This is a genomic window from Deltaproteobacteria bacterium (genome assembly GCA_026388415.1).
Lineage (GTDB): Bacteria > Desulfobacterota > Syntrophia > Syntrophales > JACQWR01 > JAPLJV01.
The window spans coordinates 57,672-115,342 of sequence record JAPLJV010000006.1 but is presented as its reverse complement, the minus strand read 5'-3'; the positions used below and the strand labels follow the sequence as shown (position 1 = coordinate 115,342).

Sequence of the window (57,671 nt, the reverse complement as noted above, 5' to 3'; positions counted from 1 at the left end):
TGGGATACGATGAGGGCGGTTACCTCACCGAGGCGGTCCGGCGTCGGCCTTATGCGGTGTTACTCTTCGATGAAATAGAAAAGGCCCATCCCGATGTCTTTAACATTCTCTTGCAGATCCTTGAGGACGGCCGGTTGACGGACGGCCATGGCCGGACAGTGGACTTCAAGAACAGCATCGTAATCATGACCTCCAATATCGGTGGTCAATTTATCCAGAATCAGAAACTGGATGACGAAGAGAGAAGAAGCCGCACCATGGAATTAATGCGGACGACCTTTAAGCCGGAATTCCTGAACAGAATTGACGACATGATTTTCTTCAGGGCACTGAGCAAGGCAGATATTCACCGGATCATCGGCATCCAGATGGGTTTGATTGAAAAAAGGCTCGCCTTGCGGAAGCTATCCATCGAATTGACACCGGAGGCTAAAAATTATATAGGTGATCAGGGCTTCAGCGCGATTTACGGCGCGCGACCACTGAAAAGAGTCCTCCAGAAACTTGTCCTGGATAGCCTGGCCATGAAGATACTGGAGGGAACTTTCGGAGAAGGCGATCACGTTGTGGTGGATCTGCAGGATGGCAGTATTTTACTGAGGAAATAGAATGCTGAACAGTTAGTGGAAGGTGGCAATAACTGTTCACTATACAGGGGGGATAGAATGAACACGATAAAAACAACGCTTCTACTGGGAGGCTTAACGGGCCTCTTGATGCTGATCGGAGGCTATTTCGGCGGTCAGCAGGGCATGGTTATCGCCTTCATCGTCGCCTTGGTAATGAACTTTGGCAGCTACTGGTTTTCCGACAAGATTGTCTTGCGCATGTACCGGGCCCAGGAAGTTTCTCCCAGCCAGGCCCCGGAACTTTTTACGCTGGTCAGGAATCTGACCTTACAGGCCAACCTGCCCATGCCGAAGGTTTATGTCATCCCGGAAAATACTCCCAACGCCTTTGCCACCGGGCGGGATGAAAACCACGCCGTCGTAGCGGTTACGGAGGGTCTCCTCCGGATCCTGAATCGCGAGGAGCTGGCCGGGGTTATCGCTCATGAACTGGCCCACATAAAAAACAAGGACATGCTGATCAGTTCCATCGCCGCTACCCTGGCGGGCGCCATCGTCATGCTGGCCAACATGGCGCAGTGGGCGGCCATTTTCGGCGGTGGAGACCGCGATCGCGATGACGAAGGCGGCGGAATCGTGGGGCTGATAGCCATGGCCATCCTGGCGCCTCTTGCGGCCACGATTATCCAGATGGCCATCTCCCGCTCCCGGGAATACCTGGCCGATGCAGGAGGGGCGCAGATCTCCGGAAAACCATACGGCCTGGCCGGCGCGCTGGAGAAGCTTTCCCGGGCGGCCGTAGCAGCCCCCATGGACGCCAACCCGTCCACGGCCCATATGTTTATCGTGAATCCCCTTTCGGGAAGATCGCTCATGAACCTTTTCAGCACCCACCCCCCGATTGAGGAACGGGTCGCCCGGTTAAGGACCATGGTGCCCCGATAGTAAGTTAGAGATTATTTGCTGCGCTTTTTAGTAAAAAAGGAGGAAACATCCATGGGAGAAGAAGAAAAAAAAGGCTTTGTCGTCAAAGACAAACGAATTTTTGGTGACGGCGGCGAGATGCGCGCCGAGGAAGGACCGGCAGTAGAAAAAGTTGCCGAACCGGCAGCCGAACCGGCCCAAGACAGCTCAACTGCGCCTCCTGAACAAGACCGGCCGGAAACGGGTCATCTGCCGGAGATTAATTTTTACAACTTCATCGTTTCTTTGAGCACCACCGCCCTTTTCCACTTTGGCGACTTTGCCGACTCCAGCACCAACAAGGCGGAGAAAAATCTGATTGCCGCCAAGGAAATCATTGACACCCTGGTTATGTTAAAGGACAAGACGGCAGGTAACCGGGACGTAAATGAAAATAACCTTATCGAAGGGGCGCTTTACGAACTGAGGATGCGCTATGTGAAAGAAACGGCTTGAAATGCTCAAAAAATTGTCGCCGGCCAAGGTCAATCTGCATCTTTCAGTGTTACGGAAACGTGAGGACGGGTATCACGACATCGCCACGCTGATGCAAAGGATAAGCCTTTATGATGAGATGACCTTTTCTTCTCTCCCCACTGGTATAGTCATAAAATGTCCCGGCAGCGGCCTTCCTGAGGATGACGACAATATCGTCTATCGGGCGGCACGGGCCTATTTCTCTTCCATCGGGTATAAAAAAGGCATTGCCATTACTATCGGCAAGAAAATCCCCTTATCTGCAGGATTAGGCGGCGGCAGTTCCAACGCCGCCACTACCCTCATGACTTTGAATGAAATGACAGGCGAAAGTTGCCGCCCGGAAGAGCTCATGAAAATTGGCAAGACATTGGGCGCCGATGTGCCTTTTTTTATCTTTGGGAAGACCGCCTGGGCAACGGGTATTGGCGATTGCCTGCGGGCAGCGGAAAATATTCCACCGCTTTGGTTCCTGCTGGTTAATCCCGGCTTCCCCGTTTCCACCCGGATGGTTTATGAAAGTCTTAATTTAAGATTGACAAAGGACAGTATAAATTATAGCATCCCCTCGATTAAGACAGGGACGGGTAATAACATGAGCGGATGGCTGAAAAATGACCTGGAAGAGGTCACGCTGGCTCGTCACCCCGTTTTAAATCAGATAAAGCAGTTACTGCTCGGCGGCGGCGCGTCCGGAGCATTGATGTCGGGAAGCGGGCCGACTCTCTTCGGGATTTTTGAGACAGGGGAGCAGGCCCGGAATGCCGAAAAGGCGCTGACGGCACAAGGCTTCGGGAAATGGTGGATTCATCTTGCCCATTCCATCTGATGAGACGTTTTATAATTTTATAAAAATTGGGGCGTCGTCAAGCGGTAAGACACAGGACTTTGGTTCCTGCATTCGGAGGTTCGAATCCTCCCGCCCCAGCCATATTCATAGATAGAAAGGATTTTCATGCTCGAAAAGATTAGGGTTTTCTCCGGAAATGCAAATGTCCTCCTGGCCGGCAAGATAGCGAAAAACCTGGGTGTCAAGCTGGGCATGGCCAACGTGACAACGTTCAGCGACGGCGAAACCAGGGTGGAGATTGACGAGAACGTGCGCGGCATGGATGTCTTTATCATTCAGCCCACCTGTTCGCCCGTAAATGTAACCTGCATGGAACTCCTCATCATGATTGATGCCATGAAAAGGGCTTCGGCCGATCGCATTACGGCTGTGATACCCTACTACGGATATGCGCGGCAGGACCGGAAAGTTGCCCCCCGGGCGCCGATCACGGCCAAGCTCGTTGCCGATCTCATCACCACGGCCGGAGCGAACCGCGTTTTAGCCATGGACCTTCATGCCGGTCAGATTCAAGGGTTTTTTAACATCCCGGTGGACAACCTCTTTGCCACACCCGTACTAATAGATTATCTCAAAAAGAATTATCCGGAAAATACGGTCCTCGTCTCTCCCGATACGGGCGGTGTGGGGCGGGCCCGAGCCTTTGGGACGCGACTGGGCGCCAATCTGGCCATCATTGATAAACGCCGGGAGGGTCCTAATGAGGCCCAGGTGATGAACATTATCGGCGAGGTCAAAGGGTGTCGCGTCATAATCCTGGACGATATGATTGATACGGCCGGCACGGTTATTAAAGCCGCCCAGGCCCTGGAAGAAGCCGGCGCCACAGAAGTTTCCGTTTGTTGCACCCATCCCGTTCTTTCCGGCCCCGCTATCGAGCGACTGCAAGGATCCAATATCAAAGAAGTTATCGTTACGGACACGATTCCTTTGCAGGAAAATGCCAAGGCCTGTAAGCGCATCACCGTACTCTCCGTCGCCGGATTACTCAGCGAGGCGGTGAAGCGTATTTTTTACAATGAATCGGTAAGTTCACTTTTTGTTTAGGAGGCACAGATGGAAGCAAATGAATTAAATGCACTTGTCCGCGCAGCGTCCGGTAAAGGGCACTCCCGCAGATTAAGATCAAAAGGCATGATACCGGCCGTATTTTATGGACCGGGAACGGAAGCGATCCTGCTGGATGTAAACGTCGCCGAGCTTATGAGTCTGCGGAAAAAAGAGGGAAAAGGCTTTATCAAATTGATGATCGCCGGTCAGGATAACAAATTTGAGAAACTTGCCGTGCTTAAAGAGCTGCAGATTGAGCCCTTAAGCCGACGGTTGGTGCATGCCGATTTTTATGAAATTAATATGGAACATAAGTTTACCTTCGAGATTCCCATCCATTTCTCAGGCAAACCCAAAGGGGTGGACGATGGTGGGGAATTGCATCTGTTGAAGAGAGAATTGAAGGTCTCCTGCCTGCCGGGAGTGCGTCCGGAGTTTGTGGCGGCGGATATAAGCGGCATGCAGATCGGCGACTCATTTAAAGTGCATGACCTCGCTGCCTCGGACGGCGTCGTCGTTCTTGATCATGCCGATACCGTGGTCGCCACCTTAGCGGCCCCGAAGGCCATCATCAAGCCGGAAGAGGAGGTTGAAGCAATAATCCCCTCAGAGACGGAGCCGGCCAAATAGGTTATGACCTGCGCAGGGAGAATGGCCCGTGAAGCTGATAGTCGGTCTGGGAAATCCCGGGGAGCAGTATCAGGCGAACAGGCACAACCTGGGATTTCTCACCGTTGATTATCTGGCCGGACGGTACGGAATCTCCTTGCAGAGGCGAGGCTTCGATGCCTTTTTTGGCCAGGGGCGGATCGCCAAGGAAGCGGTTTTCCTGGCCAAACCACAGACCTTTATGAATTTAAGTGGTGTGGCCGTAGAAAAGCTGCTGGCTTATTTTAGGACGGATATTGAAGATATGCTCGTCATCCATGATGACTTGGACCTGCCCTTCCCGACCGTGCGTTTAAAAAAAGGGGGCGGTAGCGGCGGGCATAAGGGTTTAGCTTCCATCATTGAGCATTTGGGGAGCTCCGATTTCTTCCGGGTGAGGATCGGTATCGGGAAACCGGCCCGTAAGAGGATGGTAGAAAGTTACGTACTCTCCCCTTTTACTGCGGAAGAACAAAAAGAGTTGCCCAATATTATTACCGTCGCTGGCGATGCGGCGGGAGAGATTGTCGAAAACGGCATAGAGTCGGCGATGCGCATTTACAACATGAGGTCCAATAATTTAACTTAGGGAGGTTAGTATGATTAAACATCGTTTTTTATCTTTTTTTTCCGCACTTAGTGTAATTTTTTTAAGTTCGGCAGCTTTTGCCGGGGAAGCAGACATCAAGTTGCCTGACCTGACCAATGTTGTTTTCAACATTGCGGGCTCATCAGTCTCTGGTCTCAGTATCCTTTACTGGGGCCTCGTGATCTGTGTCATCGGCATGATGTTCGGAGTTCTGCAATACAGACAGACCAAAAGTCTGCCGGCGCACAAATCCATGCTGGACGTTTCCGCTACCATCTGGGAAACATGCAAGACCTACCTGACGCAGCAGGGAAAGTTTCTGGCCTATCTCTGGATATTGATCGCCATTTGCATCATCTACTATTTTGCCGGCCTGCAGAACGCCCCCGTAAAAAATGTATTGATGATTCTGTTCAGCTCCATCATGGGCATCCTCGGTTCTTACGGTGTGGCCTGGTTTGGTATCAGAATCAACACGGTGGCTAACTCCCGGGCAGCATTCGCCTCACTGCGCGGCGCCCCGATCAACATTGTCAACATCTGCCTGCGCTCCGGTATGAGCGTGGGGCTTTTACTCGTCAGCGTGGAACTTTTCTTCATGATCTGCATCCTGGTCTTTCTGCCCAAGGAACTGGCCGGACCCTGCTTTGTCGGCTTTGCCATTGGCGAATCTCTCGGCGCCAGCGCCCTGAGGATCTGCGGCGGTATCTTCACCAAGATTGCCGACATCGGATCAGATCTGATGAAGATCGTCTTTCACCTTCCCGAGGATGATCCGAAAAATCCCGGCGTCATCGCCGACTGCACGGGCGACAATGCCGGCGACAGCGTCGGGCCGACTGCTGACGGTTTTGAAACATACGGAGTAACCGGCGTGGCCCTGATTGCCTTCCTGGCCCTGGCGCTGACGGCTAATCCCTATATGGCAGGAACGCTCATCGTCTGGATCTTCGCCATGAGGATTCTCATGATCCTGACCTCGCTGGCATCGTACTTCATCAATGAAAGCCTGAATGCCGCGCTTTATGTCGGCAAAAAAGAGCTTGATCTGGAACAACCCCTGACGAACCTGGTCTGGCTTACCTCTGCCGTCTCCATCATCGTCACCTTTGCCGCCAGTTATATCCTGCTTTCCGACCTTCAACCCGTGGCAACATTTGCCTCACTCTGGTGGGCTCTCGCTCTGATCATCAGTTGCGGCACGATCGCCGGGGCCTTGATCCCTGAGTTTACCAAGATATTCACCAGCACGAAATCAATTCACTGTCAGGAAGTGGTCAACTCGGGACGCCAGGGCGGCGCTTCTTTAGTTATCCTATCCGGTTTTGTAGCCGGAAATTTTTCCGCCTTCTGGGAAGGGCTGATCATCCTGGTGCTGATGCTCGTCGCCTATCTCGTCTCGACAACCCCGGCCATCATGGCCATTATGCCCGAAGCCTTCAGGTTTGCAGCGCCGGTATTCGCCTTCGGCCTGGTGGCCTTCGGATTTCTCGGCATGGGACCAGTTACCATTGCCGTGGATAGCTTTGGCCCCGTATCGGATAATGCCCAGTCAATCTATGAACTTTCCATGATCGAGAAGATACCGGACATCAAGAAAGCTATTAAAAAAGATTTCGGTTTTGAACCGGATTTCGAACACTCCAAGGATATTCTCGAAGGGGCCGACGGCGCCGGCAATACATTTAAAGCCACTGCCAAACCGGTCCTCATCGGCACGGCGGTCGTCGGCGCCACCACAATGGTATTCGGCATCATCATGCTGCTGCAGAGCGTCTTCGGCAATGTAGTCGAGCACCTAAGCCTGGTGCAGCCGGAAATAATTCTCGGTCTGCTCATGGGCGGCTGCGTGGTTTACTGGTTTACCGGCGCGTCAACGCAGGCCGTCGTTACCGGCGCTTACCGGGCCGTGGTCTTTATCAAGGACAATATCAAGCTGACCGACGCGACCGCCTCGATTGAAGACAGCAAGGAAGTTGTGAAGATCTGTACGATCTATGCACAAAAGGGCATGATCAATATCTTTGTGGTCATCTTCTTTATGACGCTCGCGCTGTCCTTTTTCAATCCCTACTTTTTCATCGGCTATCTGATTGCCATTGCCTTCTTCGGCCTCTTCCAGGCGATCTTTATGGCCAATGCCGGCGGGTGCTGGGACAATGCGAAGAAAATCGTCGAAGTGGATCTGAAGGAAAAGAACACCCCGCTGCACGAGGCGACGGTGGTCGGTGATACGGTAGGCGACCCCTTCAAGGACACGTCATCGGTTTCCCTGAACCCGGTTATCAAGTTTACGACCCTGTTTGGCTTGCTGGCCGTGGAGATTGCCGTGGAAATGCAGAAGGCAGGCTATATCGGTTTGAAGACAACCCTGGCCTCCATCTTCTTTCTCATTGCCCTGGTCTTCGTCTATCGTTCCTTCTATGGAATGAGGATATCAGGCGAACAACTGTAGAACCCAACCAGGCGCCCTCTGCAAAGGGGGCGCCTTTTTTATGGCGCCTACCCCGGGGATGCAATCCCCCCGCTCATCCTGAGCTTGTCGAAGGATCTCAAGTGGATATTGCACTGGCCCCCGCCTCCAGCCCCATCTGCCCCCGATTACAATATTGCCAACCCCGCACACCGGTTGTTGGAGAGGCGTATCGTCAACCTTGATTCTTTTTTCCTACGCACCGACAAAAGGACTCCACGGAAATCATGCCCCGGGATTTCATCGCGACGAGGGTCAGCAAAGGGCAAATTTTATTGACATAATCGAAGGCTCATGCCATATCGGAGGCAAAGGGAACAAATTAAATCTGTTCCCCTCAACTGAAGACCCAAGGCCAAGGGAAGTCATGAACAGGTCAATCAACCCCATACCCCCGTTGTTCCTCCCGGATCGCGGGGTTTTTTCGTTTTGAAGGAGGAGCCTCCGATGGCGACAAATGAAACCTACATCCCCGGTCAACTTTACCTGATCGCCCTAAGCGATCTGCTGCCCGATTCCGATCAGCCGCGCAAGTACCTGGACCCGGCGGCCCTGACGGAGATGGTGGAATCCATCAAAGAGCACGGCATCATCCAGCCGCCCACATTCCGGATAGACGCAGGCGGCCTGAAATACATCGTAACAGGCGAACGGCGCTGCACGGCCGCACGGATGGCGGGACTAACGGAAATAGCCGTCCTCTATACAAACAGCGCCAACTACGACGAAATCTCTCTGGTAGAAAACATCCTGCGCTCAGATCTGACGGCCGTCGAGGAGGCCGAGGCGATGGACCGCCTCATGAAGAAACACAGCTTCTCCCAGGATGACCTGGCCAGGAAATTCAGCAAATCCAAAGCAACGATTTCCAGCACCCTCTCGATCAACAAACTACCCCCGGAGGTCTTGGATGACTGCCGCAAAGATCCGGCCATACCGAAACGCGTGCTCGTCGGGATAGCCCAAAAGAAACAAGCGCGCAGCATGGTAACGGCCTACCAAAAATACAAGGCAGGGTTGAATCCCCAGAAAAAGACCGGGATCGGCGCCCGGCTGTCGGTTGCCCAAAACACCTGCAATGCCGTAGGCGCGATAGGGGAAAAGATCAGCGACCTGGACGTCACGATCCTGACGCATGAGGAACGGGACAGCTTCGCCAATGCCCTGGACAATCTGAAGCAGACCATCACCAGCAAACTGGACGCGATGGCGCAATAAAAAGCCGCTGCCGAGACAGACAAAGGGGGTAAAAATTCAGCGGGGAAATGATCGGCACCGTAGCTTATTTATTAATTATATCATAATGTTAAGTTAGTTCAGCGCGCTGAACTGACCTGCGCGGGCAGGCTGAGGGCATGATGAAAAAGCTAATCATTGACATATGAAGCGCGCCGTAGTTATGTGACCATGTACCCAATCGGCGGGTGTTCGCAGTCCGATGGACGGGCTTTGCGCCAATCGAAGAGGTTGTATTATGCCGATCCGCATAAGATACCGTGATAAACCGCGATATAGGGCGCAACAAGATGAATATAAAGAGCTTATCGCGTTTTTGGTAATCGCTCTGATGGCGTGTTATGCGGACAGGAAACCAAAATTCGGTGTGTTATATGGATCAATCTAATTATTGTTAGGCGATACTAAGGGATGAGATGGGTATCGAACGGATAGGACTAAGAAGGCTATACGACGCTTTGGGTTGCGGGATTCAAGGCATGTCAGAAGTACAGCATAGTTTTCCAATTACGGGAAATGGTGAAATGTCCTTCTATATCGGTCCCAAACCGCCAATGGGAATTGTAGCGTTTGAACCATCAGATCCATATTGTATCCCAGGGAAAAAAACCAATATGCTAAAAACTATCCCTGACTACAAATCAAACTGCTTCATGGAGATAGCAGTCTCTTTATCCATTTCAGTCACTGAAGAAGTAAGCTTGGGCCTGGCAAAACAAGAAAAGAAGGCTACAGATTATCTTTTGAATGAGGTTGAAAAAGAAAAGCCAACATACACAAAAGTGCTTGATACAATTTGTGGACTTGTCGGCCTAAGATTCCATAGGCAGTTCATACTTAAGCCTCTTGTTGAGAATTCTTTTATTGGTAGCGTCCCCGTACCAGTAAGTAACTTTGTAGGCGATTTCGCGGAAGTCCTTGAACCGGTGACTCTTACACAATTTGGATTAGATTCTCTCAAATCTCACTTGGAATTATTTTGTAGGCTTGATGAAAAAGGACGGACCGATGTATCACGAGTTTTTCAGTGGCTACTCCGTGCCTGGAGAGAAAGAGATCACGTAGCAAAATTTTTATATCTGTTTATTCCACTAGAGTGTATTCTTGGCTCATCAGATGAGATAGACGAAGAAACAAAAAAAAGTATCAACTCATTAAGAAATCTTGTTGCCACTTCAGATGATGTTGAAAAGAATGATTTACTGATTCTTCTTGATAGAATTGAGTCTCGTTTCGCTCCAACGCTGATTTCCCGGTTCGAGGCTTTTGCACAGACAGAAAAGATTGAAGGCTGGGAAGCTGACATAAAGGCATTTAAGAAATACAATCGTACTAGGAATTTGCTCCTCCATGCTGGGAAAGCCAATGTTCAATCGCATCTCAACATAGATCAAGAAGCCAGAACATTGGAAGATCTTGTGGAAAGGTATGTTGCTGTGTACGTATTTGGAAATTCAGGCGTCTACGCAAGCAAGTGGAGACCTGTGAGGGGAAATCTAACGAAAGTTGATTAAGAACAAAATATGCCACAAATGTAAGCGAGATAAGCGCCTAACCATGGCATGCAGGCGGACGCGGGCTGCCGCTCGCGCCGCTGATGCCAGTCGTTGGGCTATGCCGATCTAAATGTTGGAGGGACAATGAATTTGAGTCATATATTCGACGTTTTTTCGCGCAGACCCAGTGCAAGAAAGGTTTTGCCTGCCAAAGTCCCTGAATCCACGCGTAATCGGGTTTTCCTGTGGTGTGCTGACATCTTCAGCAATAAGAGGTCCTACGGCGGATATGAGGACTACACAACTGAGTTCTGGTCAGAGATTCACCGAACCCTGCAGTACAGACACGGGCGGGTGCAGCTCTCGGACTCCCACTTCAGACCGCAATTACCAGTTGAGGACACGGTAAAATTCTTGCTCAGCTGCAGTGTTCCTGAATTCCTCGATTTTCTGGAGTACATCTTCCGTGTCGAGTGCTTCCAGCGAATTCACCTTCCAGACGATCTGGCCGTGAGCGAACTCAACGATCTACTGCGGGTTGATGACTTGCCGTATTACTTGACCGGCTTTGTGAAGGAGCAGACTCGTGAACTGTCGCCCTTTGGTGAGGGTGAGGTCGACGTGACAAGGACTCGCGAGTTTCCCAGAGTGATTGCCCGCGACAACGAGGCACTGCATCGAGGTGTGACGGAACCCGCCTTGACGCTGCTTCGCGCAGCTCAATTTGTTGGTGTGAATTCTGAGTATCTGGAGGCGCTCGATGATTTCCGTAAGGGTGACTACGGCGACTCTCTTACCAAATGCTGCAGTGCCTTCGAGAGCACGATGAAGGTCATCTGCGAGAGAAAGGGCTGGCCGTACAAGCAAACAGATACGGCCGGAGTGTTAATCAAGACGATTCTCGATCACACCAGCTTGGATAGCTACTTCGAAGCGGTCCTCCTGATTGTGGCTACTCTGCGGAACCGGCTTAGCAAAGCTCATGGTGCTGGAGTCGAGACACGCAAAGTGCCCCGACACCTCGCAGCTTATGCGCTAAACAGCACTGGAGCAGCCATCCTGATGCTAGTGGACGAAGCTGGTCTCATATGAGTGAAGAGTTGTTGTCAAAGATGTTATCGATTGCAGGGCCTTTGCTCGGTGCAGTCGTTGGAGCGCTCATTTCTTCTCTTACTGCATATGGCATTGAACGTTCGAAATGGCGGCGAGAACGGCAAGAGAAACTTACGGGTCTCAAACGAGAGGCGCTTGGTGCTGCGCTTGAGTGGATCGAGCCTATACGTAACGCCGAGAATCGCGCATCTTTGCTCATTATGTCGGCCATTCGGGGCGAGGTAGGTCACGAGGATTTCCTCGAAAAATTCCCCTATATCCTGGGTGATCTCGTAAAGAGGGATTTACCTGCGAATCAGCGAGCAGTACTGCCAGACAATATCTACGCGAGGGGCCATCGTATCGTTCGTGAATTTGACGAACTCCAGTATCTAGGCGTAAAGTACGGGCAAGAAGCTAAGGTTATGGGCAAGCTTATGGCTGGTTTCCAGGAATGTAGTGCCAAGCTCGACTCCATCGGAAAGCAAATTGAGGAACTTGAGACGGATTTGAAGAAGGCTTTTAGCAAAACATTTGAGTAACACAAATGTGTCCAACAAGCCGCTATAGCCGGTCGTATCCACTGGGGCCGCTCCGGTGGGAAATCTGGTGACATCCATACTGGTTTACGAAAATAACTGGATGTCCCCCGATTACACATGCATTTTCGCGTTTCTGGAATTTATTGGTATGCGGAGGTTTAAGCCATGGATGAAAAAACTAAGACAACAGCGAATAGTTTATCTGCTGTGCCAATGAAAGAGAATTTTGAAAACCTTCACTACAGTGATACCAGATGTGCTGGGTGGAGCGATCCTTGGGTAGCTAAAATAGGCCATCTCGGCCTTGGGACTTCCTGTGAGATAAGGGACATGGAGAAGGAACGGCGTGACAATAAAGTTGCTGCCCAATTCAAAAAGTGGGATGAGCAGTGGGTTAAAATTGGTCACAAGAATAAATCGCAAGCTAACAAGGTAGCGAATTTAAACATTGCAGAAGAACGAACACGAGATGCGCAAGAAAAACTAAAACAAATTGATAACTTGCTAATTTGCGCGATTGAGAATGATAACGGGTCAATCTGGGATTCACTTAAAGACACGAAAGAATTTGAAGTTCCGAATCCAAAATATTCTTTGAATAGAAGACTTAGCAGAATGGCACCACCAGCACCACCAGCTTTTAGAGAGCTACCCCAAAAGCCGGAAAAAGGAGTTTACAAACCAACACAGCCTGAAGAAATTCGAAACTGGAGAGGTGTGCTGATTCCAAGCCAGATTATTATACAAGATGAATCTTATTTTATACAAGATAAAGCACGTTATCAAGAAGCAATAACCGCTTGGTATCAAGAAGCAATAACCGCTTGGCAAAAATCAGTTGATGAAACAAATTCTTTTAACTCTAATCTTAAAGAGCAATACGAAAAAAAACTAAAAGAGTGTGAAGAAGAAAACCAGACAGTTAATGAACGTATTAATGAACGCATTGACGCGCTCGAAAAAGATTGGGAAAGGGAGAAGGAAGCATACAACAACAATCAAAAGGAGTTTAACGACAAAATTGAGAAACTCAAAGAAAGTTACTTTCACAAAAACACAGATGCAATAATTCAATATTGCGAAATGATACTAAATAGCTCTAAATATCCAGATACATTCCTAAATAATTTTGAATTAGAGTACAATCCAGAGAATAAGATATTAATTATTGAATATGAATTGCCCTCGTTAGAACGTTTTCCTAAAGAAAAAGAAGTAAAATACATTGCATCAAACAATGAGTTAAAGGAATATCATATTTCTGAGTCCCAATTTAATAAAATGTTTGATGACGCCACATATAAAATCACACTCCGATCATTACACGAAATATTTGAAGCTGATGCAGTTGAGGCTATTGATGCAATTTCATTCAACGGATGGGTTAAGTCCATTAATAAAGCGAGTGGGAATGAAGAGACTAACTGTATTCTGACCATACAGGTAAAGAAGAACGAGTTTTTAAAAATTAATTTATCCAATGTTGATCCTAAAGCTTGTTTCAAATATCTAAAGGGTGTTGCCAGTAGCAAACTAAGCAGCTTGACTCCAGTTCAACCGATTTTACAGATGAGCAGGGTGGATAAACGATTTGTGGATGGATATAATGTTACGAATGGGATTGATAATACTACAAATCTCGCCGCCATGGATTGGGAGGATTTTGAACATTTGATCCGAGAATTGTTTGAACAGGAATTTCAAGTAAATGGCGGTGAAGTAAAAGTAACTCAAGCAAGTAGAGATGGCGGGGTTGATGCTATTGCATTTGATCCAGACCCTATTCGTGGTGGTAAAATAGTCATTCAAGCCAAGCGATATACCAATACAGTGAGTGTTTCGGCTGTTCGTGATTTATATGGCACAGTATTAAATGAAGGAGCAACAAAAGGCATACTGGTATCAACAGCAGATTATGGCCCCGATGCTTATGAGTTTGCAAAGGGCAAGCCGATTACATTATTAAGCGGTTCAAATTTATTGCATCTATTAGAAAAGCATGGTCACCATGCAAAGATTGATTTAAGAGATGCTAAGAGAATTTTAGCGGAAAAAGATAAACTAACCTCATCGTCAAGCAGGCAGAGGGGATGACATGGACCATGCAGACACTCCCAATACTGTTCAGCATCGATATTGCCGCCCCCATGTTGTCGTTAAGCCGCTGAGGGGAGGACTATTGGTGTGTTGCCCACCCGACGCAGATGACACCAAACACCCGACAAGGCGCACCACCGGATCGTCCCCAATACGGGCCTCCCGGCGAGCTTTCCGTTGGGACAATAAAAAGGAGATCATATGAAACTGGCTGTCATAATTGGAGTGTCCGAATATCAGTACGACGACTTCGAAAATCTGGATGCCTGCAAGAACGATGCAGAGCTGTTTAAAAACGTGCTTTCTGACGTGGCCAAGATAGATGATGTTCTTTTTATTAATAAAGGCGAAAAAGCTTACGAAACGAAAAAAAAGTTAGCAGATTTTGTATCAAAGCATAAAACGGAAAAGGTCGACGAACTTCTTTTCTATTTTAGTGGTCATGGTGGAAGATACGAAGAGGACTTTTTCTATATCTTTCCGGACTTCAAGGAGGCCAAAAAGGAGTCAACTGGACTAAGAAACTCTGAGTTAGACGGACTGGTTCGAACATTAAAGCCAAAACTCTTTGTTAAAATTGTAGACGCCTGCTTCAGCGGGACGCAATATATAAAAGCAGAATCGGATACCAAAAAGGAGCTGGAAAAATCCGCTAAGGACAATCAACTAAATGACATTTATTTCATGTTTTCTTCAAGAGACGATCAGCCGTCACTCGCTGGCCATGAATACAGCAAGTTTACTGAGAGCTTATTCACAGGTTTGTTGGATCATACCGGAGAAATTCGTTATCGTGACATAGCAGCATATATAGCCGATGACTGCAATGCGCACAGTTTCCCAAAACCGATTTTCATTTCGCAAGCCGATCTTATTGAAATATTTGGTTTCATTACTGATAACACTCACAAATTAATACTGAAGGCTTTCGGACTGGAAGAAAAACCCGACGAAAAAGAATCCGGAATACCACCTGAAGCAAAAGAAAGTGAAAATATTTTGTTAGAGCTTGTGAGACGTAAGGCGGATTCTGAATATTGCGATGAGGAAACAGTGATAAAAAGGCTGGCTTTATTAAGGGACAAATTTCAGGAACAAAACTGGCCTAAGGATATTGTAAGCATTTTTGAAATTGGTGTCTTGTCAAATGTCGCTCCAAATCCAATTCCAAATTCACAGCGAATTGGTGTTTGGTTGAACGAAAACAGAGGGAAAGAGTTCTTCGCGACACCCACATATAAAGAAGAGTCTTTTGAGTTAGAGGAATACAAACCATTGCCGAAGAAGCCAATAAGATCTGCTATAGAGGCTGCAAAAATGGCCGCCTACTCAAATATTTATGGCGGCACCGATAACACGGAATATCAACTAGAGACAATATGGAAAACCCGTATGATTGTTGATGGATTTTCTTACACTTTCCAGAATGAGAACAATATACTAAAAATTTCTCTTGAGCCAAAACACACATCCGTCAAACCACTAGTCCTTTTTATTGTCTGCATTTATTCCAGGGTTGAGTTATCAGTTCAGTATTCCTACGAATTTATTAAATTTACAAACTGGGATACCAGAGCTCATCCAAAATGTGAAAATTGGAAAGTAAAAACATTGAAAATGAAAGACGAGGCTAATATGGCAGTAGTAACAGATGAGATTATCAATGAAGTATCGGTATGGGCGGTAACTGAGATAACAAAAACCTTACAAACATAGTTTCAACCAAGCACAACGCCGATGAAACCGGCGTGCGGGAACAGCGGGACACTTTCCGTATTTCGCGAACGGCAATCGGGGATAATGAGAAATAAAAGATAATACAGGAGGGTGGATCCGATGAAAATCTATCTTGACAATTGCTGCTTTAACCGTCCCTACGATGAGCAAGTATACGAAACGATTCGCCTCGAAGCAGAAGCAAAGCTTTTTGTGCAGGAAAAAATTCATAATGGAACTATCGGACTTGTGTGGTCATTTATGCTGGATTTCGAAAATAATGCAAATCCGTATAATAATCAGAAAGAATCAATTGCCGAATGGAAACAAATTTCCTGTGAAAATGTAGCAGCCGAAATTGCCGTTTTAGAGCGTGCAAGGGATGTTGCCGCGATATATCGAGTTAAGCCAAAAGATGCGATTCATGTCGCGAGTGCAATCTTCGCTCACTGTGATTACTTTCTTACTACGGACAGACAGTTGCTAAAAAAAGTATCTTCCTTAAAAGAAATAAGAACCATTAATCCTATTGATTTCATACAAATATTGGAGGGAAAACTATGAGGGCAGACACGATGATCCGCACGGAAGGCATGAAAGCGCTTCGCAACCATCTTGGAGTAGTTGAGGCGGAAAAATTTATCACACTGATTCGGCGCGATAATTTCGATTACACTGAGTGGCAGAGAGATTTGTGGCCTGATAAGAGTGTTGAGGAAATATTTGCGGCGGCAAAAGAATTTTCCAATTATAACCCCCATACCCGGCGCGGACACAACGAAGGATGAAAATGGGATGGTTGCAATAACGTTATGGGATCACCGACGAAGAAATAGCGTTCATCTAACAGCACCCTGTAGCGCCTGATCACGAAAGCAGAGAATCTACCCTGTGCTAAATAAAATGACAGCCTGGAATCAAGCAGTGAACATCTTCGATTCCTTCATCTTCTGAATTTCATTGCGCAATAGTCAAGGCATTTCCGCAAAGTCACGCACCGGGTGAGATGGCTTGACCATTTAGGAGACGTCTTTCTTGACAGGCGATTTGCCCCATGTTACGAAGCCCGGAAATGACGCTCTCGCAAAAAGTCTCATCCTTCGACGGGCTCAGGATGAGCGTTAAAATGGAATACTTGAGGAGGAATAAGTGACCTTTCAGGAATTGATCTTCGCTTTGCAGGGATACTGGGCCAGCCAGGGTTGTGTCATCGAGCAGCCCTACGATATGGAAGTGGGGGCCGGCACCTTTCATCCCGCCACTTTTCTGCGCGCCCTGGGGCCGGAACCGTGGCGAGGGGCCTTCGTGCAGCCTTCTCGGCGACCCACGGACGGCCGTTATGGCGAAAACCCGAACCGGCTCCAGCACTACTACCAGTATCAGGTGATCATCAAGCCTTCGCCTTTGAACATTCAGGAGCTTTATCTGGATTCTTTGCGGAGTTTCGGCATTGACCCGCTCGATCACGATATCCGTTTCGTCGAGGATGACTGGGAATCTCCCACGCTGGGCGCCTGGGGGCTGGGATGGGAAGTCTGGCTCGACGGCATGGAAATCTCTCAGTTCACCTACTTTCAGCAGGTCGGCGGCTTTGATCTCAAACCCGTCAGCGCTGAACTTACCTATGGAATCGAGCGCATTGCCATGTACATCCAGGGCATTGACAACGTTTACGATCTGCAATGGAACGACCAGGTCACCTACGGGGATGTCCACCACCAGGGCGAGGTGGAATTTTCCATCCACAACTTTGAGAAGGCGGACGTGGAGACCTTGAGAAAACTCTTCGAGATGTATGAAAAAGAGGGCGTCAGCCTAATTTCCCAGGGGTTGGTGCTGCCGGCCTATGACTACTGTCTCAAGTGTTCGCATGCCTTCAACCTTTTGAACGCCCGCGGCGCCATCAGTGTCGCGGAGCGCACCAGCTATATCGGCCGGGTGAGGAACATTGCCCGTCTGAGCGCCGAGGCATACCTTAAACAGCGGGAAGCCCTGGGTTATCCCCTGCTGAAAAAAGACCAGAAATGAGGAATAGTTAATGGGCAAGGAACTACTGCTGGAGATCGGCACGGAAGAAATACCAGCCGCTTTCTTACCCCAGGCCAGACGCGACCTGGAGGAGATGATCCGTAAGGAATTAGCGGCCCAAGTGATCCCGCACGGCGCGATAATCACCATGGCGACGCCACGGCGGCTTTTTCTCTGCGTCGCCGAGGTCGCGGAAAAACAGTCGGAGCGGATCATAGAAAAGCTGGGACCAGCTAAAAGAGCCGCCTTTGATGCCCAGGGCAATCCCACTCCCGCTGCCCAAGGCTTTGCCCGCGGCCAGGGAGTGGAAATTTCCGCGCTGGAAACCATTGTCACCGAAAAAGGGGAATACCTGGTCAGCCGGAAGAAGATTACCGGCGCCGAGACCAAAACCCTGCTCCCGCAAATCATCCCGGCCCTCATCGCTGCCCTGCCCTTCCGGAAATCCATGCGCTGGGCGGATTTTGAGCTGCGCTTCGCCCGGCCGATTCACTGGCTGCTGGCCCTCTATGGCGGGGAAACAATCCCCTTTGCATTGGAAAATATCCAAAGCGGCAACCTCTCTTACGGTCATCGCTTCCTGAGTCCGGCGCCGTTTAAGGTCAGCAGTCTCGCCGACTATCTCACCGGCACGCGGGAAAATTTCGTAATCGCCGATCCGGAGGAACGCCGCAGAATTATCCTGGCGGACGCGGAGAAAGAGGCGCAATCACTGGGCGGGAAGGTTTTCTACGATCAGGACCTGCTGGATACGATAACCTATATCGTGGAATATCCGACCGTGATCAGCGGCAGTTTTGACGTCGCCTACCTCGCTTTGCCCAAGGAGGTCCTCATCACCTCCATGATGACGCAGCAAAAATATTTCCCGCTGACCGATGGACAGGGAAACCTGCTTAATCATTTTCTGACCGTCAGCAATACAAGGCCGCGCGACGTGGCCGTCGTAAGGCGGGGCAACGAAAAGGTAATCCGCGCCCGCCTCTCGGACGCCCGGTTCTTCTTTGAGGAAGACGGTAAAATCCCCCTCGAAGAACGTCTGGAAAACTTGCACGGCATGATCTTCCATACCTTGCTGGGCACGGTCTATGAAAAGGTCATGCGCTTCCGGAGCCTCGCCGGGGAGCTCGCCTTGCTGCTCAACCCCGCTCTGAAAGATAGGGTTTTACGCGTGGCGACGCTGGCCAAGGCAGACCTCAGCACGCAGATGGTCGGCGAATTCCCGGAGCTGCAGGGCGTTATGGGACGGGAATATGCCCTGCTGGCGGGCGAAGATCCGCTGGTGGCCAAGGGAATTTACGAACATTATCTGCCGGTCAGCGCCACGGGCGCTCTGCCCGAAACGGAGGAAGGCGCCCTGGCGAGCATCGCCGACAAGATGGTCTCCATTACGGGTTTTTTCGGCGTCAATCTGATCCCGACCGGGACGGCCGATCCCTATGCCCTGCGCCGCCAGTCCCTCGGCATCATCAACATTATCCTGGCCAGGAAATACCCGCTGCCGCTGGACGTGCTGATTGATAAAAGTCTTCTCATCTGGGGGGAAAGGTTGAAGAGACCGGCGGACGAGATTAAAGCCGATATTCTGGCTTTTTTCCAGTCCCGCTTTGCCAACCAGCTCATCTCGCAGGGTCGCCCCTACGATGTGGTGGACTCCGTTCTTTCCATAGATGCCACCGACCTGGTTAAATCACTCAATAAAATAGAAGCCTTGGCAACTCTCAAAGACGATGCCGGTTTTGAACCCCTGGCCAGCGCCTTTAAGAGGGTCGGCAACATCATCAAAGACTTTCCAGGCGGGACCGTTGATCCGGGACTATTTGAGAGCGAAGCGGAACAGAACCTGTATAACGTCTATCTGGAGATAAAAGAAAAGGTGGCCTTGTTGATCGAAAGCGGGGATTACCTTGCCGCATTGCGGGAAATCGCCCGTCTGCGGCAGCCCGTGGATAATTTTTTTGACGCCGTCCTCGTGATGGCGGAAGATGAAAAAATACGGTTCAACAGACTCTCTCTGCTGGCGGCAATTTCCTCCATCTTCCGCCAGATTGCCGATTTTTCCCGGATTGTGACGCCTTAGTAATGACGGTCTCGCAAAAGTCGAAAATACCCAAGAATTGTCATTCCAGTGCTCTTTTCAGTCCTCGCTTGACGGGGGAACACCGGAATCCAGAAATTTCAATGCGTTACAAGCGCGCTGGACACCGGTTTTCACCGGTGTGACGACTTTTGGCGAGGTCGTCAGTAATGACGGTTTCTTCTCAATCTACTTGCAGTGTCCCGATGAGATCGCCGATATCGGCGAGGCGATGCCTGGCGAGGTATGCCTCTATCCCGTCCAGAATATCCATCACGGCGGAGGGGTTGACAAAATTGGCCGTTCCTACTTGCACCGCCCTGGCCCCCACGATCAGAAACTCCATCACGTCGCTTGCCGTCGTTATTCCCCCGATGCCGATCACGGGAATGGAAACCCGCTTGACCACCTGCCAGACCATCCTTAACGCGATCGGCTTGATGGCGGGTCCCGACAGACCGCCCGTGATATTTTTCAGATGGGGCGTCCGGCGCTCCGCATCCACGGACATCCCCGTTATGGTGTTGATGAGCGACAGGGCATCAGCGCCGGCCGCCTCGACAGCTTCGGCAATCAGGGCAATATCGGTTACGTTGGGCGTCAGCTTGACGATCAGCGGCAGAGCGGTGACCTCTTTGACTTTACGCGTCACCTCCGCTGCCAAATCGGGGTCCGCGCCAAAGGCCACCCCTCCTTTTTTCACATTCGGGCAGGAAATGTTGAGCTCCAGGGCGCAAACCCCCTCCGCCCGGTCCAGTAGCGCCGCCACTTGCTGATATTCCGCCACCGTTTCTCCAAAGATATTGGCGATGACGGGGACATCAAAATCCCGCAAAAAGGGAAGTTTCTCGGCGATAAAAACCTTTACCCCCACATTTTCCAGACCGATGGCGTTCAACATACCGCCCGTCGTCTCCATAATCCGGGGCGGGGGATTGCCGGCCCGGGGCGAAAGAGACAAGCCCTTGACAATCAGGGCGCCCAACTGGTTGAGATCCACGAAGGGCGCATACTCGGCGCCATAGCCAAAAGTACCGGAAGCGGTCAGCAGGGGATTTTTGAAATGGAGCGGCCCGACATCTACGCCCATTTGCGGTTTCAGAGTTAATTCATGCATGATCTTCCCACGTAACTTGTTTAGGTGTTCGGTGCGTTAATAACGCACCCTACATTTAGTAAGTTAGAAATTATTTTCTGCGTTTTTCTCGCAAAAATAATTTCGTAAACTTACTTATCCCGTTTATCGGGGTCAGGTCTGCCAGCCCACGTCCCGGATGTTGAAGACGGGACCGTCCTTGCATACCCTTTGATAGGTCATTTGCCCGGCCTGATCTTTGCGGGCCACGGCGCAACCCAGACAGGCGCCCAAACCGCAGGCCATACGTTCCTCCATGGACACCTGACAAAAAAAGTCTCCGTCCGGAATAATTTTCGCCAGCGCTTTCAACATGGCCGCCGGCCCGCAGGCATAGATGGCGGCGTCAGCGGGATTATAAAAAGCCAGCTCCCGACGGAAAAGTTCAATGACGTTGCCATGGTAACCGCAACTGCCATCGTCGGTGCTGATCCTGACATCCTCGCAGCAAACCTCTATTTTTTTCAATTCCACCAAGGAATCCGCCGTGGCCGCTCCGATGTAACAGATGATTCTGGGGACACCTTGCAAAAAAAGGTGTCCCCATTCCCCGCCGTGGCTTGGATCACGTTGGATCAAATCCAGATATTGCTGAATCAGAAAGGCAAGCGGCGCGAGCCCCATCCCGCCGGCAACGATAAGGATGTTTTTTCTGGCGGGTATCAAGGTAAATCCCTTACCCAGCGGCCCCATAATGCTGACGGCCGCATCGCCCAACAGGGACGAAAGCAACCTGGTCCCCCGGCCGGCAACTTTATAAAGAATTCCCAGGACGGCATGATCTTCCGGCCGCGTGAAGGCGTGAATGCTGAAAGGCCTGCGCAACAGGGGATCATGGCCATCTCCCACCTTGATCATGACAAACTGGCCTGGAGCAGGCGTGGGGAAAGTATCCGGCAACCGGAAGGATATCAGGAATATTCCGGGCGCCACTTCCCTGTTCATCATGACGCGGCCGATCATCACGGTCGGTTCATTATCGGTCATACAGCTTCTCCTCCAGCCCTTTCTCAAGGTCCGCCCACATGATCAAGGCATCCTCCTTAGTATCATCATAGTATAAAGGCCGTATGCCCCGCACCTCAAAACCGAAGCGCTCATACAACCGCCTGGCCGGCTCATTGGCAGACCGGACCTCGAGGGTGGCATACCGGGCTCCCTCCTGATGCGCCAGCCCGATCATTGCCCTTAACAGCTCGGCGGCGACTCCTTTTCTCTGCTGGTCCTTCCGGACGGCAATACGGTGGAGATTAATTTCACCGGCAATGACCCAGAAATTCAGGTAACCGGCAATCAGCTCGCCGCCGATCCGTGCCGTGAGGTTCCGCGCCAGGGGAAGCAACAGTTCCTGGCGAAGCATATTTTCCGTCCAGGGCGCAGAAAAAACCGCCCGTTCGATGGCCAGCACCTCTTTCACATCTGCCGCCGCCATGGCGCTGGTTACGAGCATCTCCGGATCATATGCTGACATATTCCTGCCTGTACAGACGCCTCTTTTTCGACCGTCTGATATTTCCGTCAAAACACATGAATCAGTTCCCATAACAGGGAGATGGAGAGAAAAATGGCGCAAAACACAGGTATCGCCCCCTTCAGATTGATCGTATTCAAGCCGGCGGCCACACCGAGCAGGGGGAGAGCAATAAAGATCAGAGAAAGCGCATTGACAACGGCCATCGGCAGCAAAGGAAAGATATACAAAAGCAAGTTTACGCCGCAGAAGAGGGAAACCATGATTAAAGCTAAATAGGCCAAAAAATGCTTCGCCAAACCTGACAGGTGTTTGCGAAAGATCCCCCCTATATCGGCCCGCTTTGCATCCTGCAGGGCGCCGTCATAGAGGGCGTCATTGGATTTGACGATAAAACTATCCACACGTTGGGCCGCATAGCCGCAGGGGATGAACAGGAGCACGGAAAAGGCGATCAGTTCCCGTGAGACATGGCCTAAATTCTGACCGGCCAGGATAGAAGCAGAAGCCACCAGGAAGGCGACCAGAAAATCATTGGGTGGGACAATGGTACCGATAGGCAACCTGTCAATCCAGAAAAGCTCGAGCAAGGCCCCGGCCTGCAACCCCGTGTAGGGATCGCCGAGCATGAATCCGGCCAGAGGGGCGGCAACTATGGGACGGGAGATCATGAATTGCGCCCCTGCCCTGTCCAGCGACAGGATGCCTCCCAACAGGGAAAGAAGGATAATTTTTATCGCCATGGAGAATTACCTGCATTTCAGACATAACGACTTGGGCATAATGTCCCGCGCATCCACCGGCTCCTCCTGAGGTACCCGCTGCAGTTCCACCCGAACACCGTCAGCATCCATCAGGTTCAGGACGCATTGCATATCATTGTTATCAAGGAATATACATGATGAACAGCGGACTCCCTCTCCCTCGCCATGCTCATGATGGACATTGCCCAGGTTGAGCTTTTTAAATTTGAACCCGGCGCTAAAGGCTTTACAGGCATCGGCAATGGTAGAGAAGAGCACGATGGCTTTCTTGCCCTGCCCGGTGGCGTAAGTGAAATCCCGGGCAAAGTCCTGCACCCCGCTGATAATTACTTCTATATCCCGCGGGACCGCCATCCTGATGACTGTTTCCCGGAAAAAATCGTCGGCCACCTCATCATTAACAACCATAATGCAGGAGGCTTGGGTGAAGGGCAGCCAGGCTTCTAAAATCTGACCGTGAATCAGCCGATTATCTACTCTGACAAGCGTTATGTCCATAGATATCAATAACTTTAAACCGCCAACTTCTTATTTAATATCTCACTGGCCAGATAGATGTTCTTCATGCCGTAATCTCTGACATGGACGGCATAATCATGCAGAGTGGCGCCCTCCCGCATCTCCGAGAGCTTCAGCAACATGGGGAGGTTGACTCCCGTTACCACCTCCACTTTGCCCGGTTTCAGGAAGGAAAGGGCGATATTGGACGGTGTCCCGCCGAAAAGATCGGTCAAAATCAGTACGCCTTGCCCCTGATCCAGTTTTTTAATCGCGCTTCCGATTTCCTTCTTTAACTCCTCCACTCCCTTTGTCTGATCCATAGACAACTGGAGAACGCCTTTAATATTTCCTTTTATCAATTCAACAGCTTTTAATAATTCACCTCCCAGGTTGCCATGGGCTGTTATGAGTACGCCGATCATGTTCCTCCCCCCTCTCGTAACGACGTTTGCTTCGTCGCATCAATTTAAATATGTGCCGCACAAACTAATTGAAGGTCTATTAATTGTCAAGGTTTTATGTTTGGTGCGTGTTCCCCAATTCCGATTCTACTGGACAAAGAGGCATGTAAATGGAATAAGACTGCGGACGGATTTAAAAGGGTTGCTTGCGAGAGGATGATTCTGAACCTTGATAGAAGAAATTGTGAATGATTTTTACATGATTACACTGCCCATGCCCTTTCGGCTACAGCATGTGCATGTTTTTCTCCTGTGTCATGGTGACCAGGCGGCCTTGTTCGACACAGGTCTGGATACGCCGGAAAATTTGTTGACTCTCGAGACCGCCCTGCGGAGAATCGGGAAAAAGGTACAGGATATCGTTCAGGTTTTTATCACGCACCACCATTTTGATCATTGCGGCATGGCCGGCCGGATCAAGAAAATGTCGGGTGCGGAAATCCATATGTCCGAGTTAAGTCAGCCCTTTACTATCCGGAGTGATAGGGAGATTCAGCTTGTCAAAGATCTCTGCATCAGGCATGGCCTTCCCCAGGACGCCACCAAAGGCATCTTAAACCTGCTTTTAAGTACCCGGGAGGAGATTGCCGGTCCTTTTCACATTGATCGCTACTTGCAGCCTCATGAACTCCAGAGTTTCGGCAAATGGGAATTTCAGGCCATACCAACACCGGGACACACCCGTGATCACGTGTCATTTTATTTTCCACAGGAACAGGTTCTGCTTGCTGGTGATCATGTCCTGCCGGAAATTACCCCCAACCTTAGCCCTGATGTCTTTGCACCTGATTTTAAACCCTTGAGCAGCTTTTTGGCATCTCTCGAACTGCTTCGAGAGTTTCCCGCAACCAGAGTCTATCCTGCCCATGGCAGACCTTTTGCCAATTTGCAGGCCAGGATCAGCGAGCTTTTTGACCACCATGAGATCCGGAAAGAATTGGCCTTAAAATCAGTAAAGACGGGGCCGAAGACTACCTTCCAGGTTTCGCAGGATATTTTTGGCAGCTCCCTGCCGGAATTTGATCAATTTCTGGCGCTCCACGAGACTTACGTGCATCTGGTCGAACTGGTCAGCACCGGGGACATCTGCGAGATAAAAAATGAGAGTCGTATTTTATATGCCCCGGTTGGCGAATAAGTCTTGAGGCAGAAAATGGAAAAGATAATTGACATCCACATCCATGTAGGTCACAGATTTGAATGGACTGACAAGGCCAAGGCCCTCTGGATGGACACGGGGCCTTATGTGCCCAGTCTCTTTGACGGTGACGGGCGCCAACTGCCTGAACCCTATGGCGACGTTATCAAGGACGAGGGCGTCGTGGGCGGCATTCTTATCCCGGAATACTCGCCGGGAACCGCCGGCGTCATGCCCTTCGAGCGGGCGGCTGAAATTAATGCCTTCCACCCGGAGCTTATCCCCATCGCCAATCTGAATCCCCATTACCAGGAAGATCTGTCCGGAGCTTTTGCCGAACAACTGGCCGGGGGGGCGCGCGGGCTCAAGATACATTCGGTCCACGGGATGTTTTTCGCCAATGACCGCCGCCTCTACCCCATCTATGAACAATGCGCCCAGGCCGGACTGCCTGTTTTATTCCATGCCGGGACAAGCGTCTTCAAAGGCGCCAAGATGAGGTATGCCGATCCCTACACCTTTGACGACATCATCAGCGATTTTCCCGATCTCAAAGTAGTGCTTTGTCATGGCGGTCGAGGATTCTGGTATGAGATCGCGGAATATCTTGCCCGGACGTTCAGAAATGTCTATATTGATGTCTCAGGACTGCCGCCCCAGAATCTTCTGCAGTACTTTCCAAAATTTAAGCGGTTTCCGGAAAAATTCCTTTTCGGTTCCGATTTCCCCGGGGTCCCGGGGATAAGGAGTAATTTCGATGCGATCAGCCGGCTCATCAATGACCCGGATATTATGCAACTGATTGGTTTCCAGAACGCCTATGACCTCTTCGGCTTCTGGAAAGAAGGGTCAGGAAGAGATTAGAAATTTCATAGATCCAACCCTACCGGGCGATGAAGACCGCAGCATAGGACGCAGGGGTCACTACATATCTCATCAACTCCAGCAGGTAGGCATCCTTTTCCACCATAATCGCCCGATAGCGGCCCTGAAAAACGTGACCAACGCGACAATGGGAACTTCTGAATATGATCCAGCGCAACGGGATTGAGGATATTCTTTAGACAAAAGGAGACACTAATAATGTATCCTGCCGTCTATTGCCTCTTTGTGTAATATGATGCGGCATCAGCGGAGCTACTATTCTTGCTATTCTTGCCATGTATAATCATTATAAGTTTTTAGCTTCCTATGTAAATAATTAAGTGTACTTTCCCCGGAATTCCCCCAGCGATGACCTCACGGTAATCGTTGCAGGTGACATGCCGCTCCACAATCGGCAGCGCCCGCTAATTGATCATCACGACGGCATCGTCCTGCCAGAAGATTGTCCTAATCAAATTATTCATTCCTTCATCACGGGGCATTGTTGATTCTCATCAATAGTTTGTCTTGCGCACGGGCCGCAAGCAGAATATTCCGATTTGCGGTAAATACCTCTATCCCGGAAACCGTCGCGAAATCTCCGTCATCGGTGATGATCTTGACCAAACCATTATTCTTCATGGTTTCAAGAATGAAAAGATCATAGCCGTCCAGCTTCTCTGTCCGAAAACGATCCAGAGAGGCATCCGTTGTCTTCTCGTCCACGGTCAAGACAAGAGGTGAAGAGAGGGATTTCACCTGCCCCCATGCAGCCTCCACATCAGATGCCACACGGGAACGCTCGCCGGGCAGATTGTGCCGGTATTCCTTGGTTTTGATATCACCAGTCGTTTTAATATAGATTTCGCGCCCCGTTTTTTCAATCAGGTGAGATAGTTCAGCCAGGGAAAGGCCCGAGTGGCAAATCTTCGCTCCCGCGGCCAACACGCGATTGACGAAGGCCGGATAATCTGACAACTGGCCCGGAAATGCGCCAGTGGCGGCGTTCGGATAGGTCATCCAATACCAGACATTCGTGTCAACGAAGAAGACGTCCTTTGAGTTCGGAGAATCTGCTTTGATGTCCACCACCGCCGCCTGGATGGCATAGCTGATTGCCATTATGCCGACTCCTGGGCCTGTTGCTGGAGAATGGAATCCACGATGTTTCGATAATCCACATTGGCGTGATACCGTCCGGCGTTGTCTATGACCCGCTCGACCACCAGCTTTCCGGTCGGATCGAGATTTTCAATCTGCAGCAGTCTGCGCAGGTCCTCTTCACTGATATCCTTCAATAACTGACCGATAGCAAAATTGAAAAAAGGCGATGCAAACTGCGACACCTCCGTAAAATCAAGCGTCACGGTCTCACCTCTTTGCAGAAGGGGATAGATTGAGTCATAAACCTTCTGACCGTCTTCCCGGATGATACAACGCGGGCCGATCATCTCTTTAATAGTCATTTTCATCGTCGGTTCTCCTTTTCAAAACGGCGGCTCGGCATCCGCTTCATCCGCAAAGCGATAAAGGGCCTCATCGCATCTCAATGTAATGTGAAAAACGGTCCCTTCAAAGGAAACAGGCCTATTCTCAAAACGTTCGCCGTTTTGATCAATTACCACATATCCTTCGTTGCTGTAAACCTCCAGTTTTCCCTGATTCAGGCGTATGAACTCCTTGAGAAGGTCCAGACCGAGCCCGCGTGCGAAATCCGCCTTGGCAGTGCTGTTCCCCCGCTGAAAAGCCCATCGCAGGCAACCGGCGGCCGTCAATTGTCCGGCGCGAGAATCGCTGCTCAGGTAATTGCGGACCTTGGCCGGGATTCCCTGCCCGAAATCCACGACGGACAGACACAGCTCGTTTTGCTGTGGAAAATGCTGGCCGCAGGAGAAAACGCCGATCTCCGATCCGCTGTGTTCAAAGGCGTTGTTGTAGATTTCCCACATGCGGCCGACAATGGCGTCCCGCAAGCGCGGGCTCACCTGCACCCAGCCGCGTCCAAGCCAATAATCGGTCAGATAGTCCATGATCGCGTTGACGTCCTGGAACCTGTCCTCACGATATGGGATGGAATGGCCTGTCCACCCGGAATATGGTTGACCGAACATTTCGGCAAAGCCGTTCTGGCGTAGATTCATCTTGATCGCACTGTCGCGCAGGGTATCCCAGTCGAAGATCGCGGTTCCCTGGCGAGATGCAATCAACCGGGCCAATCCGCCGAGAAACGCCACGGCATTCGGGCGGAGGAAATGACAACGGGAAAAATCGAAACGCACCTCCTCGAAATAGTCGTTCGCCTGGTTCCAAATGGAAAAGACCCTCTCGAAATCGGCCGGCAAATCGTTGATTGTCGGGATCTGGACCACCTTGGCCACGGCTACAGTTCCCCCCGGAAGGCTTTGGCCAGAAGGGCCGCTTTGAATTGCTTATCTATTTGTTCCTCTGTTTGGATTCTTAAATGACGAACTTCATCAGCTCGGAAGATCAATTTTTCGATCCTCTCTACAATTCGGCGTTGTTCGCCTAAATTTGCGGGGAATGCTATTTCTTCCTCTTTGAGCAGTTTGAAATGTCTACTATATCCAAGGTTATGCAACGGTATGAACTTGAGCCAATAGTAGAGATATCTGATGTCTAATTTACTTTCATTTCGTGGACGCAGCAAAACTACTCCATCTGCGCCAACAGCGAATTCAAAGTCGATAAATTTGACATTCTTTGTATGGTCACCAAAGACGACTACTGGGTATGGTCCCTGAAATTTGCATCCAATATTGTCAGTATAACCGACGATTATTGTCTGTCCCTGATCAACAATAGGGAGAATCCCTGAATCCTGATATTCTGCTGTTTTTAACTTCCTGCCTCTGGTTTGAAAACGATTTACCGCCTCAGCAAAAGGTTCGCTTAGCCAATCTTGAGTATAACCACCATCGCTCATGCCTTCCAGACAATCGCGCATTTCCTGAACCAATTGCATGATGCTTTCTTCCTTGGCAACAACAGAAGAGAGGATCTCCTCGGGTTCGAGATGCTCAACTGTTTCAGTCTCGATCAGGCCTAAGTCTGTTAGTGTCATTTTAAAGCCGTTGTCAATGATCTTCTGAGCTGGCACCAGCCAAGCACGTCCCTCCTCAGTCTCGCGTCCGGGCCACATTCGGAGCAGATCCAGAAAATCGTTTCGGTACTGGGGGCCGAATTTCCGCGCCCTGGACAGGGACGAACCGTCTCCGTCCACCTTGAAGAACCAGACGTTCTGGGTTGGGCGGCCGGTGTTCCTGAAGATCATGAAACAGGTGGGGTTGGGGGTGTAGGGTTCGAACATCCCCTTGGGAAGAACAACCAATGCCTGGAGATCGAACTCCTTGAGCAGCCGCTCCTTGACGGTCAGATGGCTGCCCGTGTTGCCGAAGAGGATACCGTTGGGAAAGATGATCCCCGCCGTGCCGCCCTGCCGCAGGCTCCGCAGGGCGTGGGCGAGGAACAGGACGTATTTGTCGCCTTTTTCGATGCGAAGCGACCTTTTGGCGTCGCCGCGCGAACCGGAGAAGGGCGGGTTCTCCAGGATGCAGTCAAACTGGATTTCGTCCCATTTGTCCTCGCTGCCGCAAATGGAATCCCGCTGGACGATGGGCGACTCGTCGAATCCGTGGAGCACGGCGTTCATGGCGGCCATACGGAGGATGTCCTGGTCGCCGTCGAAGCTGTGAAACGTCCCCTTCTGCAGAAAATCCCACTGGGCGCGGCTCAATCGGTCGCCGATGCCGATCCGGCGCGGCAGGCCGTCGGGGCCGATCTTTTCACGGATGAATTCCGGACCGGTGTTGGCCAGAAGGATATGCTCATAGGCGGCAATGGGAAAGCCATCGCTCCCGCAGGCCGGATCGCAGATCGTTTGGCCGATCCGGGGATCAACCATCTGGACAATCACACGGATCAGGTGGCGGGGCGTCCGGAACTGGGCCGCCTTCTTCTGACCGCCCAACTCGCTGGCGAGATATTCAAACAGATCCCCCTTCACGTCGGCGTCGATGCCGAGGAAGGAGATGGGGGCGATGATGTCCACCGCCCGACGCAGGGCCGCACCGGAAGGGATCACGACCGCGGCGTTGCGGAAAACGGCTCGGGCCCCCAGGGAAAGTTTAGGGTGGCGGGCCAACAGCGGTAGGGTGTCGCGCAGGGTGCGCAACATGCGTTCGTTGTCGGGATCCGACGCCAGAACGCTCCAGCGCAGAGAATCAAAGTCCAACTCCTCGCCTTCGCTTTCATATCTGCCGAACAGGGAGCGATGGTTGCCGTTTCCAGCCTCCTTCTGTTCATGATCCATCTCCTCGATCATCTTGAGAAAGAGGAGATAGGAGATCTGTGTCACGTAGGTGATGGGGTTGGTGACGTTGTTGTCCCACATCACCTTGCAGAGGGCCTTGAGCGTGTTCTGTATTTGGGCGCTGTCCATGCGATCGTTTCTTCTTTCTTGTTTATGCCGCGAGCAGTTCGTTCAATTCATCTACCATCTGAAGCAATTGGTCCTTGCCGAAGAGCTGTTCCATCCGGGTGAGCCCGCCCCATAACGCGAACGGCGGTTGGCTGAAGAGGCGCATGGTGATCTCTTCGCCGGCGCTGACCCGCGCCCTGAGGAGGCGGAGCATTTGCGCTTTTGCGGCGTCGATGCTGCTGGAGTGTTCGGCCACCCAGGTGTTGAACGCCTTTTCGATGCGCTCCTCCCTGGTCAGGAACCGACCCTGGCCCAGCGACACGCGGATAAAATCTGAAAGCGAACCGGAGGGCTGTTCAAAAGCCCGGCGCAGCGACGGCTCGTTGAAGTAGTATTCCGGCGAATTGAGACGCCGGGCAAGTTCTTCCCATTCCTGATCGGTCAACACCTCGCCACGAAAGATCTTTTCCACCGCGGGATCGCTCTTCCTGAGTTCGATGACTTTTTCTTCCCATTTTTCGCGATAGGTCTTGCGGTCGATGGCAAGCCCCTCCGGACCAACCAGAATGATCTCGCGGGCGCGGATCTCGTCATCGAGAGACCCTTCCTGAATGACCAAAAAGCCGGAACGCGCTGCTGCCGGATAGGGTGTTTTTCCCAATGCCTCTGCCGTTCCACATCCGTCATTTTCCTCTTCAGCCGCGAGAGGTTTAGCTCCGGGCGCTGTCCCGACGATTTTCGGCTTGTGATAGGCCTCACCCGGATCGTTGAAACGCTTTGTGTTGCCGACAAAATCGTAGATGACGAACTCCGTCTTGCCAATGCGGGGACAGAGGCGACTGCCGCGACCGCGCATCTGGACGTATTTGATGGCAGAGAGGGTTGGCCTCAGCATGACGAGATTTTCCACCTCTTTGTGGTCATATCCCGTATCCAGCATATCGACCGAAACGGCGACTACAGGCAACGGATCGTATTTGAACTGGTCGATGATCGGTTTGGGGTTGCCATTGTTTGCATAACAGGTGATCTTCTTTGCATAATCCTGCCGTACCTGTGATGGGGAACGGTTCAACTGACTGGCGATTCGCAGGCAGTCTTCATCTGTCAGCAAGCGGTTGAAGAGGCGGACGAGGACATCGGCCTGTTTGTCGGAAACGGCAAAAACGATCGTCTTTCTGGAACGGGCTTTCGATCGCTCGGCATCCGCCGAGTAGTATTCCTGAATGATCGTCCTAAGCCGATCTTCGGACTCGACCTCTCTCCCCCAAGCCCCGGGTTTGATCTCCTCTTCTTCCCATTGGGCGCCTTCGTAAGTCAGAACGCTCTCGGCGTGGTAAATGCTGTACCGGGCTAAGTGATTCTCCTGAATCGCCGTCTGGATGCCGTATTCGAAAGTGGGGCGCCCCTCTTTTTTCGCCGCGTCCCAGCAGTCGAAAAAGATATAGGTATTCCGGACCAGGCGCTTTTCATGTTCGCTGATCCATTGGAGTTCCCCAGGGTTGGGCGTGGCGGTCAAGCCGATATGGATCGCATCGAAGTGGCCGAGGGTGGCGCGGTGGGTATTGTAAATGGAACGGTGACATTCATCGGTGACGACCAGATCGAAGTAGGCATGGCCGAAGCCATTGGGACCGAGCTGACCGGCGATCGTGTCGAGGGTTCCGACGACGATCTGACCTTCAAGACTGTGTTTCCCGCCGTAGAGTACAACTGCCGGCCAGTCGCGGAGATAATCGTCAAAGGTTTCCTTGGCCTGTTTGGCGAGTTCGATCCGGTCCGCAAGAAACAGGACCCGTGAGACGACCGCCGCCTGAAACCACCGCTTTATCAGCATGGCGATGGTCAGCGTCTTTCCGGTTCCGGTCGCCATCTCGAAAAGCATCCTTCGACGGTTGCTAACAAGCGCTTCATCTGCCTTTGTCAAGCATTTTAGCTGATAAGGACGGGTTTTGACCTCTTCCCCTTTGAAGAAAAACTTTTCTGGGAAAGGGATGATGCGCAATGATTCCTCGAGGGAACCACGGCGGTGCACCTTGATGTTGGCCCGGCGCTCCATGTCCGCCTGGGACGGCATCCCCATGATGGGCCTGGCATCCCCGTCCTCATAATCCCAAAAATAATGTTCCTCGCCGTTGCTGAGAATGACGAAATGAGCGCCGAGAGATTGTGCGTACTCGCGGGCTTGATCCTTCGCTGAATAGGGATCGATGGCAAAACGCTTGGCCTCGATGACGGCGAGGGGCCGGGTGCGGGAATCCTTCAACAGATAATCCGCCCGTCCATCTGCGGATGGCTCTTCGGTCGAGACCTGGGCCTTGTTTGTGATCCGCCACCCTGCCGTCTCCAGCAGTTTGTCGATCACCATCCTGGCGTCAGCTTCGGTGCTCATGATCTCACCACGGGTAGATTCAATTTTTCTATTCTTTAAGGAGCTTACCCCGCCAGCATCTTCTTCAGGAGGTCGTTGATCAATTGATAAGAACTTCCTTTTTCGTGGCGGAAGTATAGGGGGGCCGTTTTTGCTTGTCAAGGGATATTAAGGGAAATAAGTATGCGAATAATCACATCACCGGCTGCCATGCCCTGCGGAGGCGCAGCGAATTGCTGACGACGGAAACGGAACTTAAGGCCATCGCGGCGGCGGCAAACTCCGGATTGAGGAGTATCCCTCCGAAAGGATACAGTATTCCGGCGGCAATGGGAATGCCGATGGCATTGTAGATAAAGGCCCAGAAGAGGTTCTGCCTTATGATCTTCATGGTCGTTGTGGAAAGGCTGATCGCCATCGCGACGGACCGCAAATCGTTATTCATGAGCGTAATATCGCCCGTCTCAATGGCCACATCAGTGCCGGCGCCCAAGGCAATCCCGATGTCCGCCGCCGCGAGGGCCGGCGCATCGTTGATGCCGTCCCCTACCATAGCCACCATCTGGCCTTCCTTCTGCAACCGCTTGATTTCGTTTGCCTTATCCTGGGGCAACACTTCGGCCAAAACCTGATCAATGCCCACTGCTTGCGCCACGGCTTGAGCAGTCCGGGCGTTATCACCCGTAATCATCGCTACCTGCAGGCCCATTTTCTTCAGGGCCCTAACCGCCGCCGCCGCCGATGGTTTTGGCTGGTCAGAAATACCGATGAGCCCCATTACTCTTTTATCTTCCGCAATGAAAACGCAGCTTTTACCCGCGTGGGATAGTTCTTCTGCCTTGGCTTCCAGTCCGTCGAGCGTAACGCGATTCTGTTCCATAAACCTGAGATTTCCCAGCAGAATTGCCTGCCCGGCAAGGAGAGCCTGAACACCGAATCCAGGTCGCGCCTCAAATTGCTCCACCGCTATCGGCGTGATGCCATCCTGCTTCCCTCTGGCCACAATGGCCGCCGCCAGAGGATGCTCAGAGACTGCTTCCAGAGACATGGCCGTCTGCAGAACCCTTTCCTCCGTAGCCCCTGCGGCGACGATGATATCCGTTACTTCCGGTTCCCCCTTGGTCAGGGTGCCCGTCTTATCGAACACAACCATACCGAGCTTGCCAGCCCTCTCCAGTGTTTCCCCGCCCTTGATCAGAATGCCCTTCTCCGCTCCGAGACCGGTGCCCACCATAACGGCAGTCGGAGTGGCCAATCCCAGGGCGCAGGGGCAGGCAATAACGAGTACGGAGACAAAATTTAACAGGGCGCGGCTGAAAACATGGTCGGGAACCAGAAAATACCAGACCAGAAAAGTCGCTATGGCAATCAGCATCACCACGGGCACAAAAATAGATGCCACCCTATCCGCCAGCCTTTGGATCGGGGCCTTGGAGCCCTGGGCTTCTTCCACAAGGCGAATGATGTGGGCCAGAACGGTATCCGCTCCGATCTTGGTCGTCCGGAAGGTAAAACTGCCGCTTTTATTGATCGTGGCCGCGAAGACCTGCTGACCGGGCTCCTTGGCAACCGGCATGCTCTCACCCGTCAACATCGCCTCATCCACCGTGGAGGCGCCCGTGAGCACCTCTCCATCTGTGGGAATCTTTTCCCCCGGCCGAACGATGACCACATCTCCGGCCATCACTTCTTCCAGCAGGATATCCTCTTCCCTACCCTCGCGGACCACCCGGGCCGTCCGCGGCTTCAGGCCGATCAATTTCTTGATGGCGAGCGATGTCCTTCCCTTGGCCTTGGCTTCCAGGAGTCGGCCGAGCAGGATCAGGGTGACGATCGTCGCCGCCCCGTCGTAATAAACGTGCGGCATCATGTCGGCCACCGCAAAAAAAGCCGGGGCGAAGGTGGCCAATACCGAATAAAGATAGGCCGCCAGGACGCCTACGGCCACCAGGGTGTTCATATCGGCAGTTTTTTGCCGGGCCGCTTTAATGGCGCCGACATAAAAACGGGCTCCCACCCAAAAAACCACCGGCGTGGTCAGGAAGAACAGGATAAAAAGCATGAGGCGACGCGGGATGAAAGCCAGGAACGGAAACCAGTGCTGCATGGAACCAAAGAAAATGACGATGCTCAAGCAAGCGCCCAGAGTAAATTTTGCCTTTAGCTCCCGAAGCTCCCGGTCCCGGGCTTCACCGACCGGATCCCCGCCCGTCTCACCCGCAACACCCAGATATTCATATCCCTGGTCTACAATAACCTGCTTCAAGGCATGGATCCCGGCCCATTCCGCAGTGTGCTGTACCGTTGCCCCGGCCGTGGCCAGATTCACCGCCGCCTCGCTCACACCGGGCAGGGCTTTGATGGCCATCTCCACCCGGCGCACGCACGCCGCACAGGTCATCCCCCCCACGGAAATGGTTGTCGTCTGCTTTACCGCCCCATTTTCCTCAGCCAACTTCGAACCCCGCCTTGGCGATTGCATCTGTAATCGCCTGCATTCCTACCGTTTTCTCCTCGGCGAAGGTCGCCTCCCCTTTTTTCAGGTCCACCTGCACATCCTTGACGCCTGCCAGGCCGCTCAATGCCTTCGTCACGGCCATCACACAGTGCTGACAGGACATCCCCTTAATCTTAACTGTTTTCATCATAACCTCCTAATATCGTTTTCCGATCTATTTTATCTGCCTTTGTTCCCAGCTAACCTTCCGGCACAACAATTTCTTCCGGTGGTATCCAAACGGCCTTGCCATTCCGCCAGACAGCAATCGGATTCCCCTGCCGCTTGTGCTCGGCCAGCGCCTCGGCAACTGCCTCTTTCTTCATAACTTTTATGCTCTTTAGCTCAGTATTTTAAATGAATTAAAAAACTCCTTTCGTTGTGAAGTAAACAATTTGTCGCTGGGCGACACTACCATAACCTGATAAATACGATTGTTCTTAAGAACGATTTGAGCAGTTACCACTGTGTTAGGTTCTACTTTTATTGTAATTTCACGACCAGGGTAATTGCCTAATGATATTATCACTTCGCTAGTTATTTTACCTTGAAGATTCGCAGCACAACCATTTCTCGCATTATCCAATATCTGTTCTGAGGACCTACCAATAAAAGCTTTGCTGGGGAAATCTCCATAAGTCACTGCATAAAGTGTATCCTTACTTTTAGACATATACTGAATTAGTTCTACTTTTCCGCCTGGTGCATTTACAACAATATTCGGCTCTCGACTCGGATCGGTGGGGAATTGTGCAGTGAATCTTTTGTCGTCAGGTACAAATGTTTTCCACTCAGCCGCTTGTTTGGAGGATTTGCTTGATGTATTGTCTACTTTAAATCTCATAATTGCCGTTCCAATGAAGTGAAAGACAAGAAATCCCAACAGCCACAAACCGATATATTTCCGATACTTTTGAACAGGTCGGGTCTTGATAAAATAATATGGGACTAGTAAAGGCATGATCAATACTCCGAATGCCCACCACCGTGAAACTTTTTGCAATGGGGTGTCTATGAGAATCCAAATGGAGACAAAAATACAATATAAACCATAATAAATTTCCATTTCTTCTCCTATTGCTTTTCGACACAAAGGAAAGCAACATCCTTTCCCACATCTTCTGACTTTGCGAGATGTACCGGTGCATTATTACATAAAGAACTAAGTTGGCCGGTTATGGATTGACTCCAATCAGGAGTACGCCTGGCGTGTTGATACAAAACTAACCACTCATTGCTTTTAAGGATTGGCCATAGTTTCTTTATTTCGTTGATAGAAGTGTGCTCAGGCTTGCAATCAGTTGGCTGCAAGCCTGTATCCGGATCAAGGAAAAGTAGAAGTGGTCGTTTTAATCGCCTGATTTCGGATTCAATTTCTTTCAAATACTTATCACGTTGATCAGATCTAAATTCTGCGGCAACGATATTTATTGAAATTCCGATTTTAGGTCCCAAATCCTTGACATGATGTATATTTCGAAAAAACTTCCACACCTTATCTGGAACTTGCAGACTTTCATCTTGAAATTTGAAATGAGGATAAAATGCTTCGGGTCGCCAATATGGTATTTGTAAAATCGTAAATAAACCTTTCTTTTTGGCAATTTGTGTCAATATAGCCCACTTCAGAAGATCACGATTATCAGAAAACCATTTCTCTCTCATATTGCCTTAGTCGTTTTTTGTCTTGTTCTGCATCACTTTTAATTTATTGACATCTCTTTCAACCATTTGTTTCATCTTTCCGTATATCATGTCAATTTTAAAAAAGCAGGGGGGAGATTCCCCATCAATAGAACTTGTTGATGATCCGTCTGTCACGGCCTGTCCGTGCTGGTCATATAAACACGTCTATGTTACTTAACTACATGATATTATGCATAATTAATGAATAGTGCCGATCATTTTCTGGTCAGATTTTTGTCCCCTTTATCTGCCTCGGCAGCGCCTTTATATTGCGCCATCGCCTGAAATTTGCTCTCGATGATCTGCTTGTGCGCTATTGGGGGGCGCTATTGATAAGAGACTTGCGATTATCGGTCATACTACTATGCCCTCTCGGTACACATTTCTAATAAACACCGATTCCTGAAGCTTACCGTCTATCTTATCCTTACCAACAACTACCGGAACTATATGCACATCATTGTCAAATCCAGCTTCCCAAGCGCATTAGCTGATATATTTTTCAATATCACGGGTCGAATGTTCGACAACAACAAATATATCGAGATCTGAATCGGCTGATGCATCGCCACGGGCGCGTGAGCCGAACACTCGCACATCGAGGAGGGGAATACGCTTTTGGACAAGGCGTTTTAAGCTAAGAGCAATGGAGAGGTCTTTATTATTCATATTCTATCTCATCCACAATCTGTGATAAGAGAAAGACAACTAACGGGTGAGGACGTCATCGGTATGACGGATAACATCCACAATCCAAGCGTTCAGACCCTTTCCCGACGCACTGGCCATAGTTGCCGCCTTGTCGTACAGCCTCCTACAAATTCGGGGAATATAATGCCATTGATGGCATTAACCTACCGATAATCTGCATTCACCTAACTGTCGGATTACAGTGCTATACATTCAAAAAAATTTCAAGTTTTATCATCGGGGGAATTCTCATTGACCTTTGTGTTGCAATATTTGAAATTATTGCGGATAAGCGCCCTGAATCAACTGGTTATGGCTAATTCCAGTCTTCCTGCCCACCGCGTCATTAGCACCTCTTTCAAGAGTTGGTGTTCTGGTTTTGTAAGCCCCGGATCATCTTCCACCAGCTCACGGGCGCTGTCTTTTGCCTCCTGCAGGATTTTACCGTCGCGGATCAGGTTGGCGATCCGGAAATCGGGCAGCCCCGACTGCCTGACGCCCATGAATTCACCCGGTCCCCTCAGAACCAGATCCTCTTCGGCAATGGTAAAACCGTCCGTCGTCTTTTCCATGATGCGCAGGCGCTTGCCGACATCGGTGGAGCCGGGACCTTGGGCGAGCAGGATGCAGGAAGACGCTATCTCGCTCCGGCCCACCCGGCCGCGCAACTGGTGCAGTTGGGAAAGGCCGAATCTTTCTGCATGCTCGATCACCATCAGTGACGCCTCGGGGATGTCTATGCCCACCTCTATCACCGTCGTCGCGACTAAGATGTCCATCCTTTTTTCACGGAAAGCGGCCATGATTTCTTCCTTCTCGGCCCTTTTCATCTTGCCGTGGATGAGACCTACCCGGCAATGGGGGAATACTTCCTTCCGCAAGTGTTCGGCCATTCCGGTCGCGTCTTTCATATCCAAGTGTTCCGATTCCTCGACCAGCGGATAGACGATAAATACCTGATGTTTCTTGCTGACCTCTTTTGCGATTAATTCATAGACCTTGCTGCGCTGGCGCTCGAAATAAACCTTGGTGCGGACTGGTTCGTGCCCCGGCGGCATGGCATCAATCACCGATACATCGAGATCGCCGTAAACCGTCATGGCCAGGGTGCGGGGAATGGGGGTCGCCGTCATGACGAGGATGTCGGGATGGTCTCCTTTCGCCCGCAGGGCGGCGCGCTGCACGACCCCAAAACGGTGCTGCTCGTCTATTACCGCCAGGCCGAGCTTATGAAAGATCACATCTTCCTGGATTAAAGCGTGGGTGCCGATGATGAGCTGGGCTTTTCCTTCCTTGATCTGCCCGTAAGCATCCCTCTTTTCGGCAGCACCCATTTTCCCAGTCAGGAGTACAACGTTAAGCGACAGCGCCTCGGCCCACTTTTTGATGTTGCCGTAATGCTGTTCCGCCAGGATCTCGGTCGGCGCCATCAAGGCTGCCTGGTAACCGTTGTCGCAGGCAGTGACCATCGCCGCCATGGCGACCACCGTTTTTCCGCAGCCCACGTCTCCCTGGAGGAGCCTGTTCATAGCGCCGGCTCGTGCCATGTCTGTTTCAATTTCTTTGATGACCCGTTCCTGGGCGGTCGTCAGGCAGAAGGGTAAAATCCGGTAAAAGCTTGCTACTCCCTGGCCACTGGTTTGAAAGGCAATGCCGGCCTCCAGGCTTAGTCCTTTTCTCTTGAGGGCCATGCCGAGTTGGAAAAAAAAGAATTCGTCAAATATCAGGCGCCGATGGGCTGCCGTTTTACCGGCATTATAATCCTCCACGTTCTGATCCTGAGCGGGGAAATGCACCTGTCGGAAGGCCTCCTGGATATCAATCAACTGCTGCCTTTGGCGTATTTGTGCCGGGATGGGGCTCAGGACAAAGGGCAGATATTCATCTACCACCTGCTTCATGATGCGTCTCAGGTTCTTCTGGTAGAGTCCTTCTGTTTCCGAGTAGATCGGAACGATGCGTTTGAAGTGCAGCAGATTGTCGCTTTCCTGGTCCAGTATTTCAAAATCCGGATGGAGCATCTCTTTTTGCAGTTGAAACTGACCGGTATTGCCCGTGAAGATTACCTGGTTCCCAATTTTGAATAATCCCCGCAGGTAGGTTGGATTCCCTTTGAACCATTTTGCCTTCAGCAGGCCGGTGTCGTCCTCTATCGTCACCTCAAAGACCGGTCTTTTACCATAGCGCCGTATCTCGGCATTCCTTACCGTGCCCGTGATGGTTTCCCTGATTCCTACTCTGGCCTGAGATATTTTTACGGGAAAGCGCCGGTCTTCATACCGGCGCGGTAAAAAATAGATCAGGTCTTCAATGGTGGTAAGCCCTTTTCTTTCCAGCAGATGGGCAGTTTTTACCCCCACACCCTTCACCGCCAGGACAGGTTGGGAAAGTTTTTCATCACACCTCACGGTCGGGGCTTCTGATACGGATACATCATCGGTAACTTGTGTGCTGTGGTATGATGTAGCAGGAGAGACTTGGGTGAGCAGGTTTTTGATTTCCCGTATCAGCAGGAGCGCTTTGTCCACCTGTTTTGGTTTTTGATCGGGGGGAAGCTGATCGAAATCTGCAAAAATAGCTGTAAACTCCGCAATAATTACGGAGCCGGAAAGTTCGCGCGGACGGTCTGAGGCGGAGGGGAACAGGCGTGAAATTTCACTGCCCAGCCTGGTCGCAAGAATCGTCATCGTTCTTCCCAGGTCCTTGATGAGGGGCAGATGCCGTCCCCCATCGGCAGCGGCAAAATTCAGGGGACCGGCGATCTTATCCAACAGCTCCTGGCACATGTCCATAATTTTAAAAAATCCGCTCGATAATAATATTTAGTAATGAAATTAGCATGATATATATTGGTCTGATAACAAATATTTTTCACCTTGGCAAGTAATGAATTGACATTTTTTTTTAGTTACGTTAGAAAATCGCCCGTGCGTTTGAACATTAATAACTGCCCATGGTTCCGGGGTTGGCCCTTCCAGGCGGTGTAAGATGAGGATCAGTTATGCAGGAGAAGGTGACGTTGAGTTATAAGGATTCGGGGGTAGATATTGACAATGCCAATGTCTTTGTCGAACGTCTCAAGCCCCTTGTAAAATCAACGTTCCGTAAGGAAGTCATGGGCCATATCGGCGGCTTCGGGGGGTTGTTTCATCTTGATTTGACCAAGATTAAGGACCCCGTGCTCGTAGCTTCTACCGATGGCGTGGGCACCAAGCTGATGATTGCGCAGATGATGAATAAGCACGACACCATAGGGATTGACCTGGTTGCCATGTCGGTTAATGATGTGATCGTTCAGGGCGCGGAACCACTCTTCTTCCTTGATTATATGGCGACCGGTAAAATCCAGGTGGAAACAAGCGTGCAAATCCTGGAAGGTATCGTGAAAGGATGCCAGGATGCCGGTTGTGCGCTGATAGGCGGGGAAACGGCGGAAATGCCCGGTTTATATGGCCCCGACGAGTATGATCTGGCGGGATTCTGTGTCGGCATTGTGGAGGCCGACCGGCTGATAGACGGGTCGGAAATACGGGTGGGCGACAAGATTATCGGGCTTGCTTCTAATGGCCTCCATAGCAATGGTTTCTCTCTGGTCCGCAAGGTTCTCCTGGAGACGGCCGGTCTTGGCCTAGAGGACAGGATTGAGGGTTTGGGCCATAGTCTGGGCGAGGAACTGATCCGGCCGACAAAAATATACGTCAAATCGGTGATGAACATCATTAAGAATTTTACCGTCAATGGTCTCATACATATTACGGGGGGTGGTTTTATTGATAATCTGCCCCGCATCCTCCCCGGCCCCTGCCGGGCAATCATTACCAAAGACAGTTGGGAGGCGCCGCCTGTTTTCAACTTGCTCCGGGAAAAAGGGAATATTGCCGCAGAGGAGATGTTCCGGGTTTTCAACATGGGGATCGGCATGATGATGGTCGTTCCTGAAAAAGAAGTGGCGGAAATAATGGAGCGTTTACAGAACCTCGGTGAGCGGGCCTATCAGATCGGAAGCATCGAAAAAAGAAAGCCTGGTCAACAGCAGGTGGTGATGGATTAGTCGGGGTTTAGAGGGCCGCAGAGATGCAGAAAGTAAAAATCGGTGTACTGGTTTCCGGGAGCGGCTCCAATCTCCAGTCCATCATTGACCAGATCGAACAGGGACGGCTGCAGGCAGAAATCAAGGTCGTGATCAGCAACAATCCCGAGGCCTATGCGCTGGAAAGGGCGGCCAGGCGCCACCTTGCCGTACAAGTCGTAAGCCAGCTCGATTTTCAAAAACGGGAAGATTTCGACCGGCAGATGACCGCGGCGCTGCAGGCCTGCGACGTGGAACTGGTGGTGCTGGCGGGTTTTATGAGAGTGCTGACCCCCCTTTTTTTAGGTTCCTTTCCCGGGCGGATAATGAATATTCATCCGGCCCTGCTGCCCGCCTTTCCGGGGCTGCATGTCCAGCAGCAGGCGCTTGATTACGGGGTTAAATTCACCGGCTGCACGGTTCATTTTGTTGATGAAGGCGTGGACACGGGGCCGATCATCATCCAGGCCGTGGTTCCCGTCTTTGATGATGACACGGCGGATACCCTGGCGGCCAGGATTTTGAGGGAAGAACATCGTATTTATCCCCAGGCGATTCAGCTTTACGCCGAGGGAAGGCTGGCGGTGCAGGGGCGTAAAGTGGTTGTCACCGGCGTCAGCAAACCAGAAGTTAAAGCCTTACATAATCCATCGCTCGGCATGTTTGCAACTCAGAACTTTAACCTGATATAAGAGGAGGGCAGACCAATATGGAACAGCAGACCTATGATTTCAATATTCAAAGTCTTGGCGAAGCCTGGCTCCCCTCGCCCTTGAACGTCAGTTATTTTACCAGCGACGAAAAGCGCATCTTGTTGAATGTCTACTTAAAAGCTCATGGGGATGCCCATTCCCCGGACGGACAGCCGCAGTCAATAGAGGTGGCCGGCCCGCGGGAAAAGATATTTTTTGACCCCGCCAAGAGCAAAGCGGCGATCGTCACCTGCGGCGGTCTCTGTCCGGGCATTAACGATGTCATCCGGGCGATTGTCATGGAGCTCTATTACCGCTATGGGGTAGAAAATATCGTCGGTATCAGGTATGGATTCAAAGGAATAATGCGCCGTTACAAATATGACGTCAAGGAGATTACCCCGGAACTGGTAAAGGATATTCATACGCTCGGAGGAAGCATCCTCGGCTCTTCCCGGGGGCGAGAGGATATTGGCGAGATGGTGGACGCCCTGAAAAGAATGAATGTTGATATGTTCTTCTGCATCGGTGGCGACGGTACAATGAGGGCGGTAGAATTAATAGCGGCCGAGGTTACGCGGCGTAAAATTAACATGGCCGTTGTCGGTGTCCCCAAGACGATAGATAATGATCTGAATATCATCCAAAGGACCTTCGGTTTCGATACGGCTATCTCCGAATCCATGAAGGTCCTCCAGTGCGCCCACACGGAAGCGACCGGGGCGCCCAACGGCATCGGCCTCGTGAAGATCATGGGGCGGCAGTCCGGTCACATTGCGGCCTGCGCCGCCTTGGCCCAGAGCGATGTGAACATTGTGCTGATACCGGAAGTCCCTTTTGACCTGGAGGGGGAAAAGGGCTTGTTGGCAGTCCTGGAAAAACGCCTGAAAGATAAGGGCCATTGCCTCGTACTGGTGGCCGAAGGGGCAGGTCAGGAGCTGATCAGTCAATCCAGCGATCCCGTCGAAAGAGATCCTTCCGGCAATCCCAAACTGCGCGATATCGGCACCTTTTTAAAAAAGAGAATAGAAGCGTATTTTCAGGAAAAGGGAATCGAGATAAATCTCAAGTATATTGACCCGAGTTATACCATTCGTAGCGTGCCGGCGAATTCCAATGACAGAATTTACTGTGGCGCGCTGGCGCAGTACGCCGTGCATGCCGCCATGGCCGGTAAAACAGCCATGCTGGTGGCCCTGGTGAGGGACGAATATGTTCATCTGCCGCTCGGGATGATAGGCTCGGGGGAGAGGGTCAATCCCGATGGCAACGTCTGGATGCGCGTCCTGGAGAGCACGGGGCAGCCGCCATCCATGAAAAACTGAAGGGTTACAATACGAAAGCAGCAGCAAGGAGGCGTGATGAAGAAAATTAAGCTGGCGTTACTAATAGTTCTCGCTCTTTTACCCCTTTTAACAGCCATGAGCGCTCTTCAGAGCCAGAGTCCGGAAAAAATTCCTGTGCCGGAAAAAAAGTATTTTGCCACCTTTATAGATCAGACAGACATTATGACGGACTGCCGGAATATAAGCATAGACGGTGAGACATTTCTGGAAGGCAAGCGAGGTAACGGCACGAACACTATATCTTTTGAAATTATTGCGGAAGTGTCATTTCTGCTTGAGGGTGAAAAACTAACCGGGACGGTAAAACTGCGGGATGGCAATGCCATCCAGTTGTCGCTCAACAAGAACCAGAGGGCTTACGGCTATACTAAATACGGCACCTACCAGATCAAGCTTTCTGAGCTGAAGCAAATGATCTTAAGTAAGTAATTTAGAGATTACTCACTGCCTTTGCGGCCTTGGTTACAAAACCGGAACGTATGCAACGGGTGCAAACCCTGACCCGCTTCACTGCGCCGGTCTTTTCATCACGGCAGCGTAATTTCTGCAGATTGGGATAATATACTTTTTTTGTTTTATTATTGGCGTGGCTGACGCTGTTTCCCACGCTGGGTTTTTTGCCGCACACGGTGCATATTCTGGACATGATCTGACTCCTTACAAAATGTATGCGGCCTTCTAAAACATCGGTCGGTAAATTGCAAGTCTTTTTTGAACAAAAGACAATCTTTCCTTGACATCGAGAGGCACCTTGATATTATACACAAGATTAAAAATGGCTGCAGGGAAGGATTCCCGTCTCAGGCGGGATTTTAAAATAGTTAAATGAGCGCAACAAACCTACCGACGACGCAATGGCTCTTGTCCAGCGGGGATCAGCCGACGCAGGAGCTGCTGGTTAAGGAACTTGGTGTAAGTCCAATTATATCAAAGATTTTAACAGGTCGCAACATTACCAATGCCGATGATGCCAAGAAGTATCTGGCCCCTTCCTTGCGGGACTTGCATAATCCCTTTCTGATGCAGGGGATGCAGGAAGGGGTACGCCGCTTAATCAAGGCGATTTACGCCGGCGAGAAGGTAGCCATTTACGGGGATTATGATGCCGACGGTGTCACCTCGGTGGTGCTGCTGCTGAGATTTCTCAAGGATATAGACGTCCCGGCCAGCTATCACATCCCGAATCGCATTGCCGACGGGTACGGCCTCCACAACAAAATCATTAAACAAATTAAGGAATCCGGTGTGACATTATTAGTCACGGTGGACTGCGGCATCTCCGACTTCGAACAGGTTGCCTATGCCAAGTCGCTCGGGATGGACGTTATCATCCTCGATCACCATGAAATTCCCGGCGTCGTTCCTGACACTGTGGCGACCATCAATCCCCATCGCGAGGATTGCCAGTTCCCGTTCAAGCATCTGGCCGCGGTCGGCATAGTCTTTAATTTTCTTATCGCTTTAAGGGGCAATCTGAGACAGGACGGTTTCTGGACTAAAAGGGATTATCCCAATCTTAAAAATTACCTGGATCTGGTGGCCCTGGGCACTATAGGCGATATCTCCCCCCTTGTGGACGAGAACCGGATATTTGTCAAAATGGGACTGGAACTGATTTCCGAAGGGAGCAGGGTGGGAGTGCGCGCCCTGAAGGAAGTTTGCGGCATGGAACATCAGTCTGTGGTTACGAGCCGAGCCGCTTCTTTTAATCTGTTGCCGAGGATCAACGCGGCGGGTCGCATTGCCTCACCTGATGATGCGGTAGAACTGCTGATGGCCGATGATATGGAGGAGGCCAAGGTACTGGCCAGGAAACTTGATGAGTACAACCGACGCCGGCAGGCTCTGGAGAAAACTATTTTCCAGGATATCGTCAGCGAGGTGGAACTGAGAGGCAATCCTGACCTGATCAGTTCTCTGGTCTTTGCCTCTGCCGACTGGCACCCCGGCGTGATTGGTATCGTGGCTTCCAGGTTGGTGGAACGATTTTATCGCCCGACAATCCTTATCAGCCTCAAGAACGGCGTTGGCAAGGGTTCCGGCAGAACTGTCGCTGATTTTAACATTTACCAGGGGTTAAAGCGATGCACTTCCCTGCTGCAGACATACGGGGGGCATCAATTTGCAGCGGGGATCTCCATTCGGGAGGATGACATCGCGGCATTTTCGCAGTTGTTTGACACGGTGATCAGGCAAGAGACGGATATCACGAAATTAGTGTCCCGGACAATCATTGACGCTCAATGCTGTTTAAAAGACATCAATCATAATCTGCTCGATCAGATCAGCATGCTGGCTCCCTTCGGCAGCAAGAATCCCGAACCCGTGATGTGCGTAAGAAACGTCAATGTAACTTCGCCGGCCGTAGTCGGGAAGAATAATTTACGCATCAGGGTCCATGAAGGTGAAATCTCCTGCGACTCCATCTGGTTCAGCAAAGGGCAATTTCGCAATTCATTTGCCGGGACAATGTTTGATATCGCTTTTACCCCGCAAATCAACGACTGGCGAGGCTCCGGCAATATTCAGCTTAACATGAAAGATATTGCCATGCCGGCCTGCGCCTGAAAAGGCAATAATAATGTTCATATAAAAATGGGGGAGGGGAGATGAAAAAAATCATTGTGGGCATAACAGGTGCGTCGGGTGTCATATATGGGATTCGAACCTTGGAGGTCCTCGCGAAACTCGGGGTGGAAACCCATCTCATTGTTTCCGATTCCGGCGTGAGAAATATAGCCATTGAATCAGTTTATACAATTGCCGAGCTAAAGGCGCAGGCTTCCTATGTACACGATTTTCATGATGTCAGCGCCTCCATTGCCAGCGGCTCATTTCGCGTGGACGGGATGATCGTTTCACCCTGTTCCATAAAGACCCTTTCTGCCATAGCCAACTCCTATAACGATGATCTGCTGGTAAGGGCGGCCGACGTTAATTTGAAGGAACGGAGGAAGCTCGTGCTCATTGTGCGCGAAACGCCCCTGCATGAGGGGCACTTAGACCTGATGATGCGGGTTACAAGAATGGGCGGCGTCATTATGCCACCGGTACCAGCTTTCTATCACATGCCTAAAACCATTGACGATATTATTAATCAGACCGTCGGCAAGACGTTGGACTACTTCGGGATTGAAGCGAACCTGTTCGACAGGTGGGGCAGGGATGAGGCGACTCAGGGATAAGCATAAGGTTAATGGCCAATGGCAAAGAAAGCACACATGAAATCAGGTGAAAAATGAATAATATATTTACCCAGATCAGCGATTTACTGAGCAATGACCAAACGGTGGCCTTGTGCCGGATCATCCAGCAGACCGGCTCTGCGCCGCGGGCGACAGGCGTCAATTGTCTGGTCCTGGATGATGGATCACTGCGCGGGACAATCGGTGGCGGGCGGCTGGAATACGAGGTAACAACCAAGGCAAGCAAAAATTTTGCTGCCGGCCGCTCTTTTTTGCAGCACTTTGAACTTACGGGCGCGGAAGTGGCCCAGACAGAGAAGATGATCTGCGGCGGCGTGGTGGATGTCTATACGGAATACTTCACACCGGACAACGAAGCCGCCGGCTCCCTCTTCCGCCGGATCAGCGCCAAACTCAGGGAAGGCAAGCGGGGCGTACTCATGACCCTGGTTGGGGAAGGTCTGACCGGCAATACGAACTGCCATGTATTCCTCGACGAGGATGGAGACGTCATGGGTGCGATTCCCGGCCTGGCTCTTGGTGCAGAGGAGAAGGGGCGCCGTCTGGAGATGGGAAGTGCGGCTCTTATCGAAATCTCCGGCGCCGGTCGGCTATTTGTCGAACCCGTGGCGCCGGATAATGTCCTCTACCTTTTCGGGGCTGGTCACATCAGCACCTGCCTGGCGCCGCTGGCAAAAATGATCGGCTTTACGGTGGTGGTTATTGATGATCGGGAGGAGTTCTGCAACCGCGAACGCTTTCCCCAAGCCGATGAAGTTATCGTCGCGCCGTTTACGGAGATTTTTAACCGGATCGTCATTTCCCCCACCTCCTACCTGGCGATCCTCACGCGAGGCCATATCTTCGATCACACGGTGCTCCAGGCAGCCTTGCGGCACTCGCCTGCCTACATCGGCATGATCGGCAGCCGCCGCAAGATAGATTTGATCTATCGTGCACTATTGGATGAGGGAGTTTCCCAAGCAAGAATCCAGCAGGTTCATGCCCCCATCGGCATTCCAATAGACGCTGACTCTCCCGAAGAAATTGCCATCTGCATCGCCGCCGAGCTTATCAAGATTCGAGCGGGCTTGAGGAAGAATTCCTGAATAGCATCAATGTTTTAGTCCTCCGGAGTTGTTCTGCATTCTTCCGGCATAAGGCAACCTTGCAATTGCTGTTGCCATTTTGGCGCCATAGTTAGTCACTTCGATCTACCGAAGTGACTTCAAATATAGATAAATGATGTTGATCTCTCAGCGATCATGATAAAGGATAAGCACATCGGATGTCTTATTTTCACCGGAGACCGATTTTTGCCTGGAGCAGACGGGTACGTCGAGGTGTGGGCTTTTTCCTGAAGTCCACAAATCGCTTACCACAGCGATAATGCTGGATTTCGAATGGATATCAATAAAATATTCCCTTGACTTCTCAACTCATTAGGGCCATAATAAGACATATTTGAATAAGGCATAGTCAATCAGGTCACAACCAATCCGTGCCCTTTTCAGAAGAGTGATGCCACAAAGAAATTATTGACACCCTGTCTCTGAGAAGAGACGGGGTTTTGTTTTTTAATCATTCCTTCTAATAGGTGACCTTATGAAAGATGATAATAAGACAAAAAAGCAGCTCGTACATGAACTGAGGGAATTGTGCTCGCAAAATGACGAGCTGAAAAAGTCCATGACCGGGAGTATATCGGCGGAGCTTGCGGCCGAGGAGTCCGGTCGCTATGCCGAAAGCATCGTGGAAACTATTCGAGAGCCCCTTTTGGTCCTGGATGCGGACATGAAGATCATCTCGGCGAACCGCAACTTTTACAGAACCTTTAAGGTAACTCCCGGAGAGACGGTCGGAAGTTTCATCTATGACCTTGGAAACAAACAATGGGACATTCCCAAACTTCGGGAGCTGCTTGAAGAAGTCCTTCCTGAAAAACAAGCGTTTGACGACTTCGAGGTTGACCATAATTTCGAAGACATCGGTCATAAAACCATGCTGCTCAATGCCCGTCAAATACATCGGAAAGACATCGGCGCAAAGATTATCCTCCTGGCCATTGAGGACATCACCGAGCGTAAGGAGATAGAAGCCGGTCTGGAAAAAACCCGGAAAGAACTGGCGGTTATTAAAATAGCTGCAGATGAAGTTAGCGAATACGCCGAGAGCGTCATCAACACCGTGCGCGAACCCTTAATCGCTCTGGATCAAGATTTACGGGTAGTCACCGCCAGCCGCTCCTTCTATAACTTCTTCAAGGTAAAGCCTGAAGAGACTGTGGGACAGCTTATCTATGACCTGGGCAATAAACAGTGGAACATCCCCAAGCTGCGGGAACTGCTGGAAACCATCCTTCCCCAAAAGACAACCTTTGATGACTATGAGGTTGAACACGATTTTGCCACCATTGGCAGGCGTATCATGCTTCTAAATGCCCGGCAAATTAAAAGAGTATTCGGAAAAGAACGGATCATCCTGCTGGCCATTGAGGACATCACTGAGCACAAGCGACTGGAAAGTTTATTAATAGACTCCGAACAACAGTATAGGCGTCTTTTTGAAACTGCCAGCGATGGAATAGTACTTTTAGAAAAACGCGAAGGAAAGATAACCCATGCCAATCCGGCCACCGAGAAGTTGTTGGGCTATACCGAAAATGAGAGCATAGGGAATGGTCTTCAGGACATCGGTGTTGTGCTCGATACGAGTGATTTCCAAACGATAATGCAAAATTTAAACAAGAGCGGCATTCTTAATTATCGCAATGTAAAGGTAGAAACCAAGTCCGGGCAGCATATTGATACAGAGATCTATCTTGTAGATAGGGCCAAATTGGTACAATGCAATATTCGTGATATTACCGAGCGCAAGCAGGCGAAGGAGGCGCTCAGGGAAAGCGAAGGGAAATACCGTTGGCTGGTGGATAATATGGCAGACGTCATAACGGTCTTGGACATGAATCTGCGTTTTACCTACGTCAGCCCTTCCATCTTTCGTATGCGGGGATACACGGCAGAAGAGGCCGTGGCGCAGACTTTTGAACAGGTCATGACGCCTGAATCCCTGCAGATCAGTGCCAGGGTCTTTGAAGAAGAGATGAAATTGGAAGCCAGTGGTACGGCAGATCCCGGCAGAAACCGCATCTTGGAAGTGGAGCAATACAGAAAGGACGGTTCCATCGTTTGGATGGAGAACCACCTGTCATTTATACGGGACGAGGCACAGAAGGCCGTGGGCATTATCTCGTTGAGCCGAGACATTACTGACCGTAAGCGGGCGGAAGATGAACGCGAAAAAATACTATTGTGGCAGCAGGGTGTCAACCTACTCCAACAATCGCTTCTTGCGCCGGCCACGCTTGAAGAAAAACTCAGAGCTATAACTGACAGCATTGTCAGTCTCTTCGACACTGATTTTTGTAGAATCTGGCTGATTCAGCCCGGTGATCTTTGCGAACAGGGCTGCGTCCATGCCGAAGTGAATGAAGGACCGCATACCTGCCGTTACCGCGACCGATGTCTGCATTTGCTGGCGAGTTCCGGCCGCTACACACATACAGACGGCAAGATTCACCGCCGCGTTCCTTTCGGTTGCTACAAGATTGGATCCATCGCGTCAGATAAAAATCACAAATTCCTCACAAACGACGTGCAGAATGATCCTCGGGTGCACAACCGCGAATGGGCGCGCGAACTCGGGCTAGTGTCGTTCGTAGGATACCAGCTCCGTGTTCCCGGTGGAAAGACATTGGGAGTTCTGGCCCTCTTCGCAAAACATCCAATATCGTCCCCAGAAGATGCAATACTGGATGGACTCAGTAGCGCCGTTGCTCTGGTTATCCAAAGAGACGTTGCAGAGGATTCGCTGCGTCAAACCCTTGAAAGCCTGCGCAATGCAATTCAGGCGACCATCCAGGTCATGGTATCGGCTGTGGAGGTAAGAGATCCCTATACAGCCGGTCATCAGATCCGGTCAGCGGATCTGGCAAGCGCCATTGCCATGGAGATGGGACTTCCCTCCGAAAAGATCGAGGGCATCCGTATGGCCGGTTCCATCCATGACATCGGAAAACTGTCAATCCCGGCCGAGATATTGTCCAAGCCGACGAAGCTGTCGGAGATCGAGTTTGCCCTGATCAAGGAGCATGCCCGCAGAGGATTCGAGATGCTGAAGGATGTGGAGTCTTCCTGGCCGCTGGCGGAGATCGTCCATCAGCATCATGAGCGGATGGATGGTTCCGGTTATCCAAGAAGTCTGAGGGGAGAGGGGATCCTCATGGAGGCACGCATTCTCGCTGTTGCAGATGTAGTGGAAGCCATGGCCTCACACAGGCCCTATCGTCCTGGCTTGGGCATTGATGCGGCTCTGAATGAAATCGAGAAGAACAGTGGCACCTTCTACGACGAAGCTGTGGCAGATGCCTGTCTGAGATTATTTCGGGAGAAAGGTTTTAAACTTGCCGTGGCTTAAGTTCAATTGGTAATCCGCACTTTTATCCCCTATCTGAGGCTGTGACTTTGTGAACAGGTTAAAGGAGGCGCGGCTTGAGAGTGTTTGTAAAGTCAAATCTTGGTCAGGTCAATTCATAGCTTGCCCATAAAAGAAAACCGGTTGTCTCGTCAAACTCCCGATTGGAAACGAACCGTCATAGGCTAGCAGCACGCCAGTTCTCTATTTTACTTTGGATCATTCAGCGGCTTGACAAAACAAAATTCATTACCATCATAGCGCCGGTCTATTTATATCAACAAGAGCAATTTTTAGTAAATAAATACATCAGAAAAGATCAGGAGCCCCTTATGGAAGCAAAGAAGGAAACGCGTCAATTCAAAACTGAAGTTCAGCAACTCATGAACATCATTATCAACTCCCTCTATTCCCACCAGGAGATTTTCCTGAGAGAATTGATCTCCAATGCCTCGGATGCCATTGATAAGTTGAGATTCAAGGCCCAGACGGAGCCCGATATTCTGGACGCCGATGCGGAGTACAAGATCAAAATTACCGTGGATAAAAAGAAGAGGACCCTGGAGATAGCGGACAACGGGATCGGCATGACCTATGACGAGGTGGCCGAAAACATTGGCACGATCGCTAAAAGCGGCACGGCGAGCTTCCTCGAAGCAGCAGCCGCAGCAAAAAAACCCGAACTGCTGACACCAGAATTCATCGGCCAATTCGGTGTCGGTTTCTACAGCGCCTTTATCGTGGCGAGCAAGATAACCCTTGTCACCAGAGCCGCCGGCAGCAACAAGGCCACCAGGTGGGTTTCGGCCGGGGACGGGTCCTACACGATTGAGGAGACGAAAAAGGATTTTCGCGGGACCACAGTCATCCTGTCCCTGAAAAAGGCGGAAAAAGATGAACAGGACTTCACCGAAGAATGGACCATCCGCAGCATCATAAAAAAGCACTCCGATTTTGTTGCCTATCCGATCTTGATGGATGTCGAAAGAACGGAACCGGTGCTCGATAAAGAGGGAAAGCCCGATGGCAGCAAGACCACTAAAGTTGTCAAGGAAGAAACCCTCAATTCCATGAAGGCCATCTGGACGACGGACAAGAAAGAGATCTCCGATGAGGAATACAAAGAATTCTACAACCATATCAGCCATGACTGGAATCCCCCGCTGGCGCACCTGCATGTGAAGCTGGAAGGGGCGACGGAATACAGCGCCCTTTTGTACGTGCCTTCCCGGGCGCCATTCGATTTTTTTAGGCAGGATCAGAAACACGGTATTCAGCTCTACTCCAAGCGGGTCTTCATCATGGAGAACTGCAAGGAACTGATGCCCTCTTACCTGGCCTTCGTCAAGGGCGTTGTTGACGCGCCTGATCTCAACCTGAATGTTAGCCGTGAGATCCTGCAGCAGGATGCCCTAGTAAAGAACATCCGCAAAAACCTCGTGAAGAAGACCCTCGAGCTACTGGGGAATCTCGAAAAAGATAAATACGAGCAGTTCTTCAAGGAATTCGGCTCCCTGTTAAAAAGCGGGATCTCGATGGATTATGACAATCGGGACAAGATCAGTGCGCTGCTGCGTTACCAGACAACCCGTTCCGAGGGGGCCTTGATCTCGCTCGCCGATTACGTCAGCCGCATGCAACCAGATCAGGATGGCATCTACTACATTACGGGCGAAAACCTCACCACCCTGCTCAACAGCCCGCACCTGGAGCTGTTGAAGGAAAAGGATTACGAGGTGCTGCTCATGACCGATCCCATGGACGAATGGGTTTTGCGGGACTTGCATGAATATGAGAAGAAACCCTTCAAGAGCGCCGAAAAGGGAGATCTGGATATCGGGAAGCAGGCCGACGACCAGAAGAAAGATGAATACCACGCCCTTTTTGAATATATCAAGACGCAATTGGATGCGCAGGTGAAGGAGGTCAAACCTTCTACCCATCTGAAGGATTCCGTGGCCTGTCTTTCGGGCGATGTTAACGATATGAGCGCCTACCTGGAAAAAGTCCTCAAGGCAACTGGTCAGGAACAGCCGCCGGTTAAGCGGGTTTTGGAACTCAACATGGAGCATCCCCTACTCGCCAAAATCAAGACGATCTTCGAGGACGATAAAGACGCTCCCCTGTTGAAGGATTATAGTGATTTGCTGTTCGATATGGCCGTCATCGCCGGGGGAGGAAAAATTGATAATCCCTCGCGGTTCAGCAAAATGATTGGCGACCTGATGACGAACAGCCTCAATGCGACCGCCGGCAAGGGTTAAACATTTGATTAATTAACGTTTCAGGAATATTTTCTCAATATTATCTTGACCTTTGTCCAGACTTTTTCATATACTCCGTCCGGTTTTACGAAGAGAAAGGGAGGTTCATAGTGAGATCAGGAAGGCAGGGAGGAACAATCATGAAAGAGCTTCACAGATTACCGCTACTTGCATTAACTATAGCGCTGGCATTTTGGCAAATGGGAGGATGCAATCCTCGGAGTGCCGCCGCCGCGACAGCGCCCCCGGCGACTTCATCGGGCGCTATGGCGGAGGTAAACGGCGTTAAGTTTACAAAAAGCCAGTTCAATGCTGAACTGAAGCGTAAACTTGCCGCAATCAAGGATCAACTGCCCGCCGACCGTTTACAGAAGATAATGCCGGAGATAAAGAAGCAGATCCTGGATGATTTTGTCATCAGGACGCTTTTGTCCCAGGAAGTCAAAAGGCTCAAGATCAATGCCACAGAACAGGAAATTACGGAAGCCACGGAGCGCGTAAAGGCAGGCCTGCCGCCGGGTGCAACACTGGACGATCTCCTGAAGAAAAACGATATCACCAAAGATAAATTCCGCGAAGAGGTTACGTTGGGAGTGAAGATCAATAAACTTGTCCTCTTGCAGCCGCTCGCCATGGCCAAGCCTACTGATAAGGAAATATCCAAGTATTATCAGGATAATAAAGCAAAATTCAAGGCGCCGGAGACGGTGCACGCCCGTCACATCCTGATTAATAAAAAAGCCGGCGACGATGAAAAAACGAAGACCGAAAAGAAGGGTAAGGCAGAAATGCTGCGGAAGCAACTCCAGGATGGGGGCGACTTTGCTGATTTGGCGGCAAAAAATTCCGATTGCCCGAGCAAAACCAGCGGGGGCGATCTCGGTTCCTTTCCCCGCGGTCAGATGGTGAAACCCTTTGAAGATGCTGCCTTTTCACAAAAGGTAAATGCAATTGGCCCGGTAGTGGAAACAGATTTCGGTTACCATATCATCCAGGTACTGGCGCATAATGAAGCGAAGGTGATCAGTCTGGACAAAAAAATCAGAGACGAAATCGGTAATTTTCTCCAGCAGCAGAAGCGGCAGGAGGCCTTCAAGGAGATGCTGAATAAACTGCGGGCGAAGGCAACGATCATCGTCTCTGGTCAATAACGAGACCGTGTGATGGGTCAAGGGCTTGCTTTCCCGTCACTTTGATTAATATGAATGTTCCTCGTCGGGGAACTTGCCGCTTTTGACTTCGTCAATATATTGCCGGACGGCATCTTTCATCTGGGCATTGAGGTTGCAGTACTTTTTGACAAATTTGGGGGTGAACCTTTCGAACATGCCCAACATGTCGTTGATGACCAGTACCTGGCCGTCGCATTCGACACCCGCCCCGATGCCGATCGTGGGTATGCTTAGGGCCTTGGTTATCTTAGCGGCCAGGGGCGCCGGGACACATTCCAGCACCACTGAAAAAGCGCCGGCGTCTTCTATCATCCGGGCGTCTTCCATTATTCTGTTGGCGGCGGCATCTTCCTTGCCCTGGATTTTATGGCCCCCGAACTGCAGCACCGACTGTGGCGTCAGGCCCAGGTGGGCCATGACCGGTATGCCGACGGCGGTCATTTTTCTAATTAACCCTGCCATTTCTCTGCCGCCTTCAAGCTTTACCCCCTGTGCGCCTGCTTCTTTGAGAAAGCGGCCGGCATTTAGCATCGCCTCTGTGTCGGATACCTGATAGGACAGAAATGGCATATCGGCGATCAGCATCGCACGCCTTGTTCCGCGGGAGGCAGCCTTGGTGTGGTGCAGCATCTCCTCCATGGTGACCGGGAGGGTGCTTTCATAACCGAGGACGACCATGCCGAGGGAGTCTCCGACGAGGATAATATCCACCCCTGCATTATCCAACACCATCGCCGTGGCATAGTCATAGGCCGTCAGCATGGTAATCTTGGCGCCTTTTATCTTCCTCTCACGAATTACCGCTGTGGTAATTTTTTTTTCCGTCATGGCCAGCCTCTCCTTCCAGTAATTTATTGATTATTTCCGCCTTATCCGGATTCAGGGTCTTCTTTTTCAGCCCCAGCGATATCGTTTCTTTGCCCAGTGCGCAATAGAGCGGCAATAGTGTGGGGAAGCTTTTTTGCATGGCCGCCAGATGCTTGGCTACGGTGCCGGCATCGCCGCGGGATATGGGACCGGTCAAGGCCTGCACGGTGCCGTTGTTTTCAATGTTCTGCATGGTCCCCTGAACCAGGGGCCAGAAAGCCCGCAAAGCCTCGGTCGGGGTCATACCCAGTGATTGATAAATTCCTTCCACGTTGTGGATCAGTGTGGTCAAAGAATTCGAGGCCAGACAAGCGGCGGCATGGTAAAGCGGTTTATCTTCATCCGCGATGGTAAAAGGGTTGCCGCGCAGGTCGCACACCATCTGCTCGGCCCAGCGCTGGATTTCTTTGTCGGCCGTGATGCCGAAGGTGCTGCCGGGTATGCTGTTTATCGCCCCTTCCACGCTGGCAAAGGATTGTAACGGATGGATGCTGGCGATATGCGCCCCGGCCCTGGCGGCGGGAGAAAGGAGGTCAAGGCCACCCGCGCCGCTCATGTGGATTACTTTTTTACCGGGATGAATGGCGCCTCTTTGACAAATTTCATCACATACGGAGGCAATGGCATCATCACTGGTGGTGATCAAGATGCAATCCGCTCGGGAGGCAGCCGCGGAGAAGTCCGTAAAGGCTTGGCCTCCCGTATACGCGATGCCCTGATTTAGTTTGGCAGTTGATCGGCCGGCGACAGCCACGATTTCGTAACCGGCGGACCGGAGCAGATGACCAACTGCGGTTCCGACCTTACCCAGACCAAGGATGGCGACTGAATCTCTCTGATGGAATTGATCCGGCATCGGTAATTGTCCTCTCTTGTAGAAAAACCTAACACAATGACTGTGATAGCGTCAATACAAATTCAACTTGACGACTTTTGATGGAACAGTCATTATACGGTGCTCAAAACAACGAACATGAGAAAGTGATAAAACCATGCAAATGTTTGATCTGATGATTTTTGACCTGGATGGGACGTTGGTTGACACGTCCGCCGACATCATTGCCGCCGTTAATTTCACGCGCCAGGCTCTTGACCTGCCGATCATGGATGATAAAGAAGTAATCCGCCTGGTGGGTGATGGGACGGACAAGCTTGTGGAGCGCTTGATAGGATCGAAGCATCAAGATCGCTATGCCGAGGCGCTGGCCATCTTCATTGCCTATTACGAAGCACATCTCCTGGATAATGCAGCTCTTTATTCCGGCGTGACCGATGTCCTGGATTTCTTCAGCCACAAAAAGAAGATGATCATTACGAACAAACGTGAAAATATGACCCGGAAGATTACCGATGGATTTTCTCTTACCGTTCGGTTTGACGATATTATCGGTATGGGAACCACTCCTTTCATGAAGCCCGATGCCCGGATCTTGCTGCCCGTCCTGGCGCGCTTCCACGTTGAGCCACACCAGGCTATCATTTTCGGGGACGGAATTGCCGATTTACAATTGGCCAGGAACGCCGGCATCAAATCATGCGGCCTGCTGAACGGCTTTACCCCCAGAGAAGTCCTGCTGGCTCTGCAACCGGATTTTACCTGCGAGCACCTGGTGGATGTTAAGACCATGTTTTGTTGATTTGCTTATGTTGAATAAAGTACGAAAGACAATTGCGCACCACGCCA

Annotated in this window: 53 protein-coding genes, 1 tRNA gene and 2 pseudogenes (2 of these 56 cut by a window edge); 33 read left to right on the top strand and 23 right to left on the bottom strand. The window is 50.8% G+C overall.

All coding sequences use genetic code 11. The features are described 5' to 3' along the window. From clpB to glyS, 19 genes are all read left to right on the top strand, one after another. Positions 1 to 608, top strand: partial view of an ATP-dependent chaperone ClpB gene (clpB, locus tag NT140_01700; protein MCX5830603.1) — the final stretch only. 1,966 nt of this gene lie to the left of the window's left edge; 608 of the gene's 2,574 nt are visible here — the last part of the coding sequence; its start codon lies beyond the left edge, outside the window; the stop codon is at positions 606 to 608. Positions 609 to 665: 57 nt separating this feature from the next. Further along, positions 666 to 1,514, top strand: coding sequence for a zinc metalloprotease HtpX (gene htpX, locus NT140_01695; GenBank protein MCX5830602.1), 849 nt, complete (start codon positions 666 to 668; stop codon positions 1,512 to 1,514). A 51-nt stretch (positions 1,515 to 1,565) separates the two neighbouring features. After that, positions 1,566 to 1,988 carry a DUF1844 domain-containing protein gene (locus NT140_01690; GenBank protein MCX5830601.1) on the top strand — a complete coding sequence of 141 codons (423 nt, stop codon included), beginning with the start codon at positions 1,566 to 1,568 and terminating at the stop codon, positions 1,986 to 1,988. A 1-nt stretch (position 1,989) separates the two neighbouring features. After that, positions 1,990 to 2,838, top strand: coding sequence for a 4-(cytidine 5'-diphospho)-2-C-methyl-D-erythritol kinase (ispE, locus tag NT140_01685; GenBank protein ID MCX5830600.1), 849 nt, complete (start codon positions 1,990 to 1,992; stop codon positions 2,836 to 2,838). A gap of 27 nt (positions 2,839 to 2,865) precedes the next feature. Further along, a tRNA-Gln gene (locus NT140_01680) sits at positions 2,866 to 2,940 on the top strand. A gap of 24 nt (positions 2,941 to 2,964) precedes the next feature. Beyond that, on the top strand, positions 2,965 to 3,906 hold the full coding sequence (locus NT140_01675; GenBank protein ID MCX5830599.1) for a ribose-phosphate pyrophosphokinase: 942 nt from the start codon (positions 2,965 to 2,967) through the stop codon (positions 3,904 to 3,906). 9 nt (positions 3,907 to 3,915) lie between these two features. Then, a complete protein-coding gene (locus NT140_01670; GenBank protein MCX5830598.1) occupies positions 3,916 to 4,539 on the top strand; it encodes a 50S ribosomal protein L25 in 624 nt (207 codons plus the stop codon). 28 nt (positions 4,540 to 4,567) lie between these two features. After that, positions 4,568 to 5,146, top strand: a complete 579-nt coding sequence (gene pth / locus NT140_01665; protein ID MCX5830597.1) for an aminoacyl-tRNA hydrolase — start codon at positions 4,568 to 4,570, stop codon at positions 5,144 to 5,146. Positions 5,147 to 5,156: 10 nt separating this feature from the next. Next, a complete protein-coding gene (locus tag NT140_01660) occupies positions 5,157 to 7,601 on the top strand; it encodes a sodium-translocating pyrophosphatase (GenBank protein MCX5830596.1) in 2,445 nt (814 codons plus the stop codon). Between the two features lie 465 nt (positions 7,602 to 8,066). Beyond that, positions 8,067 to 8,837 (top strand): ParB/RepB/Spo0J family partition protein, encoded by a 771-nt coding sequence (locus NT140_01655; protein ID MCX5830595.1) that lies wholly within the window; start codon positions 8,067 to 8,069, stop codon positions 8,835 to 8,837. Between the two features lie 497 nt (positions 8,838 to 9,334). Beyond that, entirely contained in the window at positions 9,335 to 10,369 is a 1,035-nt protein-coding gene (locus NT140_01650) for a hypothetical protein (protein MCX5830594.1), read from the top strand. A 126-nt stretch (positions 10,370 to 10,495) separates the two neighbouring features. Further along, a complete protein-coding gene (locus NT140_01645; protein MCX5830593.1) occupies positions 10,496 to 11,443 on the top strand; it encodes a hypothetical protein in 948 nt (315 codons plus the stop codon). Then, positions 11,440 to 11,985 (top strand): hypothetical protein, encoded by a 546-nt coding sequence (locus tag NT140_01640; GenBank protein MCX5830592.1) that lies wholly within the window; start codon positions 11,440 to 11,442, stop codon positions 11,983 to 11,985. Before NT140_01645 ends, NT140_01640 begins: the two co-directional genes overlap by 4 nt. A gap of 165 nt (positions 11,986 to 12,150) precedes the next feature. Continuing rightward, positions 12,151 to 14,079 (top strand): restriction endonuclease, encoded by a 1,929-nt coding sequence (locus tag NT140_01635; protein MCX5830591.1) that lies wholly within the window; start codon positions 12,151 to 12,153, stop codon positions 14,077 to 14,079. Between the two features lie 204 nt (positions 14,080 to 14,283). Next, on the top strand, positions 14,284 to 15,798 hold the full coding sequence (locus NT140_01630) for a caspase family protein (GenBank protein MCX5830590.1): 1,515 nt from the start codon (positions 14,284 to 14,286) through the stop codon (positions 15,796 to 15,798). 120 nt (positions 15,799 to 15,918) lie between these two features. Then, on the top strand, positions 15,919 to 16,362 hold the full coding sequence (locus tag NT140_01625; protein ID MCX5830589.1) for a PIN domain protein: 444 nt from the start codon (positions 15,919 to 15,921) through the stop codon (positions 16,360 to 16,362). Further along, the gene (locus NT140_01620) at positions 16,359 to 16,586 is read left to right on the top strand and encodes a hypothetical protein (GenBank protein ID MCX5830588.1); all 228 of its coding nucleotides are present in this window, start codon (positions 16,359 to 16,361) and stop codon (positions 16,584 to 16,586) included. Before NT140_01625 ends, NT140_01620 begins: the two co-directional genes overlap by 4 nt. Positions 16,587 to 16,947: 361 nt before the next feature. Continuing rightward, positions 16,948 to 17,826: a glycine--tRNA ligase subunit alpha gene (gene glyQ / locus NT140_01615; protein ID MCX5830587.1), complete on the top strand. Its 879-nt coding sequence runs from the start codon at positions 16,948 to 16,950 to the stop codon at positions 17,824 to 17,826. 10 nt (positions 17,827 to 17,836) lie between these two features. Next, a complete protein-coding gene (glyS, locus tag NT140_01610) occupies positions 17,837 to 19,906 on the top strand; it encodes a glycine--tRNA ligase subunit beta (protein MCX5830586.1) in 2,070 nt (689 codons plus the stop codon). Positions 19,907 to 20,087: 181 nt separating this feature from the next. Here the strand turns inward: glyS and NT140_01605 are convergent, their stop codons facing one another. The 6 genes from NT140_01605 to NT140_01580 all read right to left on the bottom strand — a co-directional run bounded on the left by NT140_01605 (position 20,088) and on the right by NT140_01580 (position 24,196). Continuing rightward, the gene (locus NT140_01605) at positions 20,088 to 21,020 is read right to left on the bottom strand and encodes a dihydroorotate dehydrogenase (GenBank protein ID MCX5830585.1); all 933 of its coding nucleotides are present in this window, start codon (positions 21,018 to 21,020) and stop codon (positions 20,088 to 20,090) included. Positions 21,021 to 21,152: 132 nt separating this feature from the next. Further along, complete coding sequence (locus NT140_01600) at positions 21,153 to 22,025, bottom strand: dihydroorotate dehydrogenase electron transfer subunit (protein ID MCX5830584.1); 873 nt, start codon at positions 22,023 to 22,025, stop codon at positions 21,153 to 21,155. Next, positions 22,015 to 22,509, bottom strand: a complete 495-nt coding sequence (rimI, locus tag NT140_01595; protein MCX5830583.1) for a ribosomal protein S18-alanine N-acetyltransferase — start codon at positions 22,507 to 22,509, stop codon at positions 22,015 to 22,017. The genes NT140_01600 and rimI overlap by 11 nt, the downstream gene beginning before the upstream one ends. 47 nt (positions 22,510 to 22,556) lie before the next feature. Next, entirely contained in the window at positions 22,557 to 23,252 is a 696-nt protein-coding gene (locus NT140_01590) for a PTS sugar transporter subunit IIC (GenBank protein ID MCX5830582.1), read from the bottom strand. A 6-nt stretch (positions 23,253 to 23,258) separates the two neighbouring features. Next, positions 23,259 to 23,771, bottom strand: coding sequence for a PTS sugar transporter subunit IIB (locus NT140_01585; GenBank protein MCX5830581.1), 513 nt, complete (start codon positions 23,769 to 23,771; stop codon positions 23,259 to 23,261). 14 nt (positions 23,772 to 23,785) lie between these two features. Further along, on the bottom strand, positions 23,786 to 24,196 hold the full coding sequence (locus NT140_01580; GenBank protein ID MCX5830580.1) for a PTS fructose transporter subunit IIA: 411 nt from the start codon (positions 24,194 to 24,196) through the stop codon (positions 23,786 to 23,788). A gap of 208 nt (positions 24,197 to 24,404) precedes the next feature. Here NT140_01580 and NT140_01575 point away from each other — a divergent pair, with 208 nt between their 5' ends. Both NT140_01575 and NT140_01570 read left to right on the top strand, forming a co-directional pair. Further along, on the top strand, positions 24,405 to 25,373 hold the full coding sequence (locus NT140_01575) for an MBL fold metallo-hydrolase (GenBank protein ID MCX5830579.1): 969 nt from the start codon (positions 24,405 to 24,407) through the stop codon (positions 25,371 to 25,373). Between the two features lie 15 nt (positions 25,374 to 25,388). Then, positions 25,389 to 26,237 (top strand): amidohydrolase family protein, encoded by an 849-nt coding sequence (locus NT140_01570; protein ID MCX5830578.1) that lies wholly within the window; start codon positions 25,389 to 25,391, stop codon positions 26,235 to 26,237. Between the two features lie 58 nt (positions 26,238 to 26,295). Here the strand turns inward: NT140_01570 and NT140_01565 are convergent. From NT140_01565 to recG, 14 genes and pseudogenes are all read right to left on the bottom strand, one after another. Continuing rightward, a pseudogene (locus tag NT140_01565) lies at positions 26,296 to 26,388 on the bottom strand (addiction module toxin RelE). 69 nt (positions 26,389 to 26,457) lie between these two features. Continuing rightward, positions 26,458 to 26,535 (bottom strand): annotated as a pseudogene (locus NT140_01560) (transposase). Positions 26,536 to 26,729: 194 nt separating this feature from the next. After that, positions 26,730 to 27,359 carry a PIN domain-containing protein gene (locus tag NT140_01555; GenBank protein MCX5830577.1) on the bottom strand — a complete coding sequence of 210 codons (630 nt, stop codon included), beginning with the start codon at positions 27,357 to 27,359 and terminating at the stop codon, positions 26,730 to 26,732. Next, a complete protein-coding gene (locus NT140_01550) occupies positions 27,359 to 27,709 on the bottom strand; it encodes an STAS-like domain-containing protein (protein MCX5830576.1) in 351 nt (116 codons plus the stop codon). The genes NT140_01555 and NT140_01550 overlap by 1 nt, the downstream gene beginning before the upstream one ends. 15 nt (positions 27,710 to 27,724) lie before the next feature. Further along, entirely contained in the window at positions 27,725 to 28,615 is an 891-nt protein-coding gene (locus tag NT140_01545) for an ATP-binding protein (GenBank protein ID MCX5830575.1), read from the bottom strand. Positions 28,616 to 28,617: 2 nt separating this feature from the next. Beyond that, positions 28,618 to 30,696, bottom strand: a complete 2,079-nt coding sequence (locus NT140_01540) for an N-6 DNA methylase (GenBank protein MCX5830574.1) — start codon at positions 30,694 to 30,696, stop codon at positions 28,618 to 28,620. A 22-nt stretch (positions 30,697 to 30,718) separates the two neighbouring features. Further along, positions 30,719 to 33,067: a DEAD/DEAH box helicase family protein gene (locus NT140_01535; GenBank protein MCX5830573.1), complete on the bottom strand. Its 2,349-nt coding sequence runs from the start codon at positions 33,065 to 33,067 to the stop codon at positions 30,719 to 30,721. A gap of 172 nt (positions 33,068 to 33,239) precedes the next feature. Continuing rightward, positions 33,240 to 35,501 carry a heavy metal translocating P-type ATPase gene (locus tag NT140_01530; GenBank protein MCX5830572.1) on the bottom strand — a complete coding sequence of 754 codons (2,262 nt, stop codon included), beginning with the start codon at positions 35,499 to 35,501 and terminating at the stop codon, positions 33,240 to 33,242. Then, positions 35,494 to 35,691: a cation transporter gene (locus NT140_01525; GenBank protein ID MCX5830571.1), complete on the bottom strand. Its 198-nt coding sequence runs from the start codon at positions 35,689 to 35,691 to the stop codon at positions 35,494 to 35,496. The genes NT140_01530 and NT140_01525 overlap by 8 nt, the downstream gene beginning before the upstream one ends. A 52-nt stretch (positions 35,692 to 35,743) precedes the next feature. Then, positions 35,744 to 35,869: a hypothetical protein gene (locus tag NT140_01520; protein MCX5830570.1), complete on the bottom strand. Its 126-nt coding sequence runs from the start codon at positions 35,867 to 35,869 to the stop codon at positions 35,744 to 35,746. Between the two features lie 14 nt (positions 35,870 to 35,883). Continuing rightward, on the bottom strand, positions 35,884 to 36,609 hold the full coding sequence (locus tag NT140_01515) for a hypothetical protein (protein MCX5830569.1): 726 nt from the start codon (positions 36,607 to 36,609) through the stop codon (positions 35,884 to 35,886). An 8-nt stretch (positions 36,610 to 36,617) separates the two neighbouring features. Beyond that, positions 36,618 to 37,208, bottom strand: a complete 591-nt coding sequence (locus NT140_01510; protein ID MCX5830568.1) for a hypothetical protein — start codon at positions 37,206 to 37,208, stop codon at positions 36,618 to 36,620. Positions 37,209 to 37,715: 507 nt separating this feature from the next. Further along, positions 37,716 to 37,898, bottom strand: a complete 183-nt coding sequence (locus NT140_01505; GenBank protein ID MCX5830567.1) for a nucleotidyltransferase domain-containing protein — start codon at positions 37,896 to 37,898, stop codon at positions 37,716 to 37,718. Positions 37,899 to 38,221: 323 nt separating this feature from the next. After that, the gene (gene recG, locus NT140_01500) at positions 38,222 to 40,711 is read right to left on the bottom strand and encodes an ATP-dependent DNA helicase RecG (GenBank protein MCX5830566.1); all 2,490 of its coding nucleotides are present in this window, start codon (positions 40,709 to 40,711) and stop codon (positions 38,222 to 38,224) included. 209 nt (positions 40,712 to 40,920) lie between these two features. On the opposite strand from recG, the gene purM reads away from it, so the two are divergent. From purM to NT140_01480, 4 genes are read left to right on the top strand one after another with little or no spacing between them, the layout of a single operon-like run. After that, positions 40,921 to 41,970 (top strand): phosphoribosylformylglycinamidine cyclo-ligase, encoded by a 1,050-nt coding sequence (purM, locus tag NT140_01495; protein ID MCX5830565.1) that lies wholly within the window; start codon positions 40,921 to 40,923, stop codon positions 41,968 to 41,970. A 23-nt stretch (positions 41,971 to 41,993) separates the two neighbouring features. After that, on the top strand, positions 41,994 to 42,680 hold the full coding sequence (gene purN / locus NT140_01490; protein ID MCX5830564.1) for a phosphoribosylglycinamide formyltransferase: 687 nt from the start codon (positions 41,994 to 41,996) through the stop codon (positions 42,678 to 42,680). A gap of 17 nt (positions 42,681 to 42,697) precedes the next feature. After that, positions 42,698 to 44,005 carry an ATP-dependent 6-phosphofructokinase gene (locus NT140_01485; protein ID MCX5830563.1) on the top strand — a complete coding sequence of 436 codons (1,308 nt, stop codon included), beginning with the start codon at positions 42,698 to 42,700 and terminating at the stop codon, positions 44,003 to 44,005. A gap of 36 nt (positions 44,006 to 44,041) precedes the next feature. Next, positions 44,042 to 44,455, top strand: a complete 414-nt coding sequence (locus NT140_01480) for a hypothetical protein (GenBank protein MCX5830562.1) — start codon at positions 44,042 to 44,044, stop codon at positions 44,453 to 44,455. Position 44,456: 1 nt separating this feature from the next. On the opposite strand, the gene rpmB is transcribed toward NT140_01480, so the two are convergent. Continuing rightward, positions 44,457 to 44,672 (bottom strand): 50S ribosomal protein L28, encoded by a 216-nt coding sequence (gene rpmB, locus NT140_01475; protein ID MCX5830561.1) that lies wholly within the window; start codon positions 44,670 to 44,672, stop codon positions 44,457 to 44,459. Positions 44,673 to 44,851: 179 nt separating this feature from the next. Here rpmB and recJ point away from each other — a divergent pair, with 179 nt between their 5' ends. From recJ to NT140_01445, 6 genes are all read left to right on the top strand, one after another. Further along, positions 44,852 to 46,594 (top strand): single-stranded-DNA-specific exonuclease RecJ, encoded by a 1,743-nt coding sequence (gene recJ / locus NT140_01470; GenBank protein ID MCX5830560.1) that lies wholly within the window; start codon positions 44,852 to 44,854, stop codon positions 46,592 to 46,594. Positions 46,595 to 46,635: 41 nt separating this feature from the next. Beyond that, a complete protein-coding gene (locus tag NT140_01465; protein MCX5830559.1) occupies positions 46,636 to 47,211 on the top strand; it encodes a UbiX family flavin prenyltransferase in 576 nt (191 codons plus the stop codon). 53 nt (positions 47,212 to 47,264) lie between these two features. Further along, positions 47,265 to 48,320: an XdhC/CoxI family protein gene (locus NT140_01460; protein ID MCX5830558.1), complete on the top strand. Its 1,056-nt coding sequence runs from the start codon at positions 47,265 to 47,267 to the stop codon at positions 48,318 to 48,320. Between the two features lie 496 nt (positions 48,321 to 48,816). After that, entirely contained in the window at positions 48,817 to 51,687 is a 2,871-nt protein-coding gene (locus NT140_01455; GenBank protein MCX5830557.1) for a PAS domain S-box protein, read from the top strand. Between the two features lie 329 nt (positions 51,688 to 52,016). Next, positions 52,017 to 53,948, top strand: a complete 1,932-nt coding sequence (gene htpG / locus NT140_01450) for a molecular chaperone HtpG (GenBank protein MCX5830556.1) — start codon at positions 52,017 to 52,019, stop codon at positions 53,946 to 53,948. A 140-nt stretch (positions 53,949 to 54,088) separates the two neighbouring features. Then, positions 54,089 to 55,099, top strand: coding sequence for a peptidylprolyl isomerase (locus NT140_01445; GenBank protein MCX5830555.1), 1,011 nt, complete (start codon positions 54,089 to 54,091; stop codon positions 55,097 to 55,099). 45 nt (positions 55,100 to 55,144) lie between these two features. Here the strand turns inward: NT140_01445 and panB are convergent, their stop codons facing one another. Further along, positions 55,145 to 55,948 carry a 3-methyl-2-oxobutanoate hydroxymethyltransferase gene (gene panB, locus NT140_01440; protein MCX5830554.1) on the bottom strand — a complete coding sequence of 268 codons (804 nt, stop codon included), beginning with the start codon at positions 55,946 to 55,948 and terminating at the stop codon, positions 55,145 to 55,147. Beyond that, positions 55,911 to 56,843, bottom strand: a complete 933-nt coding sequence (locus NT140_01435; protein MCX5830553.1) for a DUF2520 domain-containing protein — start codon at positions 56,841 to 56,843, stop codon at positions 55,911 to 55,913. The genes panB and NT140_01435 overlap by 38 nt, the downstream gene beginning before the upstream one ends. 136 nt (positions 56,844 to 56,979) lie before the next feature. Here NT140_01435 and NT140_01430 point away from each other — a divergent pair, with 136 nt between their 5' ends. Both NT140_01430 and tilS read left to right on the top strand, forming a co-directional pair. Beyond that, on the top strand, positions 56,980 to 57,624 hold the full coding sequence (locus tag NT140_01430) for an HAD-IA family hydrolase (protein MCX5830552.1): 645 nt from the start codon (positions 56,980 to 56,982) through the stop codon (positions 57,622 to 57,624). Between the two features lie 7 nt (positions 57,625 to 57,631). Then, on the top strand, positions 57,632 to 57,671 hold the start of the coding sequence (tilS, locus tag NT140_01425) for a tRNA lysidine(34) synthetase TilS (GenBank protein MCX5830551.1). The gene runs 1,373 nt beyond the window's last position; the window shows 40 of its 1,413 coding nt (coding positions 1-40); the start codon lies at positions 57,632 to 57,634; its stop codon lies off the right edge, out of view.

Bases quoted from the DNA above. Each gene is read 5' to 3' on its own strand.
- htpX (MCX5830602.1), top strand. From the start codon at position 666: ATGAACACGATAAAAACAACGCTTCTACTGGGAGGCTTAACGGGCCTC.
- NT140_01690 (MCX5830601.1), top strand. From the start codon at position 1,566: ATGGGAGAAGAAGAAAAAAAAGGCTTTGTCGTCAAAGACAAACGAATT.
- ispE (MCX5830600.1), top strand. From the start codon at position 1,990: ATGCTCAAAAAATTGTCGCCGGCCAAGGTCAATCTGCATCTTTCAGTG.
- NT140_01675 (MCX5830599.1), top strand. From the start codon at position 2,965: ATGCTCGAAAAGATTAGGGTTTTCTCCGGAAATGCAAATGTCCTCCTG.
- NT140_01670 (MCX5830598.1), top strand. From the start codon at position 3,916: ATGGAAGCAAATGAATTAAATGCACTTGTCCGCGCAGCGTCCGGTAAA.
- NT140_01660 (MCX5830596.1), top strand. From the start codon at position 5,157: ATGATTAAACATCGTTTTTTATCTTTTTTTTCCGCACTTAGTGTAATT.
- NT140_01655 (MCX5830595.1), top strand. From the start codon at position 8,067: ATGGCGACAAATGAAACCTACATCCCCGGTCAACTTTACCTGATCGCC.
- NT140_01650 (MCX5830594.1), top strand. From the start codon at position 9,335: ATGTCAGAAGTACAGCATAGTTTTCCAATTACGGGAAATGGTGAAATG.
- NT140_01645 (MCX5830593.1), top strand. From the start codon at position 10,496: ATGAATTTGAGTCATATATTCGACGTTTTTTCGCGCAGACCCAGTGCA.
- NT140_01640 (MCX5830592.1), top strand. From the start codon at position 11,440: ATGAGTGAAGAGTTGTTGTCAAAGATGTTATCGATTGCAGGGCCTTTG.
- NT140_01635 (MCX5830591.1), top strand. From the start codon at position 12,151: ATGGATGAAAAAACTAAGACAACAGCGAATAGTTTATCTGCTGTGCCA.
- NT140_01630 (MCX5830590.1), top strand. From the start codon at position 14,284: ATGAAACTGGCTGTCATAATTGGAGTGTCCGAATATCAGTACGACGAC.
- NT140_01625 (MCX5830589.1), top strand. From the start codon at position 15,919: ATGAAAATCTATCTTGACAATTGCTGCTTTAACCGTCCCTACGATGAG.
- NT140_01620 (MCX5830588.1), top strand. From the start codon at position 16,359: ATGAGGGCAGACACGATGATCCGCACGGAAGGCATGAAAGCGCTTCGC.
- glyS (MCX5830586.1), top strand. From the start codon at position 17,837: ATGGGCAAGGAACTACTGCTGGAGATCGGCACGGAAGAAATACCAGCC.
- NT140_01605 (MCX5830585.1), bottom strand. From the start codon at position 21,020: ATGCATGAATTAACTCTGAAACCGCAAATGGGCGTAGATGTCGGGCCG.
- NT140_01600 (MCX5830584.1), bottom strand. From the start codon at position 22,025: ATGACCGATAATGAACCGACCGTGATGATCGGCCGCGTCATGATGAAC.
- rimI (MCX5830583.1), bottom strand. From the start codon at position 22,509: ATGTCAGCATATGATCCGGAGATGCTCGTAACCAGCGCCATGGCGGCG.
- NT140_01590 (MCX5830582.1), bottom strand. From the start codon at position 23,252: ATGGCGATAAAAATTATCCTTCTTTCCCTGTTGGGAGGCATCCTGTCG.
- NT140_01585 (MCX5830581.1), bottom strand. From the start codon at position 23,771: ATGGACATAACGCTTGTCAGAGTAGATAATCGGCTGATTCACGGTCAG.
- NT140_01580 (MCX5830580.1), bottom strand. From the start codon at position 24,196: ATGATCGGCGTACTCATAACAGCCCATGGCAACCTGGGAGGTGAATTA.
- NT140_01570 (MCX5830578.1), top strand. From the start codon at position 25,389: ATGGAAAAGATAATTGACATCCACATCCATGTAGGTCACAGATTTGAA.
- NT140_01555 (MCX5830577.1), bottom strand. From the start codon at position 27,359: ATGGCAATCAGCTATGCCATCCAGGCGGCGGTGGTGGACATCAAAGCA.
- NT140_01550 (MCX5830576.1), bottom strand. From the start codon at position 27,709: ATGAAAATGACTATTAAAGAGATGATCGGCCCGCGTTGTATCATCCGG.
- NT140_01540 (MCX5830574.1), bottom strand. From the start codon at position 30,696: ATGGACAGCGCCCAAATACAGAACACGCTCAAGGCCCTCTGCAAGGTG.
- NT140_01535 (MCX5830573.1), bottom strand. From the start codon at position 33,067: ATGAGCACCGAAGCTGACGCCAGGATGGTGATCGACAAACTGCTGGAG.
- NT140_01525 (MCX5830571.1), bottom strand. From the start codon at position 35,691: ATGAAAACAGTTAAGATTAAGGGGATGTCCTGTCAGCACTGTGTGATG.
- NT140_01520 (MCX5830570.1), bottom strand. From the start codon at position 35,869: ATGAAGAAAGAGGCAGTTGCCGAGGCGCTGGCCGAGCACAAGCGGCAG.
- NT140_01515 (MCX5830569.1), bottom strand. From the start codon at position 36,609: ATGGAAATTTATTATGGTTTATATTGTATTTTTGTCTCCATTTGGATT.
- NT140_01510 (MCX5830568.1), bottom strand. From the start codon at position 37,208: ATGAGAGAGAAATGGTTTTCTGATAATCGTGATCTTCTGAAGTGGGCT.
- NT140_01505 (MCX5830567.1), bottom strand. From the start codon at position 37,898: ATGAATAATAAAGACCTCTCCATTGCTCTTAGCTTAAAACGCCTTGTC.
- recG (MCX5830566.1), bottom strand. From the start codon at position 40,711: ATGGACATGTGCCAGGAGCTGTTGGATAAGATCGCCGGTCCCCTGAAT.
- purM (MCX5830565.1), top strand. From the start codon at position 40,921: ATGCAGGAGAAGGTGACGTTGAGTTATAAGGATTCGGGGGTAGATATT.
- purN (MCX5830564.1), top strand. From the start codon at position 41,994: ATGCAGAAAGTAAAAATCGGTGTACTGGTTTCCGGGAGCGGCTCCAAT.
- NT140_01485 (MCX5830563.1), top strand. From the start codon at position 42,698: ATGGAACAGCAGACCTATGATTTCAATATTCAAAGTCTTGGCGAAGCC.
- NT140_01480 (MCX5830562.1), top strand. From the start codon at position 44,042: ATGAAGAAAATTAAGCTGGCGTTACTAATAGTTCTCGCTCTTTTACCC.
- rpmB (MCX5830561.1), bottom strand. From the start codon at position 44,672: ATGTCCAGAATATGCACCGTGTGCGGCAAAAAACCCAGCGTGGGAAAC.
- recJ (MCX5830560.1), top strand. From the start codon at position 44,852: ATGAGCGCAACAAACCTACCGACGACGCAATGGCTCTTGTCCAGCGGG.
- NT140_01465 (MCX5830559.1), top strand. From the start codon at position 46,636: ATGAAAAAAATCATTGTGGGCATAACAGGTGCGTCGGGTGTCATATAT.
- NT140_01460 (MCX5830558.1), top strand. From the start codon at position 47,265: ATGAATAATATATTTACCCAGATCAGCGATTTACTGAGCAATGACCAA.
- NT140_01455 (MCX5830557.1), top strand. From the start codon at position 48,817: ATGAAAGATGATAATAAGACAAAAAAGCAGCTCGTACATGAACTGAGG.
- htpG (MCX5830556.1), top strand. From the start codon at position 52,017: ATGGAAGCAAAGAAGGAAACGCGTCAATTCAAAACTGAAGTTCAGCAA.
- NT140_01445 (MCX5830555.1), top strand. From the start codon at position 54,089: ATGAAAGAGCTTCACAGATTACCGCTACTTGCATTAACTATAGCGCTG.
- panB (MCX5830554.1), bottom strand. From the start codon at position 55,948: ATGACGGAAAAAAAAATTACCACAGCGGTAATTCGTGAGAGGAAGATA.
- NT140_01435 (MCX5830553.1), bottom strand. From the start codon at position 56,843: ATGCCGGATCAATTCCATCAGAGAGATTCAGTCGCCATCCTTGGTCTG.
- NT140_01430 (MCX5830552.1), top strand. From the start codon at position 56,980: ATGCAAATGTTTGATCTGATGATTTTTGACCTGGATGGGACGTTGGTT.